Origin of the sequence: Methyloceanibacter sp. (genome assembly GCF_035650995.1) — a bacterium.
Lineage (GTDB): Bacteria > Pseudomonadota > Alphaproteobacteria > Rhizobiales > Methyloligellaceae > Methyloceanibacter.
On sequence record NZ_DASRGO010000152.1, the window covers coordinates 1 to 47,379 of the forward strand.

The 47,379-nt window shown below is 63.9% G+C and carries 43 protein-coding genes; 10 read left to right on the forward strand and 33 right to left on the reverse strand.

What is annotated here, in order from left to right; translation table 11 throughout:
• The 8 genes from VFB18_RS11280 to lexA all read left to right on the forward strand — a co-directional run.
• Positions 1 to 615 (forward strand): anthranilate synthase component I family protein (locus VFB18_RS11280; protein WP_324975060.1); only part of this gene is annotated, 615 nt, incomplete at its 5' end.
• A 19-nt stretch (positions 616 to 634) separates the two neighbouring features.
• Complete coding sequence (locus VFB18_RS11285) at positions 635 to 1,153, forward strand: histidine phosphatase family protein (protein ID WP_324975063.1); 519 nt, start codon at positions 635 to 637, stop codon at positions 1,151 to 1,153.
• Between the two features lie 56 nt (positions 1,154 to 1,209).
• Positions 1,210 to 1,830, forward strand: a complete 621-nt coding sequence (locus VFB18_RS11290; protein WP_324975066.1) for an aminodeoxychorismate/anthranilate synthase component II — start codon at positions 1,210 to 1,212, stop codon at positions 1,828 to 1,830.
• A gap of 79 nt (positions 1,831 to 1,909) precedes the next feature.
• Entirely contained in the window at positions 1,910 to 2,908 is a 999-nt protein-coding gene (trpD, locus tag VFB18_RS11295; protein WP_324975177.1) for an anthranilate phosphoribosyltransferase, read from the forward strand.
• Between the two features lie 3 nt (positions 2,909 to 2,911).
• Positions 2,912 to 3,736 (forward strand): indole-3-glycerol phosphate synthase TrpC, encoded by an 825-nt coding sequence (gene trpC, locus VFB18_RS11300; protein WP_324975069.1) that lies wholly within the window; start codon positions 2,912 to 2,914, stop codon positions 3,734 to 3,736.
• A complete protein-coding gene (moaC, locus tag VFB18_RS11305; protein WP_324975074.1) occupies positions 3,733 to 4,209 on the forward strand; it encodes a cyclic pyranopterin monophosphate synthase MoaC in 477 nt (158 codons plus the stop codon). Before trpC ends, moaC begins: the two co-directional genes overlap by 4 nt.
• Positions 4,209 to 5,414 carry a gephyrin-like molybdotransferase Glp gene (gene glp / locus VFB18_RS11310; protein ID WP_324975077.1) on the forward strand — a complete coding sequence of 402 codons (1,206 nt, stop codon included), beginning with the start codon at positions 4,209 to 4,211 and terminating at the stop codon, positions 5,412 to 5,414. Before moaC ends, glp begins: the two co-directional genes overlap by 1 nt.
• 186 nt (positions 5,415 to 5,600) lie before the next feature.
• The gene (gene lexA, locus VFB18_RS11315; protein ID WP_324975080.1) at positions 5,601 to 6,302 is read left to right on the forward strand and encodes a transcriptional repressor LexA; all 702 of its coding nucleotides are present in this window, start codon (positions 5,601 to 5,603) and stop codon (positions 6,300 to 6,302) included.
• Between the two features lie 83 nt (positions 6,303 to 6,385).
• Here lexA and VFB18_RS11320 read toward each other — a convergent pair whose 3' ends face one another.
• A complete protein-coding gene (locus tag VFB18_RS11320; protein ID WP_324975083.1) occupies positions 6,386 to 8,569 on the reverse strand; it encodes a ComEC/Rec2 family competence protein in 2,184 nt (727 codons plus the stop codon).
• 120 nt (positions 8,570 to 8,689) lie between these two features.
• Between VFB18_RS11320 and gltX the strand changes: the two genes are divergently transcribed.
• Together gltX and gltA are read left to right on the forward strand one after the other, a co-directional pair.
• On the forward strand, positions 8,690 to 10,129 hold the full coding sequence (gltX, locus tag VFB18_RS11325) for a glutamate--tRNA ligase (RefSeq protein ID WP_324975086.1): 1,440 nt from the start codon (positions 8,690 to 8,692) through the stop codon (positions 10,127 to 10,129).
• Between the two features lie 125 nt (positions 10,130 to 10,254).
• Positions 10,255 to 11,574, forward strand: coding sequence for a citrate synthase (gene gltA / locus VFB18_RS11330; RefSeq protein WP_324975089.1), 1,320 nt, complete (start codon positions 10,255 to 10,257; stop codon positions 11,572 to 11,574).
• Here the strand turns inward: gltA and VFB18_RS11335 are convergent.
• The 32 genes from VFB18_RS11335 to nuoF form a co-directional block, all read right to left on the reverse strand.
• Entirely contained in the window at positions 11,571 to 12,488 is a 918-nt protein-coding gene (locus VFB18_RS11335; protein WP_324975092.1) for an LpxI family protein, read from the reverse strand. The two genes, gltA and VFB18_RS11335, sit on opposite strands and share 4 nt — an antisense overlap.
• Positions 12,466 to 13,272 carry an acyl-ACP--UDP-N-acetylglucosamine O-acyltransferase gene (lpxA, locus tag VFB18_RS11340; protein WP_324975095.1) on the reverse strand — a complete coding sequence of 269 codons (807 nt, stop codon included), beginning with the start codon at positions 13,270 to 13,272 and terminating at the stop codon, positions 12,466 to 12,468. Before lpxA ends, VFB18_RS11335 begins: the two co-directional genes overlap by 23 nt.
• Positions 13,269 to 13,748, reverse strand: coding sequence for a 3-hydroxyacyl-ACP dehydratase FabZ (fabZ, locus tag VFB18_RS11345; RefSeq protein ID WP_324975097.1), 480 nt, complete (start codon positions 13,746 to 13,748; stop codon positions 13,269 to 13,271). Before fabZ ends, lpxA begins: the two co-directional genes overlap by 4 nt.
• Positions 13,749 to 13,777: 29 nt before the next feature.
• Positions 13,778 to 14,851, reverse strand: a complete 1,074-nt coding sequence (lpxD, locus tag VFB18_RS11350) for a UDP-3-O-(3-hydroxymyristoyl)glucosamine N-acyltransferase (protein ID WP_324975100.1) — start codon at positions 14,849 to 14,851, stop codon at positions 13,778 to 13,780.
• Between the two features lie 68 nt (positions 14,852 to 14,919).
• Positions 14,920 to 17,289, reverse strand: a complete 2,370-nt coding sequence (gene bamA, locus VFB18_RS11355) for an outer membrane protein assembly factor BamA (protein WP_324975102.1) — start codon at positions 17,287 to 17,289, stop codon at positions 14,920 to 14,922.
• Between the two features lie 156 nt (positions 17,290 to 17,445).
• Positions 17,446 to 18,594 carry an RIP metalloprotease RseP gene (gene rseP / locus VFB18_RS11360; RefSeq protein WP_324975180.1) on the reverse strand — a complete coding sequence of 383 codons (1,149 nt, stop codon included), beginning with the start codon at positions 18,592 to 18,594 and terminating at the stop codon, positions 17,446 to 17,448.
• A gap of 41 nt (positions 18,595 to 18,635) precedes the next feature.
• Positions 18,636 to 19,862 carry a 1-deoxy-D-xylulose-5-phosphate reductoisomerase gene (dxr, locus tag VFB18_RS11365; protein WP_414675685.1) on the reverse strand — a complete coding sequence of 409 codons (1,227 nt, stop codon included), beginning with the start codon at positions 19,860 to 19,862 and terminating at the stop codon, positions 18,636 to 18,638.
• A 9-nt stretch (positions 19,863 to 19,871) separates the two neighbouring features.
• Complete coding sequence (locus tag VFB18_RS11370; RefSeq protein ID WP_324975104.1) at positions 19,872 to 20,663, reverse strand: phosphatidate cytidylyltransferase; 792 nt, start codon at positions 20,661 to 20,663, stop codon at positions 19,872 to 19,874.
• Between the two features lie 65 nt (positions 20,664 to 20,728).
• Complete coding sequence (locus tag VFB18_RS11375) at positions 20,729 to 21,475, reverse strand: isoprenyl transferase (RefSeq protein WP_324975108.1); 747 nt, start codon at positions 21,473 to 21,475, stop codon at positions 20,729 to 20,731.
• A gap of 63 nt (positions 21,476 to 21,538) precedes the next feature.
• The gene (frr, locus tag VFB18_RS11380; RefSeq protein ID WP_324975111.1) at positions 21,539 to 22,096 is read right to left on the reverse strand and encodes a ribosome recycling factor; all 558 of its coding nucleotides are present in this window, start codon (positions 22,094 to 22,096) and stop codon (positions 21,539 to 21,541) included.
• An 87-nt stretch (positions 22,097 to 22,183) separates the two neighbouring features.
• Positions 22,184 to 22,930 (reverse strand): UMP kinase, encoded by a 747-nt coding sequence (gene pyrH / locus VFB18_RS11385; protein WP_324975114.1) that lies wholly within the window; start codon positions 22,928 to 22,930, stop codon positions 22,184 to 22,186.
• A gap of 84 nt (positions 22,931 to 23,014) precedes the next feature.
• Positions 23,015 to 23,911, reverse strand: a complete 897-nt coding sequence (gene tsf / locus VFB18_RS11390) for a translation elongation factor Ts (RefSeq protein WP_324975117.1) — start codon at positions 23,909 to 23,911, stop codon at positions 23,015 to 23,017.
• Positions 23,912 to 23,959: 48 nt separating this feature from the next.
• Complete coding sequence (rpsB, locus tag VFB18_RS11395) at positions 23,960 to 24,865, reverse strand: 30S ribosomal protein S2 (protein WP_324975120.1); 906 nt, start codon at positions 24,863 to 24,865, stop codon at positions 23,960 to 23,962.
• 196 nt (positions 24,866 to 25,061) lie between these two features.
• The gene (dnaE, locus tag VFB18_RS11400; RefSeq protein WP_324975123.1) at positions 25,062 to 28,541 is read right to left on the reverse strand and encodes a DNA polymerase III subunit alpha; all 3,480 of its coding nucleotides are present in this window, start codon (positions 28,539 to 28,541) and stop codon (positions 25,062 to 25,064) included.
• A 201-nt stretch (positions 28,542 to 28,742) separates the two neighbouring features.
• Complete coding sequence (locus VFB18_RS11405; RefSeq protein ID WP_324975125.1) at positions 28,743 to 29,465, reverse strand: ABC transporter ATP-binding protein; 723 nt, start codon at positions 29,463 to 29,465, stop codon at positions 28,743 to 28,745.
• 7 nt (positions 29,466 to 29,472) lie between these two features.
• Positions 29,473 to 30,738 (reverse strand): lipoprotein-releasing ABC transporter permease subunit, encoded by a 1,266-nt coding sequence (locus tag VFB18_RS11410; RefSeq protein WP_324975128.1) that lies wholly within the window; start codon positions 30,736 to 30,738, stop codon positions 29,473 to 29,475.
• Complete coding sequence (proS, locus tag VFB18_RS11415) at positions 30,735 to 32,084, reverse strand: proline--tRNA ligase (RefSeq protein ID WP_324975131.1); 1,350 nt, start codon at positions 32,082 to 32,084, stop codon at positions 30,735 to 30,737. The genes VFB18_RS11410 and proS overlap by 4 nt, the downstream gene beginning before the upstream one ends.
• Positions 32,085 to 32,724: 640 nt before the next feature.
• Positions 32,725 to 33,003 carry a DUF1467 family protein gene (locus VFB18_RS11420; protein ID WP_324975134.1) on the reverse strand — a complete coding sequence of 93 codons (279 nt, stop codon included), beginning with the start codon at positions 33,001 to 33,003 and terminating at the stop codon, positions 32,725 to 32,727.
• Positions 33,004 to 33,006: 3 nt separating this feature from the next.
• Complete coding sequence (mce, locus tag VFB18_RS11425) at positions 33,007 to 33,411, reverse strand: methylmalonyl-CoA epimerase (RefSeq protein ID WP_324975137.1); 405 nt, start codon at positions 33,409 to 33,411, stop codon at positions 33,007 to 33,009.
• Positions 33,412 to 33,539: 128 nt separating this feature from the next.
• On the reverse strand, positions 33,540 to 35,225 hold the full coding sequence (locus VFB18_RS11430; protein WP_324975140.1) for a ribonuclease J: 1,686 nt from the start codon (positions 35,223 to 35,225) through the stop codon (positions 33,540 to 33,542).
• A gap of 17 nt (positions 35,226 to 35,242) precedes the next feature.
• Positions 35,243 to 36,019, reverse strand: a complete 777-nt coding sequence (locus VFB18_RS11435) for a biotin--[acetyl-CoA-carboxylase] ligase (RefSeq protein WP_324975142.1) — start codon at positions 36,017 to 36,019, stop codon at positions 35,243 to 35,245.
• Positions 36,019 to 37,449: an NADH-quinone oxidoreductase subunit NuoN gene (gene nuoN, locus VFB18_RS11440; RefSeq protein ID WP_324975145.1), complete on the reverse strand. Its 1,431-nt coding sequence runs from the start codon at positions 37,447 to 37,449 to the stop codon at positions 36,019 to 36,021. The genes VFB18_RS11435 and nuoN overlap by 1 nt, the downstream gene beginning before the upstream one ends.
• A gap of 13 nt (positions 37,450 to 37,462) precedes the next feature.
• Positions 37,463 to 38,977, reverse strand: a complete 1,515-nt coding sequence (locus tag VFB18_RS11445) for an NADH-quinone oxidoreductase subunit M (RefSeq protein ID WP_324975148.1) — start codon at positions 38,975 to 38,977, stop codon at positions 37,463 to 37,465.
• Complete coding sequence (gene nuoL, locus VFB18_RS11450; protein WP_324975151.1) at positions 38,974 to 40,899, reverse strand: NADH-quinone oxidoreductase subunit L; 1,926 nt, start codon at positions 40,897 to 40,899, stop codon at positions 38,974 to 38,976. Before nuoL ends, VFB18_RS11445 begins: the two co-directional genes overlap by 4 nt.
• Positions 40,900 to 40,909: 10 nt before the next feature.
• Positions 40,910 to 41,218, reverse strand: coding sequence for an NADH-quinone oxidoreductase subunit NuoK (nuoK, locus tag VFB18_RS11455; protein ID WP_324975154.1), 309 nt, complete (start codon positions 41,216 to 41,218; stop codon positions 40,910 to 40,912).
• Positions 41,215 to 41,826 carry an NADH-quinone oxidoreductase subunit J gene (locus VFB18_RS11460; RefSeq protein WP_324975157.1) on the reverse strand — a complete coding sequence of 204 codons (612 nt, stop codon included), beginning with the start codon at positions 41,824 to 41,826 and terminating at the stop codon, positions 41,215 to 41,217. Before VFB18_RS11460 ends, nuoK begins: the two co-directional genes overlap by 4 nt.
• Before the next feature lie 153 nt (positions 41,827 to 41,979).
• Positions 41,980 to 42,486 (reverse strand): NADH-quinone oxidoreductase subunit NuoI, encoded by a 507-nt coding sequence (gene nuoI / locus VFB18_RS11465; RefSeq protein WP_324975160.1) that lies wholly within the window; start codon positions 42,484 to 42,486, stop codon positions 41,980 to 41,982.
• 1 nt (position 42,487) lies between these two features.
• A complete protein-coding gene (gene nuoH, locus VFB18_RS11470; protein ID WP_324975163.1) occupies positions 42,488 to 43,510 on the reverse strand; it encodes an NADH-quinone oxidoreductase subunit NuoH in 1,023 nt (340 codons plus the stop codon).
• Positions 43,503 to 45,617 (reverse strand): NADH-quinone oxidoreductase subunit NuoG, encoded by a 2,115-nt coding sequence (gene nuoG / locus VFB18_RS11475; RefSeq protein WP_324975166.1) that lies wholly within the window; start codon positions 45,615 to 45,617, stop codon positions 43,503 to 43,505. Before nuoG ends, nuoH begins: the two co-directional genes overlap by 8 nt.
• Complete coding sequence (locus VFB18_RS11480; protein WP_324975169.1) at positions 45,610 to 45,942, reverse strand: hypothetical protein; 333 nt, start codon at positions 45,940 to 45,942, stop codon at positions 45,610 to 45,612. The genes nuoG and VFB18_RS11480 overlap by 8 nt, the downstream gene beginning before the upstream one ends.
• Positions 45,924 to 46,079, reverse strand: coding sequence for a hypothetical protein (locus VFB18_RS11485; RefSeq protein ID WP_324975171.1), 156 nt, complete (start codon positions 46,077 to 46,079; stop codon positions 45,924 to 45,926). The genes VFB18_RS11480 and VFB18_RS11485 overlap by 19 nt, the downstream gene beginning before the upstream one ends.
• A gap of 7 nt (positions 46,080 to 46,086) precedes the next feature.
• Positions 46,087 to 47,379 (reverse strand): NADH-quinone oxidoreductase subunit NuoF (gene nuoF, locus VFB18_RS11490; RefSeq protein ID WP_324975174.1); only part of this gene is annotated, 1,293 nt, incomplete at its 5' end.

The following is a 47,379-nucleotide window of genomic DNA, read 5'->3' on the forward strand; positions in this document are numbered from 1 at the left end:
CGGGTGCGCGACGGCAAGGTCACGATCCGGCCCATTGCGGGCACGCGGCCGCGTGGAACGACGCCGGAGGAAGACAAGGCGCTTGCCAAGGAGCTGCTCAACGACACGAAAGAGCGGGCCGAACACCTGATGCTGCTCGACCTCGGCCGCAACGACGTGGGGCGCGTCGCGGAAGTCGGCAGCGTGCGCGTCACCGACTCCTTCTTCCTCGAGTATTACAGCCAAGTCATGCACATCGTGTCGAATGTCGAAGGCAAGCTCGCCGCCGACCACGATGCGGTCGATGCGCTGATGGCCGGATTTCCCGCCGGCACGGTCTCGGGCGCGCCGAAGGTGCGGGCGATGGAGATCATCGACGAGCTCGAAGACGAAGCGCGCGGTATCTACGCGGGCTGCGTCGGCTATTTCTCGGCGGACGGCAACATGGATAGCTGCATCGTGCTCAGGACCTCGGTGGTGAAGGACGGCGTCATGTATGTGCAAGCAGGAGCCGGCGTGGTCGCGGATTCCGTGCCCGAGCGCGAGCAGGCCGAATGCGTAAGCAAGGCGCGCGCCCTGTTCAAGGCGGCAGACGAGGCGGTGCGGTTCGCCTCACGCGCGAAGCGCGGCCAATAATAGGCGGAGGCGAAGAGACATGCTGACGCTCGTTCTTCTTCGCCATGCCAAATCGAGCTGGAACAATCCGACCCTTCCCGATCAGGATCGTCCGCTCGCCACCCGCGGCGCCAACGATGCCCCTCTGATGGGCCGGGCCATGGCCGAGCGCGGCATCGATCCCGACCTTGTGCTCTGCTCGTCGGCGCGGCGCACGCGCGACACGCTCGCGCTCGTGCTGCCAGAGCTCAAGGTCGAGCCCGAGGTGGTCTACAGGGATGAGCTCTACCATCCGAGCCCGATGGAGATGCTCGGACTGTTGCACGAGGTGCCGGCGAGCGCGAGCCGCCTCCTCATGGTCGGCCACAACCCCGAGCTTCAGGCCTTTGCACTTAATCTCGTGGGCTCGGGCCCGAAGCATTACCGGGACAGGATGCGCGAAAAATATCCGACGGCGGGGCTCGCGGTGATCAACTTTCCGAGCGGTAGCTGGAAAGGGGTTGACCTGGGCAGTGGCACCCTCAACCTGTTCCTTTCGCCCAAGGAGCTGCGAAAATAGGCCGTGAGCGCCCGGAAATCTTGACGGCGCTGGCATGCCAAGCGTAACACCGGTCCATGCTCACGCTGATCGACAATTACGACAGCTTCACCTACAACCTCGTCCACTTCCTCGGCGAATTGGGCGCCTCCACGCGCGTTTACCGCAACGATACGGTGACGGTCGACGAGGTGCTGTCCGAGGGACCAGAAGCGATCGTGCTTTCGCCGGGCCCATGCGATCCCGACCGGGCCGGCATCTGCCTCGAGCTCATCTCGCGCGCAGGACCGGTTGTGCCCATTCTAGGGGTCTGCCTCGGCCATCAGGCGATCGGTCAGGCCTATGGCGGCCGCGTGGTGCGCGCCCCGACCCTGATGCACGGCAAGCTGTCAAAGGTGCGGCATACCGGCAAGGGCGTGTTCGCCGGCCTCCCCCAGAACTTCTCGGCCACGCGCTACCATTCGCTCGTGGTCGAGCGCGCAAGCCTCCCAGACGATCTCGAGATCACGGCCGAGACCGCTGACGGGGTCATCATGGGCCTCCAGCACAAGCGCTATCCCGTGCATGGGGTGCAGTTCCATCCCGAGAGTATCGCCTCGGAGCACGGCCACCAGTTGCTGGCCAATTTCCTCGATCTTGCGCGTGTGGAGCGGCGCGCGAGAGGGGCCGGTCAAAGAGAAGCGGTCGGTGCCGTCTAGCGTAAAGACGCCGAGCGTCGAGCGCGCCGGGACCGCTCCGGAAGCGCGCGAAGATCAAAAGGCGCAGCTTGCCGCCGCCATCGGCAAGATCGCCGCAGGCCAGACCCTCACCCAGCTGGAGGCGGCGCAAGCCTTCGACATCATCATCTCCGGCGCGGCAACCGACGCCCAGATCGGCGCCCTGCTGATGGGCATGCGCGTCCGCGGCGAGACGGTGGATGAGATCGCGGGAGCAGCACGCGCCTTGCGGGCGGCGGCCGTGCCGGTGAAGGCGCCGGAAGGAGCGATCGACACCTGCGGAACCGGAGGCGATGCGAAGGGGACGCACAATATCTCCACCTGTGCCGCGTTCGTGGTGGCCGGGGCCGGTGTTCCCGTCGCCAAGCACGGCAACCGGTCGATTTCGTCGCGCTCAGGCTCGGCGGACGTGCTTGCCGCGCTTGGCGTCGAGATCGAATGCTCGCCCGAAACCATCGCCCGTTGCATTGCTCAGTGCGGGCTCGGCTTCATGTTCGCTCCAGCGCATCATCCGGCTATGCGTCATGTTGCCAAGGTGCGCAACGAACTCGGGATCCGCACCATCTTTAATCTGATCGGTCCTCTGACCAACCCCGCAGGGGCTAGGTATCAGTTGGTGGGCGTCTTCGGCGAACAATGGATCGAGCCGATCGCCCGCGTGCTCGGGCTGCTCGGCGTCGAGAGGGCCTGGGTCGTGCACGGGTCGGACGGGCTAGACGAATTGACCACAACCGGCATCAGCCACGTGGCGGTGCTCGATCGCGGCAAGGTGTCGACCTTCAAGATGTCGCCGCGCAATGCGGGTCTGCCCGAGGCGAGGCCGGAAGACCTCGCGGGAGGCGATGCCGTGGAGAATGCCGCCCATATCCGCGCGGTGCTCCAGGGCAATCGCGGGCCGCTCCGCGACATCGTGCTGCTCAACGCCGCGGCGGCGCTTCTCGTCGCCGGCAAGGCGGGTTCGCTCCGCGAGGGGGTCGAGCTTGCCGCCGAATCGATCGACAGCGGCAAAGCCAAGGCTGTTCTCGATGCGCTCGTCGAATTCAGCCATGCTAATGTCTGAGCCATGTCCGAAGTGCTCGACAGGATCCTGAGTTACAAGCGTGAGGAGATCGCCGCCGCGAAGCGCGCGGTGGACATCGGGACGATGGTCGAGCGCGCCAAGGCCGCGCCGCCGGTCCGTCCCTTTGCCCAGGCGCTCAGGTCGCGGATCGCGCTCGGACGCTTCGCGCTCATCGCCGAAATCAAGAAGGCGAGTCCGTCGAAAGGATTGATCCGCGCCGATTTCGATCCGCCGACGCTCGCCCGCGCCTATGAGCAAGGCGGCGCGGCCTGCCTCTCGGTTCTGACCGACACCCCCTCCTTCCAAGGAGCGCCTGAGTTTCTCACCGCCGCGCGCGCGGCGAGCAAGCTTCCCGTGTTGCGCAAAGACTTCATGATCGATCCCTACCAGGTGATCGAGGCCCGCGCGTGGGGCGCGGACTGCATCCTCATCATCATGGCGGCGGTCGACGATCCTACCGCGCGCGAACTTGCGGCCGCGGCTCAGGCGCTCGGCATGGACGTCCTCGCCGAGGTGCATGACGAGGCCGAGCTTGAGCGCGCGCTTGCCCTCGACACGCAGATGATCGGCATCAATAACCGCGATCTCAAGACCTTCGCCACCACGCTTGCCACGACCATGCGGCTTGCGCCGCTGGTGCCGAGCGATCGACTCGTGATCGCCGAAAGCGGCATCTTCACGCACGCCGACCTCGTGCGGCTCGCCGCGGCCGGCGTTCGCGCCTTCCTGGTCGGGGAGAGCTTGATGCGCCAGCACGACGTCGCGGCGGCAGCACGGGCGTTGCTCGGTGAATCGAACGCAGCAACGCGGACCGAGGCAGCCCAATGAAGGCGCGGCTCAGTCATCTCAATGAGAAGGGCGAGGCGCGCATGGTCGATGTCTCGGCCAAAGAGGTGACGAAGCGGACGGCGATCGCCGAGGGCTTCGTCTCCATGGCGCCCGCGACGCTCGATCTCATCCTCGCCGGCAAGGCGGAGAAGGGCGACGTACTCGCGACCGCGCGCATCGCCGGGATCATGGCGGCGAAAAGAACGCATGAATTGATCCCGCTTTGCCACCCCCTGCCGCTCACGCAGGTAGCCATCGAGTTCGAGCCGTCGCGCGATCCGCCTGGCTTGCGCATCGAGGCCACTGCCAAGGTCGATGCCAAGACCGGGATCGAGATGGAGGCGCTCACCGCGGTCGCCGTCGCCTGCCTCACCGTTTACGACATGTGCAAAGCGGTCGACCGGTCGATGTCGTTCTCAGGCATTCGCCTGCTCGAGAAGACCGGCGGCCGCTCGGGCCATTTCAAACGCTGATGGCACTCCTTGCCGTTGAGGAAGCCCTCGCCCGTGTGCTTGACGGGCTTTCGCCGCTCGAGGCCGAGCGGGTGGCGATCGAGAACGCGCATGGGCGCGTGCTCGCCGAAGACCTTGTCGCGCGGCTGACCCAGCCTCCCTTCGATGCTTCCGCCATGGACGGCTACGCTGTCAGGAGCACCGACGTCGCATCGCTCCCGGCGAGGCTTCGGGTGGTTGGTGTCGCCGCGGCCGGAGCGGGTTTCAAGCAGCGGCTCGGTTGGGGTGAGGCCGTGCGCATCTTCACCGGAGCACCGGTGCCCGAAGGGGCCGACACGATTGTCATCCAGGAGAATGCCGAGGAAGCGAACGGTGTGGTGACCATCAAGGAAGCCGCGCCGGAGCGTCACATCCGTCCGCGCGGCCAGGACTTTCGCGAAGGCGAGGCGCTGCTTTTTGCCGGCATGCGGCTTGGGCCGCGCGCGCTGATGCTCGCCGCGGCCATGAACCACGCCGAGCTTCTCGTCAGACGCAAGCCCAAGGTTGCGATCCTTGCCACGGGCGACGAAGTCGCCCCGCCGGGCTTCGAGCTTGGGCCCGATCAGATCGTCTCCTCCGTTCCTTACGGGCTTGCCGCTCTGATCGAGGCGGAGGGCGGCGAGCCGATGCGGCTCGGCATCGCCAAGGACGACGTGGAGAGCCTAGTTACGCTCGCCCGCTCGGGCAAGGCGGCGGATATTCTCGTGACCATCGGCGGGGCCTCGGTCGGCGAACGGGACCTCGTCGCGCGCGCTCTCGCCTCGGAGGGGCTCAAGCTCGAATTCGCCAAGATTGCCATGCGGCCGGGGAAGCCGCTGCTTTACGGCCGGCTCGGAGTTCAGCGGGTGCTCGGTTTCGCCGGGAACCCCGTCTCGGCGCTCGTCTCGGCACACGTCTTTCTGCGCCCGATGCTCCGGCGGCTGCTTGGGCGTGCCGAGAGCAAGCGCCCGCTGCCAGAGGCTTTAGCCGGGATGACGCTCAAGGCCAACGGCGAGCGTCAGCACTATATGAGGGCCATCTCCGAGTGGCGGGAGGACGGGACGCGCATCGTCAGCCCCCTCGCCTCGCAAGATTCCGCCCTCTCGGCCGATCTTGCCCGGGCCGACTGCCTGATCGTGCGCGAGCCTTTGGCTCCGGAACTGCCATGCGGCAACCGCGTGCGCATCATTCCGCTCGATTCCGATTAAGACCCCGGAAACCCGAATCACGCCAGCCAAGCGGATGGAGAAGGGCGCCCGACAGCAGCATATCGGGCATTCCTGCTTGCAGAACACAAACAGAACAGATAAAGTGTTCATGATTTGTACGGCGGCGTCGGCGACCGGCGCGGCCTTCAAGGGGACCAGGTTCAGACCGCTCTAGACGAGGATCAGATGCTCACACCGAAGCAGAAAGAGCTTCTCATGTTCATCCATGAGCGGTTGAAGGAGACGGGCGTTCCTCCCTCCTTCGACGAAATGAAGGAAGCGCTCGACCTCAAGTCGAAATCGGGCATCCACCGGCTCATTACCGCGCTCGAGGAGCGGGGTTTCGTGCGCAGGCTGCCGCACCGCGCCCGCGCCATGGAGATCGTGCGCCTGCCAGAGTCGGTGCCACAGGGCCTTGCCCAGCGCGCCCGCGGCTTTTCGCCTAGCGTCATCGAGGGGAGCCTGGGGCGCGTGCCGCAGGTCGCAGAGGGCGACGTCCCGCCTCAGACCGTCAGCGTGCCGCTCATGGGCCGGATCGCGGCTGGCGTGCCGATCGAGGCGATCCAGAACCGCATGAGCACCATCGAAGTGCCGCCCGAGCTGCTGTCCAAGGGCGAGCATTATGCGCTCGAGGTGAAGGGCGATTCGATGATCGATGCCGGCATCCTCGAGGGCGACACCATCATCGTGAAACGCTGCGACGACGCCAATAACGGCGATATCGTCGTGGCGCTCGTCGACGAGGCGGAAGCGACACTGAAACGCTTGCGCCGGCGCGGCGATTCGATCGCGCTCGAGGCGGCAAATCCCGCTTACGAGACGCGCATCTTCGGGCCGGATCGCGTGCGCGTTCAGGGGCGGCTCGTGGGGCTCATCCGCCGCTACTAGGCCCTCGCCCGCTATTCTTCGGGGGTACCGTCCAGGCGCCTGCCGTGAGCGCCCCCCTCGCTGCTATCCGCATCGGGTGTCGATTATGGCGTGCTGACAACCGCTCGGTCGGGCACCCAGGGCCGGCGTCCACGGGCGCTCGCCACCGACACGGCGCGGATCGAGAGACCTTCAATATAAAGCGCTTGCGCCCCGCCCGCTTTGAGCGCTCGCCGGTCAACGATCACGCGCGCCGCGCGGCATCTTTTACTCACGGTGAAGGGCGCGATGACGATGTCGGCCGTGCGGCAATCTTCCTCGAGAGCGGCCGGGTCGCGGATCAGTGCCACGAGCTTGCCCTTGACCGTTCCGATGCAACCCAAGAGGTCGCATCGAAAGGCGCCTGCCGCGCCGTCGCTCGATGCCGTGCTCGCATCCCGTTCGTCGCCGTCGGCGAGGAGCCAATTGTCGACGCTGTAGCTCGCGGCGGTGGCCGGCGGAATGACGAGATTGCCGCTTTCGGACCTGAGCGCCGCTGTCGCGCCGTCGCGGTCGATAAGCACGTCAGGCCGTGTCGAGGGAGGGGCAAGAGCAAGACCGAAAGCGGCAATGACGAGACCGAGCGCGCGCGTGCCGGTCTGCCAGAGACAGAGCCACAGGAGGCCGAGGACGATCAGCACGAGTGCCGCGCCTGAGATTTGCGGGAGCACGGTGACGGCGCCCGGCCAGCTTGCGACCCACTTGCCGATCCACACCATCGCGGCGATGCCGAGGCCCATGGCCTTCAACGGCCAAGCCTCGATGCCGAACGGCATGGCGACCAGCGCGAGCAGTGCCATGGGCATGATCAGGAAGCTCACGATGGGCGCGGCCAGCAGATTGGCGATCAGCCCATACTCGGTCATGCGATGGAAGTGATAGACGGCGAAGGGCGCAATGGCAGCGCTCGCCACGAGCGTGGTGAGGGCGGCGCCTCCGACCAAGGCCCCTCCCCTGTGCAGCGCTCGCCAGAGTGGGCTCACGTCGCCGAGGCGCTCGCGTCTTCGCGCGGCGAGCCATTCGTAGAGCGCGACAAGCGCTACCACGGCGGCGAACGACATCTCGAAGCTCGGGTCGAACAGCGATTCCGGCGAGACGACAAGGATTAGCAGTGCGGCTAGCGCGACATTGCGCATGGTCAGTGCCGGCCGGTCGAGCATCACAGCCACGAGCATGATGCTCATCATGATCCAGGAGCGTACGGTAGGCACGGAGGCACCGGAGAGTGCGAGGTAGAACGTGGCCGCGGCAAGCGCGGCGGCAGCCGCCCATTTCTTGATGGGATAGTTGAGCGCAAGGTGCGGCCAGAGTGCGAGCAGCGCACGCACGAGCCAGAACACGGTGCCAGCCATGATCGCCATGTGCAGGCCGGAGATCGAGAGGATGTGCGCGAGACCTGAGTCGCGCATCGTCTGCTTCGTCTCCTCCGAGATGCCTCCCTGCTCGCCGGTCACGAGCGCGACCGCGATCTCTCCCGCCTCGCCGGGGATCGCGGCACGAATGCGCGTGTTGATAGCGACGCGCAAGCGATCGACGGCGCTCCAGGCGGCGATATCCCAAGGTGGCCGAGGCGCATCCGCGACCCGCTCGACCTTGCTCGTGGCGTAGCCCGTGCCGCCGAGGCGGGCGAACCAGGCTTGGCGCGCGAAATCGAAGCCCCCGGGCTCGACCGGCTCGGGTGGCGGCTGGAGCGTTGCCTGAAGCGTGACGAGCAAGCCCGTCTTGTCGATGACATCCCCCTTGGCGGGGAGGGTCACGCGCACGCGGTAGGGGCGCTCGGAAGGTTGCAGGTCAGCGAGGCTCACGACCCGCAAGGTGACTCGGGCCCTCCCCTTGTCGCGAAGCTCATGCTGTTCGATGAAACCCCTCACCGGCACATAGCGAAGCTCATGCGAGAGCACCGGCGCACGCACCATCTCGGTGCGAAGCTTGGCGTCGGCAAAGCCGAGCGCGAAAGCAAGCCCAGCTCCGCCGATGGCAAGTCCGAGCGGCGCCGAACGAAGCGCGAGACAAAGCCCGAGCGCACCCAGGACGAGTGCAGCGGCAACACGTAAGCCCGGCTCGTCGTCGAGCGCGAAATACGTGACGATGCCGCCCGCGAACAGGACCGGGATCCAGACGAACCAGCGGTCGGCTTCGCGTTCGAGCGCGCGCCCTGCAGCAGAGAGGATAACGAGGATCAGGCCGTCCCGGCCTTTGCGGGGCCGGTAACCCTCCACATCGAGGTCGTCGTTTCCCGGACCGCCCATGGCCGAGCCCGCAAGCCGGCAGTCGCGCTCCTCCCGCGCTCGCCCTTACCCCGCACCCGGCCCCATGTTACATGACGCCCGCATCAACCCCTAGCCCCAGAGGAAGTCTCGCCGCGGCCTATGAGCGACAACAAAGTCATCACGCGTTTTGCCCCCTCGCCAACCGGCTACCTGCATATCGGCGGCGCGCGCACGGCGCTGTTCAATTGGCTGTATGCCAAGCACACCGGCGGCAAGATGCTGCTGCGCATCGAGGATACCGACCAGGCGCGTTCGACCGAAGGGGCGATTCTTGCCATTCTCGACGGCTTGCGTTGGCTCGAGCTCAATTGGGACGGCGAGCCGGTCTACCAGCTTGCCCGCGCCGAGCGGCACCGCGAGATCGCCCAGAAATTGCTCGCCGAGGGCAAAGCCTATCGCTGCTACGCCAGCGCCGAGGAGTTGCAGGCGATGCGCGAGAAGGCCCGCGCCGAAGGCCGTCCAGTCGGCTATGACGGCACCTGGCGCCATCGCGATCCATCCGAGGCGCCGCCCGGCGTCGAGCCCGCCATCCGTTTCAAGGCGCCCCGCGAGGGCGACACCGTGATCGAGGATCGCGTGCAGGGGCGCGTGGTGTTCAACAACAAGGAGCTCGACGACCTGGTCATCCTGAGGAGCGACGGCTCGCCTACCTACAATCTTTCGGTGGTGGTCGACGACCACGACATGGGCATCACGCACGTGATACGCGGCGACGACCATCTCACCAACGCGGCGCGTCAGACTCAGATTTACAAGGCTCTCGGCTGGGACACTCCGGTCTTTGCCCACGTTCCGCTAATCCACGGCCCTGACGGCGCCAAGCTCTCCAAGCGCCACGGCGCGCTCGGCGTCGAGGCGTACCGCGCCATGGGCTACCTGCCGGCGGCGCTACGCAATTACCTCGTCAGGCTCGGCTGGAGCCACGGCGATGACGAGATCATGTCCACCGAGCAGATGATCGAATGGTTCGATCTCGATGCGATCGGCCGATCGGCGGCGCGGTTCGATTTCGTCAAGCTCGAGAATTTGAACGGGCATTATCTCCGCGAGACGCCGGACGCCGAGATCGTGCGCCGGCTCAAGGCGCTTGTTCCCGAGCTTCCCGATGGCGCCGCTGTCGATGCGCGCATCGGCTCTGCGGGTTGGGAGAAGATCGAGCGCGCGATGCCAGGACTGAAAGAGCGCGCCAAGACTCTCGTTGAGCTTCTCGACAGCGCGAGCTTCCTATTCGTCAAACGCCCGCTCACGCTCGATCAGTCGGCGGAGAAGCTTCTCGACCCGCAAGGGCGCGACACGATCGCGCAACTCCTTCCGCGGCTTGAGGCGGTCGAGCCCTGGACGGCGGATGTGCTGGAGACCGCCGTTCGGAGCTTTGCCGATGCGACCGGACGCAAGCTCGGCAAGGTTGCCCAGCCGCTGCGCGCCGCATTGACAGGGCGATCCACATCCCCAGGAATTTTCGACGTCCTCGACGTTCTCGGGAGGGAGGAGTCGCTTGCCCGCTTGCGCGACCAGACGACTGCAATCGAATCTGCTTAACATTTGAGCATGAAGCGTTGTTGCACTGCGGAAGCATTGGCGCGAAAATGCGGCAGTGCAAAAAAACACGGTCGCTTGGCGTTTAGGGCCGGTGTACCCAACAGGATGGTCATAGGAGCCTTTAGATGAGCGTCGCAGAAAACCTCCCGACGTCGGGCGCCGGCGAGGCATCCGTCATAATCGATGGGGCGAGATACGATCTGCCGGTCAAGAAGGGCACGCTCGGACCCGACGTCATCGACATCAACAGTTTCTACCAGGAGACGGGGCACTTCACCTACGACCCTGGCTTCACCTCGACGGCAAGCTGCGAGTCGAAGATCACCTTCATCGACGGCGACAAAGGCGTGCTGCTCTATCGCGGCTACCCAATCGATCAGCTCGCCGAGCACGGTACGTTCCTCGAGACGGCCTACCTTTTGCTCTACGGCGAGCTGCCGACCCGGGCGCAGTACGAGGACTTCAAGACCCGCATCACCAAGCACACCATGGTGCACGAGCAGATGACGCGGTTCTACACCGGGTTCCGGCGCGACGCGCACCCCATGGCGGTCATGGTCGGCGTGGTCGGCGCGCTGTCGGCCTTCTATCACGACTCGATCGACATAAAGGACCCGGCGCAGCGCGAGATGGCCTCGATCCGCATGATCGCCAAGATGCCGACCATCGCGGCGATGGCCTACAAATATTCGATCGGCCAGCCGTTTATCTATCCGCGCAACGAGCTCGATTACTCGGCGAACTTTCTCCATATGTGCTTCGCGGTGCCGTGCGAGGAGTACAAAGTCGATCCCATCCTTTCGCGTGCGATGCGACGCATTTTCATTCTGCATGCCGACCACGAGCAGAACGCCTCGACATCGACGGTCAGGCTGGCCGGTTCCTCGGGCGCCAATCCATTCGCTTGCATCTCTGCGGGCATCGCCTGTCTCTGGGGCCCGGCCCATGGCGGTGCCAACGAGGCGGCGTTGCAGATGTTGCAGGAAATCGGCACGGTGGATCGCATCCCGGAGTACATCAAGCGCGCCAAGGACAAGAACGACTCGTTCCGCCTCATGGGGTTTGGCCATCGCGTCTATAAGAACTACGACCCGCGGGCGAAGATCATGCAGAAGACCTGTCACGAGGTGCTCGAGGCGGTCGGCCACGGTGACGATCCGATCCTGAAAGTCGCGCTCGAACTCGAGCGCATCGCGCTTTCGGACGACTACTTCATCCAGAAGAAGCTCTATCCGAATATCGACTTCTACTCGGGCATCACGCTGAAGGCGCTCGGCTTCCCGACCGACATGTTCACCGTGCTGTTCGCCATCGCGCGGACGGTCGGTTGGATCGCCCAGTGGAAGGAGATGATCGAGGATCCGTCGCAGCGCATCGGACGGCCGCGTCAGCTCTATACCGGCGCGACGGAGCGCACTTACGTGCCGATGGAGGCAAGGTCCTAGGGCGCCGAGCTCTTTGTTTCCTGAGGTACGGGCTCGCCGACGAGGAAAAGGCCCTGGCGGTTGGCAGCGTCGATGGTGCGCGCGAGTTCCGCCACGAGAACCTGCCCCGCCGCGACGGCGATGCCGGCAAGCCCTGCAGCAGCGGCGCGTCTCACGGTTTCGGACCCGATCGTCGGCAGGTCGATGCGCTGTTCCTGACCTGGCTTGGGCGCCTTGACCAGAACGCCCGCCCGGCCCGGCAGGCTCACCCGGCCCGATTGGCGAAGCTCTACGATGCGCGCCAGCATGGCATCGGTGCCCTCCGCCGCTTCAACGGCCAGGACGTGGCCTTTGGCGATTACGGCTGCCTGCCCGATGTCGAGATGTCCGAGCGAGGCGACGACGCGGAAACCGAGTTCGATATCGGCGCGATCCTCCCCGGAAGGAGCTTTGTCGCCCAAGATGCCCACGCCGACGAGAAGATCGGGCAGCACTTCCTCGGGGCCGTGCACCCGGTACCCTTTCTGTTCGAAGAAATCGACGATGCGCGAGAGGATGTTGTCGTCGCCGCCTTTGCCAAGGCTTAAGAGGAAGGGCAGGTGTTTGACTGCGGTAAAATCGAACTTGACGTTTGCGAGGTCAGGCCGGTTAACGCCGCCGACGATGACGAGATCGCGGCAACCGTGGTCATCGAGCGCACCGAACAGCTTGCCTAGTTCGCCCCACTTCATCCAGGTATGGGAAAAGCGCTCGATTTCGTCGCTCGCCTCGCCGCGGATGCCGACGATATGAACCGGGAGCCCGCGCGCGGTCGCCGCCTCCGCCAGCAGGCAAGGAAGCGGCCCCCTTCCCGCTACAATTCCAAGCGGTCCGTCGATGTGCCGCTTCGAGCGATCTCCCCGCTCCGGGACATCATCTGTTCGGTGTCGCGACATTGATGGGCACGCAGAACGAGCGCTCCGAGTCGGTCTTCATGAAGTCGATGACCTGTCGTACGAGGGCGTTGGACCCGAACATGCTTTCAACGTCTTCAAGCCGCTCTTTCAAGGTCCCGTCGTTCGAGAACAGCATGCGATAGGCCTGCCGCAACTCGTGGATCTGCTCGCGCGGAAAGCCGCGGCGCTTCAGCCCGATAATGTTGAGACCGCACAAATTGGCGCGGTTGCCGATCGCCATGCCGAAGGGGATCAGGTCTGCGCCGATACCTGACATGCCGCCGACGAAGGCGTAAGCGCCGATGCGTACGTGCTGATGCACGGCGGAGAGACCGCCGAGGATAGCGCCGTCGCCGACCGAAACATGTCCGGCGAGCGTGGCATTATTGACCAGCGTGACGTTGTCGCCGACCTCGCAGTCGTGAGCGATATGCGAGCCGATCATCAAGAAGCAACCGGACCCGACCTTGGTGGTCATGTGGCCGCTCGCGGTGCCCGGATGGATGGTCACGTGCTCGCGAATGATGGTCTTGGTGCCGACGACGATGGTGCTCGGCTCGTCGCGGAATTTCACGTCCTGCGGCGCCTTGCCGAGACAGACGAAAGGATAAACCTGACACTCGGGGCCGAGCGTAACGCGCCCGGCGATCACGACATGAGAATGGATAACCGTGCCCGCGCCGAGCTCCACGTCCGGTCCGATCACGCAAAACGGACCGATCTCGACGTTCGGCCCAAGTTTCGCTCTTGGGTCGACCAGGGCGGTCGCATGGATGTTGGTCATGCTTGCTCGGGGGTGTCCACGATCACGGCGCTGACCTCGGCTTCGGCCACAAGTTGGCCCTCGACATGCGCCTGGGCGCGAAAGCGCCAAACGCGACCGCGGTTGCGCATCTTCTGGACGTGGTAGTGCAGGGTGTCGCCCGGCACCACCGGCCTACGGAACCTCGCTTTGTCGATGGCCATGAAATAGACGAGCGGAGGTTCCTCGAACTTCTCGAGGTGGCGCATGCAGAGCGCGCCGGCAGTCTGCGCCATGCCTTCGATCAAAAGCACGCCGGGCATCACGGGATTGCCGGGAAAATGACCCTGGAAGAACGGCTCGTTGGCGGTGACGTTCTTGATGCCGATGGCCGAACGGTCGCCATCCATTTCGATGATCCGGTCGACGAGAAGGAACGGATAGCGATGCGGCAGAAGCTTGAGGATATCGACGGCCTCCGCCCTCCCCAGACTCGCCTTTGTTCCGCTCTCGTTCATTCGTTCAGGCTCCCGTGGCGAGGTCCGGCCTACTCGCCGGGTATGTCTTCGCCCTGATCAAGCTTCAAGTCCTTACGTTCGGCGAGCTTGCGCAACAGCGTAAGCTCGCGAAACCACAATCGAACCGGTTTGGCGGGCGTCCCTCCCCAACGCGAGCCGGGGGGTACGTCGCCGCGCACATTACTGCTCGCAGCTATCTGTGCGCCAGTCCCGATCTTGACGTGCCCGACCACCCCTACTTGGCCCCCGAGGGCTACGAAATCGCCAAGCTCGGCGCTTCCTGAAATACCGGTCTGGGCCACGATGACGCAATGCCTACCAACGACCACGTTGTGCCCGATCTGCACGAGATTATCAATTTTTGTACCCTCGCCGATTACGGTATCGCGCAAGGCTCCGCGGTCGATGGTGGTGTTAGAGCCGATTTCCACGTGGTCCTGGATAATCACGCGGCCGATTTGCGGCAGTTTCAGGTGCCCGCGCGGGCCCATAGCGAAGCCAAATCCGTCCTGACCGATGGCGGCGCCGGCGTGGATGATGACATGGTTGCCCACCAGCGCATGCGTCACGGAGGCGTTGGGGCCGACGAAGCAGTCGCGCCCGATATACACGCGGTAGCCGACGACGGCGCCAGCGGCGATCTTTGTGCCGCTGCCAATTCGGGCTTCCCGACCGATGATGGCGCCAGGCTCGATGGTCGCGCCAGATTCGATGACGGCGCTCGGATGGATGAGACCGGCCGATCTGACCGATGCGTCTTCGATCGCAACCTTGGGTCTTAAGGCCTGAGGATAAAACAGGGTCAGCGCCTTGGCAAAAGCCCGGTAAGGCTCAGGCGTGATCAGGCGGGCAACCCCGACTGGCGCCTGAGAGGCAAATTTCGGGGAGACGAAGCAGGCGCTCGCCCCTGTCTTGGCGAAGACCGGCAGATATTTGCGGTTGTCGAGAAAGGAAAGGTCGCCCTGTCCAGCGCTGTCGAGCGGTTTCACGTCCTTGATGAGCAAGTCGGAGTCGACGCCGTCTGCCAACCTCGCCTCGCCCGCCGCGGCAATGGCACTCAAGGAAAACGGGCCGGCGCGCTCGTAGAAACCCGGATGTTCCATCAAAATCCCAGCGGGCAAGCCCCGCGTCCTAAACCGTGACGCGAAGCCATAAACGGAATCCGCTTGTTTTAGAAGTTCGTTGAGGCACCGAAACGGAAAATCTCGGTTCGGTCGAAATCGGCCTTAAGCAGGGCCTGGGCGATATCGGCGCGAAGCGGGCCGAGCGGCGATTGCCATATGAGGCTGAAGCCGGTGGACAGGCGAACCTGAGAGCTGTCGAAGATGAAGCTGCCTTCCTGGTTGACGGCATTGATCGCGAGCTGGCTCGGGTCCCAGAGCGAGCCCGCGTCGACGAACACCGCACCCTGCATGCCAAGGTTGTCAGGGATGAACGGGAACGGGAAACGCACCTCGGCGGTCGTCGCCCAGAACATCTGGCCGCCGAGAGAGTCGCGCCGGCAATTCTTTATCCTCTGGCCGTCGATTGGGTCTTCGCAGGCGTCACGAGGACCGAAGCCTGCGCGTTCGAAGCCGCGCACCGTCTCTCCGCCCTTGAAGAACAAGTCGGTCAGGCGGACATCCTGACCTCCCCACCCGAAAATATCACCGCCCTGCACCCGACCAACCAGCGTGACCTTATTGGTAATGGGATAGTAGGCGCGCGCGTCGGCCACGGAACGTACATAGTTCACATCGCCGCCAAGGCCGGCGAGATCCTGCGAAAAGGACGCGAAAACGCCGGTTGTTGGCGCTTGCGGAAGATTGCGCGTGTCGTAAGCGACCGTGTAGCCGACGCTCGAGACATTGACCGTGCCGGCGGCCTGCTTGACGGCGAGCGAGGCGTTGTCGCTCACGTCGAAAATGTCCTCATTCTCGAACTTGTAGCGCAAGCCGAGCTGCGTATTGTCGGCGATGGGGAAACCGATACGGACGTCGCCGCCCGCGTCTCGCTCCTGGAAAGAGGCGACATTGGTCAGGTCAACCGTCTTGTAAAAGGCGTCGAAACCCGCCGCCATGTTGCGATCGAGGAACTGCGGTTCCGTGAAGCTGAAATCGACCTGGGCTCGCTCAAGACTGCCGGAGAAGCCAAGCCTGACATACTGGCCTTTGCCCATCAAGTTGCGCTCGGTGATGCTGACGTCGCCGATCACGCCTTCGCTGGTAGAGTAGCCGGCGCCGAAGGAGAGCTCCCCAGTCGGCTGTTCTTGAACCTTCACGGTGAGGATCACCCGGTCTGGCGCGCTGCCAGGATCGGTGTCGATATCCACCGTTTTGAAGAAACCGAGCGCCCGAAGCCGTTTCCGCGCCGCCTCGACCAGGAGGCGGTTATAAGCGTCGCCTTCGGCCAACCGGAACTGGCGCCGGATCACCTTGTCCTCGGTGCGGAAATTGCCGACGATATTAATGCGCTCGATGTAGATGCGTGGACCTTCCTCGATGACGTAGACGATGCCCATGGTATGGGTGGCCTCGTCGCGTTCGAAGCGGGGCCGAACCTGTCCGAATGCATAACCCTGTTGCGAGACGGCGATGGTCAAGGCCTCGACGGTCTTCTCCACTTTCTCGGCGTTATAGACCCGCCCGGTTCGAGTGAGGATTGATCCGCGCAAGGCGTCGATGTTGAGCGAGGGGAGTGCGCTCTCGATGTCGATGGCGCCGAAGCGGTAGCGCTCGCCTTCGCTGATGGTGAAGGTGATATAGAAGCCTCGTCCGTCGCGATCGAGATCCGCCGTCGCCGAGACGATGCGCGCGTCGGCATAACCGTTCTTAAGGTAGAACTGCCGGAGCAGCTCGCGGTCGAGGCTCAACCGGTCGGGGTCGTAGATATTGGTGTTCTTGAGGAAGCTCAAGAGATTCGTCTGCGTGGTCGAGATCACGAACCTGAGCTGCGAATCGCTGAACGCTTCATTGCCGATGAAATTGATGGCCCTGATCTTGGTGGTCGGCCCCTCGTTGATCTCGAACACGACATCGATGCGATTGTTGTCGAGGTTGATGATCTTGGGATTGACCGCGGCCGCGTAATAACCCTGCCGCCGATAGACGTCGAGGATGCGCTGAACGTCGGCCTGGACGCGGGCGCGCGTGTAGACCGCGCGCGGCTTGAGTTGAACCTCCGCGGCGAGTGCGTCGTCCTCGACCTCCCGGTTTCCTTCGAAGGCGACGCGGGCAACGATCGGATTTTCCTGGACGACCACGACCACGGTCGAGCCTTCGCGCCTGATGCGCACGTCCTGGAACAGACCGGTGGCAAAAAGAGCTTTTAGCGATTCGTCGATCTGGGCGGGGTCATAAACATCGCCGGCGGTGAAGGTGAGATAGGAGCGCACCGTCTCGGGCTCCACGCGCTTGTTGCCTTCGACCCGGATGCTTTGGATTACCTCTTGCGCGTGTGCGGATAGATCGCCGAACCCTGCGCTGAGACCCAGCGAGAGCGGGACGCTACTCAACACTAGGAGGGTCGCGAGCAACCCTCTGGCAAACGTCCACCGCACCATTGCTGGTGTCTTTCCCCTCGAAGCCGATCCCCGCCGCCGCGCTGGCTTTGAGACCGAAACTGGCCACTGTTTTGTGGCCGATTTTTGATTCAAACCCCGTCAACAGAGCGGGGGCTCACCAGCCCCCGTTCCGAGTCTCGTTATTGCACGCCATACTCATAAAAATTTCAAGTGAATCAAGTCATTCCAGGTTGCAAAAATCATCAGCATGAGGACAAAGGCGAGCCCGATCCTGAAGCCCATCTCCTGAGTTCCTTCGCTGAGTGGGCGACCCCTGAGCGCCTCGATCCCGTAGAACAGAAGGTGTCCGCCATCCAGCATCGGGATGGGGAACAGGTTGATCAACCCAATGCTCACCGAAATGATCGCACAGAGGTTGAGGAGCGCGAGGAAACCAGCGGTCGCCACCTGTCCCGACACTTGAGCAATTCTGATGGGCCCGCCAAGTTGATCGGCTGATTCTCTTCCGGTCACCACATCGTAGAGATAGCCGAGCGATCGGGCGATGACGAAGTACGTCTCCTTGATCGCCATCACAAAGGCCGTGGCCGGATCGTGACGCTTTAGTGTCCATTCCTCGGGTGCAGCCTGCCGCTGAATACCAAGGAGCCCGATCCGCATCTCGTTACCGAAGCGGTCGGTGATCGTCTTGAGCTCCGGGGTCACCGTGATGTCGATGGTCTTGCCGCCGCGGTCGACGACGAAATGGAGCGCCTGGCCCGGACTCATGGCGACGATACGCTGCATCTCGCCGAAGGTCTCGATCTTGGCGCCGTCGATGCTGATGACACGGTCACCCGGCAGGAATCCGGCCTTTTCCGCTGCGCTACCCGGATTCACAATGTCCACTTTGGGTGCGGTGATGCGCTCGCCGAAAATGCCGAAGATGGCCGTAAAAATGACGATGGCGAGCAGGAAATTTGCGATCGGGCCGGCAGCAACGACGGCAGCACGCTGACCGAGCGACTTGCCCTGAAAACTCCGCGCGCGCTCCTCCGGTGTGAGCTGCTCAAGCGTTCGGCGCCCGCCGCCGGCGCTCGCTGCGTTCTCGTCGTCGATGAACTTCACGTAGCCGCCGAGCGGGATCCACGAGATCTTCCAGCGCGTGCCGTGCCGGTCGGTGAAACCAACAATCTCAGGTCCGAAGCCGATGGAGAACGCTTTGATGCCGACGCCGCAGCGACGCGCGACAAGAAAGTGGCCAAGCTCGTGGACAAACACAACGACAGTCAGGACGAAGATGAAGGGAACGAGATAGCCGAGCGCGGTATCACCGAAGCCCGCAAGCTTAAGAATTGTGTCCATACGGCAAACTACCTTCGAATTTGGGCCCTTCTTAGCCCGCCTTAGCCCGCCAACGCAAACCGGCTCAACAGCGCGGAGGCGCGATTGCGCGCCGCGGAATCGACGGCGAGCACGGCTTCGACGGTGGTAGGCGCTGAGGCGACGAGATCGGGGCATGCCGCGAGCGTCGCCTCGACGAGGGAGGCAATCGAGAGGAAGCCGATCCGCCGTCTGAGGAACGCTTCAACGGCGACTTCATTGGCCGCATTGAGCACGGTCGGAGCGCCGCCACCCGCTTCGAGCACTTGCCGCGCCAAGCGGAGGGCGGGGAAGCGCGCCACGTCCGGCGCCTCAAAGGTCAAAGCACCGAGCTTCGCGAGATCGACGCGGCCGTTCGGCACGTGCATGCGTTCGGGCCAGGCGAGGCTATAGGCGATCGGCGTGCGCATGTCGGGGCAGCTCATGTGCGCGATCACGGAGCCGTCGGCAAGATAGACGAGACAGTGCACGATCGACTGCGGGTGGACCAGAACGTCGAGCTTGTCGGGCGGGAGGGCGAAAAGATGATGCGCCTCGATGAGTTCCAGGCCCTTGTTCATCAAGGTCGCCGAATCGATGGTAACTTTGGGCCCCATCGACCAGTTGGGGTGGTTCAGCGCCTGCTCAGGACGGGCGTCGGCCATCTGGGCGAGGGTCCAGGCGCGGAACGGGCCGCCGGACGCGGTGATGCATATCCTCTCGATCCGCTCGGGCTTGGCGCCGACCATGGCTTGTGTCGCCGCCGAATGTTCCGAGTCGACGGGAAGCAGCGTCGTGCCGGAGCGGGCGACCTCGGCCATGAAGATCGCCCCGGCGGTAACGAGGCATTCCTTATTGGCGATGGCGGTCGCAGTTCCTTGCCGGACCGCCTCGAGCGTCGGCCTGAGCCCGGCCGCGCCGACAATCGCCGCCATAACCCAATCGGCCGGACGGCGAGCCGCCTCGAGCAGAGCTTCCTCGCCCGCCGCCGCCTCAATGCCGGTGCCGGCGAGAGCCGCCTTCAGCGATGCATAACCGCTCGGATCGGCGACCACGGCGAGTTCGGCCCGATGCAGGATGGCAAGCTCGGCAAGCCGGGCGACGTTCCGTCCGCCGGTCAGCGCCACGACCTGATAGGCCGAGGCGTTCCGCCCGATCAGGTCGAGCGTGTTTTCGCCGATCGAGCCGGTTGCGCCGAGCACCGTGATCCGCCGCGGAGCCGATGCGTGCCGCTCCAGTTCTCTGGTGAAAGATGATGGGGACTGAAGCACGGTTCTCCTTCACCACATGAGTAGTCCGCGGGCCGGGCTGGCCGGGTCGCGGAGCGCGATCAAGCCAGCCAGGATCGCGGCAATGAGAAGACCATCAATACGGTCCAAAAGTCCACCGTGACCTGGGATGAGCTGGCTCATGTCCTTGGCCCCAAAATGGCGCTTTACCGCGCTTTCGAGCAGATCTCCGAGCTGGCAGGCGAGGGCGAGAGCGACGCTTGCGAGCGCAAGCCGCCAAGCCGAGCTGTCCTTAAGGGTGAGCGCGAATAAGTAGCCGACAAGGGCCGGGGTCAGCGCGCCGACGATGAAGCCGCTCCACGTCTTGCGGGGCGAAATGCGCGGCGCGAGCTTTGGGCCCCCGATCAGCCGCCCCGCCGCGTAGGACGCGGTGTCGGTGGCCCAGGCGACGGCAAATAGATAGAGAACGGCCACCGCGCCGAGTGAAACGTCGCTGCGGAGGAAGGCGAGTGCGGCAGCCGGTAGTACCGCATATAGGAGCCCACCAAACGACCAGGCGAGATGGCCCGAGGACGAGCTCGACAGCACGACTGCTCCGGCGCCCACAAGAAATGCAAGCGCGCCAAGACCGGGGCGCCCGAGCGTGAGCAGAAGCGCAACGGCTGCAACCGTGGCCGCCTCGATGATGGCAACGCGGTCGAGCCCCTCGCCCCTTACGAGCCGCCCCCATTCCCAGGCGACGATCACGCCCGCAACGATGATAAGCACGAGAAAGGACCAGGGGCTTGCAATTGCCGCTCCGAGTGCGAGCGCAGCGAGCACCAGCGCAGACGCGAGCCGCAAGAGGACTTCCGATTTCGGTCTTTCTGCTCCGCCGCGATCATTCTCGGGGAGCGTCCGGCTCCCTGTCACGCGGTCGATCTCGCCGAGGTCCCGCCGAAGCGCCGGTTGCGCCGCTGATACTCGGCGAGGGCGGCCTCGAGCTGCTCGCGGGAGAAGTCGGGCCAGTAGCAATCGACGAACACGAACTCGCTGTATGCGACCTGCCACAAGAGGAAGTTGGACAGCCTGAGCTCGCCGCTCGTGCGGATGAGAAGATCAGGATCGGGCAAGCCGGCGGTGTCGAGATAGGCGGCGAAGCGCTCCTGGGTGATGTCGGCAGGATCGAGCACGCCCTTGGCCACGTCCTCGGCAAGGCGGGCGGCGGCGCGGGCGATCTCGTCGCGTGCGCCGTAATTGAAAGCGATGGTCAGGTTGAGCGCGGTGTTGTCCTTGGTCAGCTCGATCGCGTCGTCGATCATTCTGAGGAGGTCAGGCGCGAGCCCGGCGCGGGTGCCGATCACCCGGATCTTTACGCCGTTCTTGTGCAAGTCGGCGAGGTCGCGGCGTACGAAGCGGCGCAGCAAACCGAACAGGTCGTTGATCTCTTGCCGCGGACGCGACCAGTTCTCAGAGGAGAAGCTGAACAGAGTGAGATGGGTAATGCCGAGCTCTTGGGCGGCGCTGACGGTGCGCCTCACCGCCTCGACGCCTTTGCGGTGACCTTCGGCGCGCGGCAGCCCGCGCTCGGCGGCCCAGCGACCGTTGCCATCCATGATGATGGCGATATGACGGGCAACAGGCCGATCGGTCGCCTTGAAGGCAAGCTTATCCATCGCCAACGTCACGGTGGGCTGCTCCGGTTTGGGGTAGGACGGCGTGCATGTCCCCCTACCCGATTAGACCTGCATGATCTCGGCTTCCTTGCTCGCAAGGGCCTCGTCGATTTCCTTGATAATCTTGTCGGTCAAGTCCTGCACCTTGGTCGAAAGCGCGTGGTGCTCGTCCTTGCCAATCTCGTGCTCCTTCTCGGCCCGCTTCAAGTGCTCCATGCCGTCGCGGCGGACATTGCGGACGGCAACTCGCGCGGTTTCTGCATATTTGTGCGCGACCTTGACCAGCTCCTGGCGTCGCTCCTGATTGAGCTCGGGGATCGGGAGGCGCAAGAGCTGGCCCTCGACGACCGGGTTCAGTCCGAGATCGCTCTCTCTGATCGCGCGGTCGACGGCGCCGACCTGGCTCCGGTCCCAGACTTGGACCGTGATCATTCGCGGCTCGGGCACGTTAATGGTCGCGAGCTGATTGAGCGGCATAGGGTTGCCGTAGGCCATGACCGTGATCGGGTCGAGCAGGCTCGCATTGGCGCGTCCAGTGCGCAAGCCGCCGAATTCCTGCTTGAGCACGGTCAGAGCGCCGCGCATCCGCCGTTCGATCTCTTTAAGGTCGAAGCCAGACATCTCGCCTTCCCTGCGGGCCCGCCCCGGCCGAAATAAGCTCGAGGTCAGGGATGAATTCGTTCGCTCGCGCGATCGTTAAGCGCTTCCTCAAGCTCCTCGTCCGCCGTCGATTGTGGTCGAGGAACCCTTCCCTTGCAGCACGCGAGCCAAGCTGCCTTGGCTCTTGATGGAAAACACAATTATCGGAATTCGATTGTCTCGGGCAAGGGCGATTGCGGCGCCGTCCATGATGCGCAAATCCTGCTTAAGAACGTCGTCGTAACTCAGCCGGTCATAGCGTTTGGCGGTCGGTGTCGTCTTCGGGTCGGCGCTATAGACGCCGTCGACCTGGGTGGCCTTGAGTAGGGCATCGCAGCCCAGTTCCGCCGCCCTGAGCGCCGCCGCCGTGTCGGTGGTGAAAAAGGGATTGCTGGTGCCGCCGGCGCAAATTACCACCCTGCCCTTGTCGAGATGATCGAGCGCCTTGTCGCGGATATAGGCCTCGCAGACCGTGGGCATAGGAATGGCCGAGAGCACGCGCGCAGGCCGGCCCTCGCGCTCGATCGCCGCCTGGAGGGCGAGCGCATTCATGACGGTCGCGAGCATGCCGACATAATCGGCGCGGGCGCGATCCATGCCGACTTCGGACGCCATCAGACCGCGGAAGATATTCCCGCCGCCGATCACGAGGCACATTTCGGCGCCTGCCTGAGCCGCCGCCGCGACGTCGCGGGCAATGGGCGCGATAACGTCGAGATCGATGCCGTAGCCCTTATGGCCAGCCAGCGCCTCGCCCGATAACTTGAGCAGAATGCGCTGGAAGCGGAGGCCCTTGGCCGGTGCCGTCTCTGCCATCAGCCTCACCTCCCCGCTTGGCCGCAGGCTTCGCGGGACATTATAGCCCGAGATCGCCCGAGGGGCCCTCCGCAAACGCGATCCCTAGGCCGCCTCCTCGCTCGAGCGGTCGATACCCTCGCCCAGCGCGAAACGATGGAAGCCGGTGATCTTGATCGGCGCGCCGGCCCCTTTTTCCGCGGCCGCGACGGCCTTCGCCACGGTCGTGTCAGGGTCGTGCACGAAGGACTGCGCGAGAAGCACGACTTCCTCGTAGAACTTACGCAGACGTCCCTCGACCATCTTCTCGATGACGTTCGCCGGTTTGCCGGACTCCTTCGCCTGCTCGATCAACACCGCGCGCTCGCGGTCGACGAGCGTCTTGTCTAGGCTTTCGACGTCGATGGCTTGCGGATTGGCGGCGGCGATGTGCATCGCAACCTGACGCCCGAAGCTCTTGAGCGTCTCAGCATCGCCAGTCGACTCGAGCGCGACGATGACGCCGATCTTGCCGAGTCCCGGAGCCATCTGGTTGTGGATGTAGCTCGCCACCGCGCCGTTCTTCACCGCCAGGTAGGCCGTGCGGCGCAGAGTCATGTTCTCGCCGATCGTGCCGATCGCCTCCTTGATAGTGTCGGCGACGCTCTGCTTGCCACCAGGGAATTTCGCCGCGGCGAGTTTGTCGAGGTCGCCCTTGGCGCCGAGCGCCGCCTCGGCGATGCCCTTGGCCATTTTCTGAAACGCCTCGTTGCGCGCGACAAAGTCGGTCTCGGAATTGACCTCGACGAGGGCCGCTTGCTTCGCGTCGGCCGCAAGCCCGATCAGGCCTTCGGCGGCGACGCGGCCAGCCTTCTTGGCCGCCTTGGCGAGGCCCTTGGCCCTCAGCCAATCAACGGCCGCTTCCATGTCGCCGCTCGTCTCCGCGAGCGCCGCCTTGCAGTCCATCATGCCCGCGCCGGTCTTCTCGCGCAGGTCTTTGACCATGGTTGCGGTAATGGTCATGCCGTTCCTCTATCAAGAGCCGCTTCGCCGGTTGCGACGCGGGTGATTCTAGCTCTCGGCCTCTTCGCCGGTGCTCTCGGCCCTGCCCTTGCGCGGACCGCGGCGATCAGGACGACCTTTGCCGTTGGCCGGGCCTCTCGCCTCGCTGCGCTGGGGCTTCTTGCGGCGGTCGGACTTGGCCGGTTGCTCCGAAGCCTCATCGCCCTCAAGCCCGGGCTCGCCGACCGGTTCCTCGGCCGCACCGACGTCGATGCCAATGGCCCCTTGGGCGCGTTCAATGCCGTCGAGGGCCGCACGCGAGATCAGGTCGCAATAAAGCGTGATGGCGCGGCCCGCGTCGTCGTTGCCGGGGATCGGATGGCTGATCCCGTCCGGATCGCAGTTCGAATCGACGACTGCGACGACAGGCATATGAAGCTTGCGCGCTTCGGCGATCGCGATCGCTTCCTTGTTGGTGTCGATCACGAACAGGAGGTCAGGCAGAGCGCCCATGTCTTTGATGCCGCCGAGCGACCGCTCGAGCTTCTCCTTCTCGCGGGTTAGCTGAAGGAGTTCCTTCTTGGTCAGGCCGTGGGTTTCGCCCGCGAGCATTTCCTCGAGCGACTTCAGGCGCTTGATCGAATTCGAGATGGTTCGCCAATTGGTCAGCGTGCCGCCCAGCCAGCGGTGATTGACGTAGTACTGGGCGCATGACTTGGCGGCATCGGCGACGGCCTCGGACGCCTGGCGCTTAGTGCCGACGAAGAGGACGCGGCCGCCCTTCGCGACCACGTCCGAGACGGCGAGCAACGCCTGATGCAGGAGCGGCACGGTCTGAGTGAGGTCGATGATGTGGATGTTGTTGCGAGAGCCGTAGATGAACGGCTCCATCTTCGGGTTCCAGCGGTGGGTCTGATGACCAAAATGCACGCCAGCCTCCAAGAGCTGGCGCATAGAAACATTAGGCAGTGCCATGGGCCTGCTAACTCCTTTTTCCGGTTCTGCCGCCGCGGGGTGAGAGACCGGCCCTGAGACCGGTCACCGGAGCGAGCGCAACGGCTGGGAAGCCGAAGAGACGCTAGGCCCCGCGTGTGAGATTGGCGGTTTATAGGGGGCACAACCCCACTTTGCAAGGGCTCATGCGGGCAAAAAGCCGAGGAATCCGGCGCTTTTACAGCGCGCTGATCGAGGACACCCCCTCGACCAGCTTGAGCGCGCTGCGCTGCTTCGGCGTCGCGTCGATCCCTTGCGGCAGGACGAACTCGACCTCGCGCGAGAGGTCGTCGAGCCTGAGCACGAGACGGAACTGGCCCTGGCCCCCTTTCGTGCCAACCTGTGCGACGAGCGGACCAAGGGCGCGCGTGTCGTCGAGATAGATCTTCATGCCGGAGTGGCGCCCCTCCGCCGCCTTCTCGAGCGAGACGAGGCGCTGCACCCTGACTTTGATCGCCTCGCCGTCGGCCTCGGCCTCGACATCGAGCAAGACCGCGGTTCCGGGTTCCAGGAGCGCACGCGAGGCGGCCAGCAATTCCGAGAAGATGACCGCCTCGAACTGACCGGTCGGATCGGAGAAGGCGGCGAACGCGTAAGCATTGCCGGTCTTGCCCTTGCGCTCGCGCGCGTGAAGCACGGTCCCGGCAAGGGTCCCGACCACGCGCCGCGTTCGGGCCTTGGCCGCGAACTCGGCCCAGGTTTCGGCTCCGAGCGATTCCAGCACCTCCTTGTAATCGTCGAGGGGATGCCCGGTGAGGAAAAAGCCGATCGCCTCGAACTCGCGCGAGAGCTTGTCGGTCGGAACGAAGGGCTTCGCCGGGCGAAGCTCGATCGGGGGCGGCACATGCATCGCGCCAGAGAAGAGGTCCTCCTGGCCCTCCGATGCCGTTTCAAGCGAGCGGTTGCCGGCAGCGATCAGCCGATCGACATTGGCAAGGGCCGTTGCCCGATCGATGCCGAGCTCGTCCAGCGCGCCGGCTGCCGCCATGGTCTCGACCGCGCGCTTGTTGAGGAGACGCGGGTTGATGCGGCGGGCGAAATCCGAAACGTCGCGGAAGGGTCCCCGCGCCGCGCGCTCTTCGCAGAGATGCTCGACGGCGTGCCGCCCGACATTCTTGACTGCGGCAAGCGAGTAGCGAATGGCGCCCTCTCCCGGCACGAAACCGACCTCGGAATGATTGACCGACGGCGGTTCGATGCGAATGCCGAGCCGGCGCGCCTCCTGGGCGAAGCCATTCAACTTGTCGGCGTTGCCCATGTCGAGCGTCATCGATGCGGCGATAAACTCGGTGGGATAGTTCGCCTTGAGATAGGCGGTCTGATAGGCGATCAGGGCATAGGCGGCGGCATGCGATTTGTTGAAGCCGTAGCCCGCAAACTTCGCCACCAGCTCGAAGATATATTCGGCGCGCGCGCGATCGACGCCGTTCTTGACGGCGCCCTCGACGAAACGCGTCTTCTGCGCGTCCATCTCCTTCTTGATCTTCTTGCCCATAGCGCGGCGAAGCAGATCGGCCTCGCCAAGCGAGAAGCCGGAGAGGACCTGGGCGATCTGCATCACCTGCTCCTGATAGATGATGACGCCATAGGTCTCCTTCAGGATCGGCTCGATCATCGGATGCAGGGTTTCGATTCCCTCGCGGCCGTGCTTCCGGTTGACATAGGAGTCGATGTTGTCCATCGGGCCGGGGCGATAGAGCGCGACGATCGCGATGATGTCCTCGAAGCGGTCTGGCTTCAGCTTGCGCAGCGCGTCCCGCATGCCCTGACCTTCGAGTTGGAACACTCCGACCGTATCGCCCTTTTGCAGCAACGTGTAAGTCGATGTGTCATCGAGGGGAATTTTCGCGGGGTCGATCTCGGCTCCGCGCCGCGCGATCAGTCTCCGCGCTGTCTCGATGACCGTCAGCGTCTTCAGGCCCAGAAAATCGAACTTCACGAGGCCCGCGGCCTCAGCCCATTTCATGCTGAACTGCGTCGCGGGGAGCTGAGCGCGCGGATCGCGATAGAGCGGCACGAGCTCGATCAGCGGGCGGTCGGCGATGACGACGCCGGCGGCATGGGTCGAGGCATGGCGGTAGAGGCCTTCGAGACGCTGGCCAATGTCGAGCAGCTTGGCCACGATTGGCTCGGCGTCGCGGGCTTCCTGGAGCCTCGGCTCCGCGGCTATCGCCTGCGGCAGGGTGATCGGGTTGGCCGGGTTCATCGGCACAAGCTTGCATAGCCGATCGACCTGTCCATAGGGCATCCCGAGCACACGGCCGACGTCGCGCAGCACCGCGCGGGCCTGCAGCTTGCCGAAGGTGATGATGTGCGCCACGCGATGCGCGCCGTAACGCTCGCGCACATAGGCGATCACCTCATCGCGCCGGTCCTGGCAGAAATCGATGTCGAAGTCGGGCATCGATACGCGCTCGGGATTGAGGAAGCGCTCGAACAGCAGCCCGAAGCGGATGGGGTCGAGGTCGGTGATGGTGAGCGCATAGGCGACAAGGGAGCCCGCGCCCGAGCCTCGGCCCGGGCCCACGGGGATGCCTTGCGCCTTGGCCCATTTGATGAAGTCCGCGACGATCAGGAAGTAGCCCTGGTAGTTCATGCGGGTGATGACATCGAGCTCGAAGGCTAGACGCGTCTCGTACGCCTCGACGCTCTCTCCCGGCGCGACTCCGTGCTGGGCGATGCGCTCCTTCAACCCCGCCTCCGATTGACGCCTCAGCTCCGCCGCTTCAGTCGCAGCGCGCTCTACCGCCGAGTCGCCGTCGGAGAGGAAAGGCGGCAGGATCGGCTCGCGCTCCTTGGGCCGATAGGCGCAGCGGCGGGCAATCTCAATCGTGTTGTCAAGCGCCTCGGGAAGATCGGCGAACAATTCCCGCATCTTGGCGCCGGACTTGAAATAGTGCTCGGGGCTCAAGCGGCGCCGGTCGTCGACCGCGACATAGCTTCCTTCCGCAATGCAGATCAGGGCATCATGCGCCTCGAAGTCGTCGGCACTCGCGAAGTAGGACTCGTTGGTGGCCACGAGGGGAAGGTCGAGATCATAAGCGAGACCAATAAGTGCGGGCTCGACGCTTCGCTCCTGCGGCAGTCCATGCCGCTGGATCTCGACGTAGAGTCTGTCGCCGAATAGGGCCTTGAGGCTCTCGACCCGATGGCGGGCGAGCTCCGGACTGCCCTCGGCAAGGGCACGATCGACGATGCCCTCGGGACCCCCCGTCAGGGCGATGAGGCCTTCCGCATGGGCGGCGAGTGCGGAGAAATGCGTAACGATTTCACCCGTCTCGGCAGCCGCGAAATAGGCGTTGGTCGATAGCTGCATGAGATTGGCGTAGCCGCCGGCATCCTTGGCGAGCAGCGCAATGCGCCCATCGCTGCGCGGTCCCCTGATTTCGCCCCCTAGCGGGCCAGCGTCTTTCTCGGTCGAGAACGTCAGCGAGAGCGTTAGCCCGATGATGGGTTGAATGCCTTGCTCGGCGAGCGCCTTGGAGAATTCCAGCGCGCCGAAGAGGTTGTTCGAGTCGGTCAGGGCAAGCGCGGGCGCCCCGTCCTCGCGTGCGAGCGCGGCGAGCTTCGGGATGGTGAGCGCGCCCTCGAGCAGCGAATAGGCCGAGTGAGCGCGCAGATGCACGAAGGGTTCAGGTTTTGCGGTCGCTTGCGTCATCAGCTAAGAGCCGCCGGATTCGTCCCGGCGTACAAGGAGGCACGCTCGGGCACCTTGAACATATCCACGGTTTCCACGATCATGTTCTTGTTTCGTTCATAACTCAAGCGTGTCGGCTTATCTGCGCCGTCCAGGCTCTAACAGACTGATTTTATGTCGAAATATTGATGTCGGCCGTGTGATGCGGCAGGGGTGGAAGACTTAGTCGGTCGCGACTTCCGCCACGACGACCTCCTCCTCGATCAGGACGCCATCGGCGAGGCGAAGCGTGCGGTCCATGCGGGCGGCGAGGTCGAGATTATGCGTGGCGACGACCGCTGCCACGCCAGATGTTTTGATGAGCTTCAAGAGCTGCTCGAACACCCGTTCGGCGGTCGGCGGATCGAGGTTTCCGGTCGGCTCGTCCGCCAGAAGCACTTTCGGTTCGTTGGCGACGGCGCGGGCGATGGCCACGCGCTGCTGCTCGCCGCCCGACAGCTGCGCCGGCCGGTGGTCCCAGCGCTGGTCTAGGCCGAGCGATCTCAGGAGCTCGCGCGCCCTCTCCTCGGCCTTATCGCGCGTGAGCCCCAGAATGAGCTGCGGCAGCACAACATTCTCGAGCGCCGAGAATTCGGGGAGCAGGTGATGGAACTGATAGACGAAGCCGACTTCCATGCGCCGCATGCGTGTTTGTTCACTGTCGGTGAGCTTGCCGCAGTCTACGCCATTGATGACAACGGCCCCCTTGTCAGGACGCTCGAGCAACCCTGCGATATGCAGAAGGGTGGATTTGCCGGCGCCTGACGGGCCAAGCAGGGCGACTGTCTCGCCGGGAAAGAACGAGGCGGACGCCCCTCTCAACACCTCGATGCGACGATTGCCTTGCGTATAGCCGCGCTCGATGCGCTCGAGGCGGAGTTGCGGTTGGGCTCTCGGGCTATCCACGTTCGGCCTACTCGTAGCGCAGGGCTTCGACCGGGTCGAGCCGCGATGCCCGCCACGAGGGGTAGAGCGTGGCGAGGATCGACAGCGCCAGCGCCATGATCACCACCGACGCCGTCTCGCCCGAGTCCATCTCGGCCGGCAATTGCGAGAGATAATAGAGTTCGGGCGCGAAAAGATCGGTGTCGGTCAACCAACCGATCAGCTCGCGTAGCCGTTCGATGTTGAGACAGACGACCACACCGAGCAGGAAGCCCGCGACCGTGCCGACGATGCCGATCGAGGCGCCGGTGATAAAGAAGATGCGCATGATCGCTGCGCGCGTCGCTCCCATGGTGCGCAGAATGGCGATGTCGTGACCCTTGTCCTTCACCAGCATGATGAGGCCCGAGATGATGTTCAGCGCCGCCACCAGGACGATAAGTGCGAGGATGAGGAACATCACGTTGCGTTCGACCTGAAGCGCGGTGAAGAAAGTCGCGTTCCGCTGACGCCAGTCGCTGACATAGATGCTCGGGCCTCCGGCGCTGATGATCTTCGGCGAAACCGCGCCCACCTCGTCGGGTGAATCGAGCACGACTTCGAGCACGGTGACGCTGTCCGGCTGATTGAAATAGAGCTGCGCCTCGTGCAGCGGCATGAACAAAATGCTTGCGTCATATTCCGACATGCCGATCTCGAAGATTGCGACGACGGGATAGCGTTTCACGCGCGGCGCGGTGCCGAGGGCGGTGGCAGCGCCCCGCGGGGTGATCAGCGAGACCTGATCGCCGACCCTCACGTTGAGCTCGTTGGCAAGGCGGCTGCCGAGCGCCACGCCCGGCTGCGTGTCGAAATTGTCGAGCGTGCCGAAACGAATATTGGTCGAGACCGCTTTGAGCTCCTTCAAGTCGTGCTCGCGCAAGCCCCGCACGAGCGCGCCGCTCGAGGTGTTGGGAGTGGTGATCAACACCTGCCCTTCGACGAGCGGCAGAGCATATTTGACGCCGGGAACGTTGCGGATGCGGTTCGCCACGTCGTCAAAGTCATTGAAGTTGGAAAGGCTGTGCACCACGACGTGGCCATTCAGCCCGAGCATCTTGTCGAACAGCTCCTGGCGGAAGCCGTTCATCACGGCCATGACGATGATCAGAGTCGCCACGCCGAGCGTGATGCCGATGAAGGAGAAGCCGGCGATGACCGAGATGAAGCCCTCCTTGCGCCGGGCCCGCAGATAGCGAAGGGCCACCATCCATTCGAACGGAGCAAACGCCCGCGTGCCGTGCTGTGCGCTCATGAAGCTTGCCTCTTCGTCTCGGCCTGTGATGCGAGAAGCCGATTGAAGGCGGAATCGAAGGTAAGACTATGGCGGGCGCCGGTCGCCCGCTCCTTGAGCTCGACCTCGCCGGAAGCAAGCCCCTTGGGGCCGACGACGAGCTGAAAAGGTAGCCCAATCAAGTCCATAGCGGCGAATTTGGCCCCCGCCCGCTCATCCCGGTCGTCGAAGAGGACGCTTAAGCCCGCGGCCTCGAGTCTCGCATAGAGGTCCTCGCAAGCCTTGTCCGTCGCCGGATCGCCGACCTTCACGTTGATAAGTCCGAGATCGAAAGGGGCGACCGATTTCGGCCAGATGATCCCCGCCTCGTCGTGAGAGGCCTCGATGATAGCGCCGACCAGGCGCGAGACGCCGATCCCGTAGGAGCCCATCTGCACCGTAATGAGTTCGCCGTCGGGACCCTGCACGCGGGCTCCCATCGATTCCGAGTATTTCGTGCCGAAGAAGAAGATGTGGCCGACCTCGATGCCGCGCGCCGTGACGCGGTCCTCTTCTCGGACCTCTTTGAGGAAGCGCTCGGCTTCGTGCTTCTCTTCGGTCGCGGCATATTTCGACGTAAAGGCCTCGACGATCGGTGAGAGGTCGCCGTCGTAGTCGATATCGGCGCCTGGCGGCTCGAGCGCAATGAGGTCCCGGTGGCAGTGGACCTCGCTCTCGCCGGTGTCGGCGAGGATGATGAACTCGTGGCTGAGATTGCCGCCGATCGGACCGGTCTCGGCGACCATGGGAATCGATTTCAGCCCCATGCGTGCGAAGGTGCGCAAATAGGAGACGAACATCTTGTTGTAGGATTTGCGCGCGTCGTCGACGGTCAGGTCGAAGGAATAAGAGTCCTTCATGAGAAACTCGCGCCCGCGCATCACGCCGAAGCGCGGCCTGATCTCGTCGCGGAACTTCCATTGGATGTGGTAGAGAATGCGCGGCAAGTCCTTGTAGGACTTCACCGCGTCGCGGAAGATCGCGGTGATCAGCTCCTCATTGGTGGGGCCGTATAGCATCTCCCGCTCGTGCCGGTCGGAGATGCGGAGCATCTCCTTGCCGTAGGCCTCGTAGCGGCCGCTCTCCTTCCATAGCTCAGCCGACTGAATGGTCGGCATCAGGAGCTCGAGGGCGCCGGCGCGGTCCTGCTCCTCGCGCACGATCTGCTCGATCTTGTGTAGGACCTTGAAGCCGAGAGGCAGCCAGGAATAAATGCCGGCGCTCGCTTGGCGGATGAGGCCCGCGCGAAGCATCAGCCTATGCGAGGTGATCTCCGCTTCCTTGGGGTCGTCGCGGAGCAGCGGCAGGAAATAGCGGCTGAAGCGCATCGGGGCTTTCGGGTGTTGCGGCGGTTCTCCGCCCGTTCGGATTGTCCGATGAATGGGAAGGCCTTTTCTCCCTCGCCCACCCTCTTGAGGCGGCTAATAACCCGGTTTGACGAGGCGAGGCAATCCTCGCCACCTGGCCTGCATAGGCTTTTCACGGCTGGCTCAGTCTCCCTTGTCCCCCCAGACCTTCCATGGCCCGAAAAGATTTTGCCTATTTCGCAGGCAAAACCCGCCGCAATTCGCCGCAGCAAGAACGCTTGGTTTCGAACCGGTTCCGGGCAATGCGATTTTGTCAAGGGGGAAGACGCGCATAAATCAGCGGCGGCGAGCTACAATGATGGTGACAATTTGGCACGGCTCGGCTAGGGTTCGCGCTACAACGTCTTAAGAGTTCGGGACCGGTGACGATCTCGGGTTCGAGCGTTGAGATTGGACCAGGTCCAAGTCTTGGGAGGAAGTAACTCCAGGCGCGCTGAACATGTAGGAGCATGGGCGCAGCCGCTTTTCTGCCTGCATCCTCGATCTTTCATATCAACGGACGAGCCTCGCTAGGCAGCGGAGATAAGGAGTCGCGTTACTGAAGCAAGGTCGATTCGGCCTTGCTTTTTTTTGTCCGGCGCCCGGACCCGGCCGTTGCGCCTTACTGAACGTGCTCGTAGCGCGGGAAGAACGGGATATCATCGATCGTGATCACGCGCTCGGCGATGATCAGGTAGAGCACCGCGAATACGATGCTCGAGACGATGGTGGTTGCGACCATCTTCGGCAAGAGGTGTGGCGTGTGCGGCGCGCTCTCGGGCGTGCCTGGGACCGTGCTCTCTCCCTCTTCCTCCGGCGTGCGCACGCCGATCGGCAGCATGGCGAACAGCACGATCCACCAGATCACAAGGTACATGGAGACGGCGAAGGCGAAGGTCACGGCCTATGCCTCCTCGAGCTCGACGAGCGTGCCGCAGAAATCCTTGGGGTGAAGGAACAGGACCGGCTTCCCGTGGGCGCCGATCTTGGGGTCGCCCTGGCCAAGAACGCGCGCGCCTTGCGCCACGAGCCGGTCGCGCGCGGCCTTGATATCGGGGACTTCGTAGCAGAGATGATGGATGCCGCCATTCGGGTTCCGCTCGAGGAAGCCGGCGATAGGAGACTTGTCACCAAGCACGCCGAGCAGCTCGATCTTGGTGTTGGGCAGCTCGATGAACACGGTGGTCACGCCATGCTCGGGCTGATCAACCTCCTCGGAGACCTTTGCGCCGAGCGTGTTGCGGTAGACGTCCGTCGCGGCCTTCAAGTCGGGCACGGCGATGGCGACGTGGTTCAAGCGGCCGATCATCAAACAAACTCCTACGGTACTTCCGCCAGAGCGGGGTCCTGGTAATCACGCTCTCCCCTCTATTCAGAACTGAATTGCCCGGACTGGCCAGGCAGTGACAAGAGAAAAAGCGCAAATGCTCGGCCCGCTTAGATCACGGTCAGAAGAACCGAACACATCGGCTTCTTGCCCCAGGCCTGGTTGACGGCCGCACGTACCGAACGGCGCACCGCTTCGCTGACGAGAGCCGGATCCTTCCGTCGCGGCTTGGGGATGCTTTCGATGGTGCCGATGGCAGCCTCCCGGGCGATGGTCGCGAACGGCGTCCCTTGCGTGTCGGTCACGGGCAAGCCGGTCACCGCAACCTCCGGCTCGGCGAGCAGCGCTCCCTTGTCCGACATCACGAGCGACACGGCGACCGAGCCGGCGAAACTCAGCTTGCGCCGCTCGCGCACCTGGCCGTCGCCCTCGCGGGTCAGGATCATGCCGTCGCGATAAAGCCGCCCGACCGGAACCTCGTCGATGATCGCGGCAGGTCCCGGGAGGAGCCTCACCATGGCGCCGTTACGCGCTCGAACGACCTCCGTCACGCCAAGCCGCTCGGCGAGCTTGGCATGGGCTTCGAGATGCCTGCCCTCGCCGTGCATGGGAATAGCGATCTTCGGCTTGACCCAACTATAGAGTTGCTCGAGCTCGCCGCGGCGGGGATGACCTGAGACGTGAACCGGCGCCTCCTGGTCGGTAATGACTTCCACGGCAAGATCGGCAAGTCCGTTCAGGACGCGCGAGACGGCCCGTTCGTTACCGGGGATGGTCCGCGATGAGAAGATCACGCGATCACCCGGATCGAGCTCGACGTTGGGATGCTCGCCTTGGGCGATGCGGGCCATGGCAGCGCGGGGCTCGCCCTGGCTCCCGGTGCAGAGCGCCACGACCTTGTGCGGCGGCAGCTTGGCGAAAACTGTCTCGTCGTGGAAGGAGAGATCCTTGTCGAGATAGCCGGTCGCCTGCGCCGCCTCGATGACGCGGTACATGGCGCGGCCAACGACCACGAGCTCGCGGCCGGCGGCGCGGGTGGCGTTCACGACCGAACGCAAGCGGGCGACATTCGAGGCAAAGGTAGTGACCGCGACGCGCCCGCGCGCCTCGCCGATGAGGCGGTTGAGTGCCACAGCGACATCCGCCTCGGACGGAGACACGCCGTCACGCACCGCGTTGGTCGAGTCGCAGATGAGCGCGGCAAGCCCGTCCTCGCCGAGCGCCCTGAGCCGGGCCTCGTCGGTCGGCGCGGAGGTCAAAGGATTCTCGTCGAGCTTCCAGTCGCCGGTGTGCAGCGCGGCGCCGAGCGGCGTCCGGATCACGACCGCCGACGGCTCGGGGATCGAATGCGACATGCTGACGAGCTCGACATCGAACGGGCCGATTGAGCGGCGGTCGCCGAGCGGCATGAGGTTGAGCGGGAAGCTGTCGGCAATTCCCATCTCGGAGAGTTTGGACTTCAGCATTTCGGCGGTGAAGGGCGTGGCGTAGACCGGCACCCCCCCGAGCTGCGGCCAGAGGTCGACCACGGCGCCGAAATGATCCTCATGCGCATGGGTCAGGAGGAGGCCCGCGATATTGCGCTTCTCCTCGGCAAGGAAGCTGATGTCGGGAAGGATAACGTCGACGCCTGGCTCGGACTCGCTGCCGAAGGTCACGCCCATGTCGACGACGAGCCATTCGCGGTCGTCCTCGGGGCCGTAACCGTAGAGATAGAGATTCATGCCGATCTCGCCCACGCCGCCGAGTGGGACGAAGACGAATTCGGCCCCCTTTCCGTTCGATTTCCGTGACATGTCGCGGGTTCTGGCTCTCACCGCCTGAAGAAGACATCGCCCGCAGTGACGCGGTATTCGCCGCCGTCGGGCATGAAAAGCCTGAGCGCTCCCTCGGAATCGAGCCCGCCATAGGCACCCTCGACCTCCTGGCTGCCCACGCGCACCGTCAAGGGACGACCCACGGGACCGGCTCGATCAAGCCAGGCGCGGCGGATGGTGGGGAAGCAAGACCCCTCACCCCAGCGCGAAAGCCACTCATGCGTGGTTGCGGCGAGCGTCTCAAGGGCATCGGCTGGCGTCACGGTCATGCCGTAGGTAGCGAGGCTCACGGCCGGTTGGGGAAGGTTCTCAGGGTGGCTCGCGAGATTGATGCCGGTGCCGATCACCACGACCGAGCGGCTGTCGTTGGGCGCTCCGACATTCTCCAGGAGCATGCCGGCAACTTTCTCGTTGGCGAGCAGAATGTCGTTGGGCCATTTCAGGAGGATTTCCGAGCGGCCCTCATAGGCGATCAGCTTGGCGATGGTGTCGAAAGTGATGATCCCGGCAAGGAGCGCAAGCTGGCCGGCCACCCTGAGCGGACAGTTAAATCCGATCAGAAGGCTCGCGAAGAGATTGCCGTGCTTGGATACCCACTCGCGCCCGCCACGGCCGCGGCCCTGAGACTGACGCGCCGACCAGATCCACAAGGGCCCGGGCTCGCCCGCAAGGGCGCGACGCCTAGCCTCGGCGTTTGTGGAGTCGACCGTCTCCATCCGGAGCAGCCGGTAGCCGCTCGGCAATTTCGGCGATGGCGAAGAAATAAAGCTCATTAGAACAGAGACTTAGCGGCCTCTCCTGCAAGCGCAACCAAGGGCGCCGGATAGAGGAAAAAGAGCAAAACGACCACGCCGCTCACGCCCAGCACGGCCGCCAAAGAAGCGTCCATGGGCTCGAAACGTTCGGCAGGGGCGTCGAAATACATGATCTTGACGATGCGAAGATAATAATACGCACCCACGACACTTAACAGGACTCCGATGACGGCGAGCGCATAGAGCCCGGCGTGGATAGCGGCGAGGAACACGTAGAACTTGGCGAAGAAGCCCGCAAGGGGCGGAATGCCGGCGAGCGAAAAGAGTAGCATTGCCAAGAGGAAGGCCATGCCCGGGCTGGTGCGCGAGAGGCCTGAGAGCTGGTCGATGTCCTCGACCATTTTCCCGTCGCGGCGCATGGCGAGGATGCAGGCGAAGGTGCCGAGCGTCATGGCGAGGTAAATGGCGAGATAAATGATCACGCCCTGGACGCCTTCGGCGTTTCCGGCTGCGAGTCCAACCAGCGCGTAGCCCATATGACCGATCGAGCTGTAGGCCATCAGCCGCTTGATGTTGGTTTGGCCGATGGCGGCAAACGAGCCGAGCGCCATAGAGGCGATGGCGAGGAAGGTAACGATCTGTTGCCACTGGACGGTCACCGCGGGGAAAGCCGAGATCAGAACGCGCACGGTGAGGGCCATGGCGGCTAGCTTCGGGGCTGCGGCGAAGAAGGCCGTCACCGGCGTCGGCGCCCCCTCGTAGACGTCGGGGGTCCACATGTGGAAGGGCACGGCAGAGATCTTGAAGGCGAAGCCCGCCATCAGGAAGACTAGGCCGAAGATAAGCCCGATATTCTCGCCGGACGGCTGCACCGCGGCGGCGATGGCGGCGAAGTCGGTGGTGCCGGTAAAGCCGTAGACGAGTGACGCGCCGTAGAGAAGCATTCCGGAGGAGAGCGCGCCGAGCACGAAATATTTGAGGCCAGCCTCGGCGGAGCGTGCGGAGTCGCGGTTGAAGGCGGCAACCACATACAGCGCGAGGCTTTGCAGCTCGAGGCCGACATAGAGCGAGATGAGATCGTTGGCCGAGATCATCATCATCATGCCGGTCGTGGCGAGCAGGACGAGGATGGGGAACTCGAACTTCAGGCCTCCGGCGCCACGCCAATAGTCGATCGACATGAGAAGCGTCGCGGCGGCGCCGATGAGCGTCAGAAGCTTCATTATCCGGGCAAACGGATCGACGATGAAGCTCCCGTGGAACAGGGTCGCGGACCCCTCGCCGCCCGCGACGAACCCGCCGGCGACGACGAGGAGCAGGATCGTAAGCCACAATATCAGTTCGCCTCGCTCGCGTTTGGTTGCGACGCCTAGCATAAGCAGGGCCAACGCACCGCAGCTGAGGATCAGCTCGGGGAGCGCGACTTGGAGGTTGAGCGCTTCGGGCACGGGTCCTTGCTCCTCAAGGCACCAGAGCGAGCCGCGCTTGCTCGGCGGCGGCGAGGCTCGCGTGATAGCTCTTGATCAATTGATCGACCGACACGGCCGAGGCATCGAGGATCGGTGCCGGATAGACGCCGAACAAGATGGTGAGCGCGATGAGTGGCGTCATGATTGCCACCTCGCGCAAGCTGAGATCGGCGATGAATTTGAGGCTCGCCTTCTCGAGTTTGCCGAAAATGACGCGGCGGTAGAGGTAAAGCGCGTAGGCCGCCGACAGGATCACACCGGTCGTAGCCAAGAACGCAACCCAGGTGTTGATGCGGAACGCTCCGGTCAGGCTCAAGAACTCGCCGATGAAGCCGCTCGTGCCGGGGAGGCCGACATTGGCGAGGGTAAACACCATGAAGCAGAAGGCGTAGATCGGCATGCGGTCGGCGAGCCCGCCGAAGGCCGCGATCTCGCGCGTGTGCATGCGGTCGTAGATCACGCCGACGCACAGGAAGAGCGCGGCCGAGACGATGCCGTGCGACAGCATCTGGAAGATGCCGCCTTGCAAGCCCTGCATGGTGAGGGTGAACACGCCGATGGTGACGAAGCCCATATGCGCGACCGATGAATAGGCGATCAGCTTCTTCATGTCTTCCTGGGCCAGCGCGACGAGCGAGGTGTAGATGATGGCGACGATCGAAAGCGCGAAAATGAGAGGCGCATAATCGGCCGAAGCGAGCGGGAACATCGGGATTGAGAAACGCAAGAAGCCGTAGCCGCCCATCTTCAGGAGAATGCCGGCAAGGATGACCGAGCCCGCTGTCGGCGCCTCAACATGGGCGTCCGGCAGCCAGGTATGGACCGGCCACATCGGCAGCTTCACCGCGAAGGAGGCGAGGAAGGCGAACCAGAGCCAGGTCTGCATTTCGGGCGGGAAGCCGTGGGTAAGCAGCACCGGAATGTCGGTCGTGCGCGCCTCCCAGTATATCGCCATGATGGCGAGCAGCATCAGCAGGGAGCCGGCCAGCGTGTAGAGGAAGAACTTGAAGCTCGCATAGACGCGGCGCTGTCCGCCCCAGATGCCGATGATGAGGAACATCGGGATCAGGCCGCCCTCGAAGAAGAGATAGAACAGAACGAGGTCAAGCGAGGTGAACACGCCGAGCATCAGCGTCTCGAGCACGAGGAAGGCGATCATGTACTCCTTCACCCGTGCGCTGATGGCCACCCAGCTCGCGAGAATGCAAAGCGGCATCAGGAAGGTGGTGAGCAGCACGAACGGCATGGAGATGCCGTCGATGCCCATGTGATAGCTGATCGGACCGAGCCAGGGCCGGAGCTCGACGAACTGGAACTGGGCCGTGGTCTGATCGAAATCGCGCCACAGGATGAGCGAGAGGCCAAAGGTAATCAGCGTCGTCCACAGCGCGATGAAGCGTGCGTTGCGGAAGGTGCTCTCATCGCCACCGCGCAGGAGTCCGATCAGGAATGCGCCGAGCAGCGGCAGGAAGGTGACGGTCGAGAGGATCGGCCAGGAATAGCTCACGGCTTTAAGCCTCCGCCCGCGAACAGGAAATAGGTGATGATCGCCGCCACGCCGATCAGCATGGCGAAGGCGTAGTGGTAGATGTAGCCGGACTGAAGCTTGATGGCGCGGTTGGCGATGTCGATGACCCGCGCCGAGATGCCGTCGGGCCCGATACCGTCGATAATGGCGCCGTCGCCCGTCTTCCACAGGAAGCGGCCGAGCCGCTTCGCCGGGCGCACGAACAGAAAATCGTAGAGCGCGTCGAAATACCAGGCGTTGAGCAGGAAGAGGTAGGCACCGCGGAAGCGCTTGGCGAGGCCGAAGGGCACGAGCGGGTTGGTGATATAGAAGTACCAGGCGACGGCGAAGCCCGCGGCCATGGCGAGCGTCGGTGCGAAGATCACCCAGTCGGGGACCACGTGGTGCGCCTCCTCATGGATGACAAGCGATCCGCGCCAGAACTCGGCTTGGCCTGTTCCGATGAAGAAATGGGAGAACAGCACGCCGCTGAGGAGCGCGCCGCCCGCCAGCAGCACGAGGGGCAGGCCCATGGTCCAGGGCGGCTCGTGCGCATGCGCGAGCACGTCCTTCGGCTCGCGCGGCTTGCCCTCGAAGACAAGGAACATCAGCCGCCAGGAGTAGAACGAGGTGAGCGCGGCGGCGGTCAGCGTCAGCACGAAGGCATAATTGCCAACCGGCGTGTGCGCGGCATAGGTCGCCTCGATGATGGCGTCCTTGGAGACGAAGCCTGCGGTGAACGGGAAGCCGGTCAGCGACAGCGTTCCAATCAGCATCACAACGAAAGTAAAGGGCAGAACCTTGCGCAGGCCGCCCATGCGGCGCATGTCCTGCTCGTGATGGAGCGCGTGGATCACGGCACCAGCGCCCAAGAACAGAAGCGCCTTGAACGAGGCGTGGGTGAAGAGGTGGAAGATGCCGGCGCCGTAATTGCCGACGCCTTCGGCCGCGAACATGTAGCCGAGTTGCGAGCAGGTCGAATAGGCGACCACGCGCTTGATGTCGGTCTGCACCAGGCCGACGGTCGCGGCGAAGAAGGCGGTGGTGGCGCCGATGATGGTGACGAAGGCGAGCGCGATAGGCGCAAGCTCGAATAGCGGCGATAGTCGCGCCACCATGAACACGCCAGCCGTCACCATGGTCGCGGCATGGATCAGCGCCGAGACCGGGGTCGGGCCTTCCATCGCATCCGGCAGCCACGTGTGCAGCAGGAATTGCGCCGACTTGCCCATCGCGCCCATGAACAGGAGGAGGCAAATGAGCGTGAGCGCATCGACCTGGTAGCCCAAGAATTCCATCGTCTTGCCGACCGCCGCCGGCGCCGAGGCGAACACCGTGTCGTACTCGATCGAGTTGAACAAGGTGAAGGCGGCGAAGATGCCGAGCGCGAAGCCGAAATCGCCGACGCGGTTGACGATGAAGGCTTTGATGGCGGCATTGCAGGCCGAGGGCTTGTGGTACCAGAAGCCGATCAGGAGATAGGAGGCGAGCCCCACGCCCTCCCAGCCGAAGAACAGCTGGAGGAAGTCGTTGGCCGTGACCAGCGCCAGCATGGCGAAGGTAAACAGAGAGAGATAGGCGAAGAAGCGCGGCCGCCCGGGGTCCTCCTCCATGTAGCCGATGGAGTAGAGATGCACGAGGCCTGAGACGGTGGTCACCACGACCAGCATGACCGCGGTCAGCGTGTCGATCCTGAGCGACCAGGCGGATTTGAGCGCGCCCGAGTCGACCCAGCGCAGGAGCTCGATGCGCTCCTCCTGACCCTGGAACGCCACTTGGTAGAAGGCGAGATAGGAGAGGAGCGCCGTGACCAGAACGAGCGTGGTCGTGACGACCTCAGAGGCACGCGCGCCGACGAGCCGGCCGAAGAATCCGGCGAAGATCGCGCCGAGCAGAGGAAGGAAAAGGATGGCCTGATACATGCGCTCTTGCTCAGCCCTTGAGAAGATCGATTTCCGCCACGTCGATGGTACGGCGGTTGCGGAAATAGACGACGACGATGGCGAGTCCGATGGCGGCCTCTGCCGCCGCGACGGTCAGCACGATCAGCGCGAAGACCTGGCCAACGAGATCGGCGTGGAACGAGGAGAAGGCAACGAGATTGAGGTTCACCGCGAGCAGCATCAGCTCGATGCTCATCAGGATGACGATCACGTTCTTGCGGTTCAGGAAGATGCCGAAGATGCCGAGCGTGAACAGAATTGCCGCCACTGTGAGGTAATGCGTGAGGCCGATGGTCATCTGAGGCCCCTCCCCGATTCGACATGGACCAATTCGACGCCCTCCTCGCGCGTGCGGCCGACCTGTGCCGCCACGGACTGACGCTTGACGTCGCGTCGATGCTGAAGCGTGAGCACGATGGCGCCGACCATGGCCACGAGCAGGATCAAGCCCGCCGCCTCGAACAGATAGACGTAGCGCGTATAGAGGATCGCGCCGAGCGCCGCAGTATTGCTCACCTGCGCGAGCGGCGGCGTCGGTGATTGGGCCGCAATTTCTGGCGCCGTGACCCACGCGCCGACGATGAGAACGAGCTCGACCAAAAGCAGGAGGCCGATGGTCGCGCCGATCGGCAGATATTTGAGGAAGCCCGCGCGGAGCTCGGCGAAGTCGACGTCGAGCATCATCACCACGAAGAGGAAGAGAACGAGCACGGCGCCGACATAGACCACGACGAGGATCATAGCCAGGAACTCGGCCCCGAGCAGGACGAATAGGCCCGCCGCGTTGAAGAAGGCGAAGATCAGGAACAGCACGGCGTGAACGGGGTTCTTGACGGCCATGACCATGAAGGCCGCGCCCACGCACAGGATCGCGAAGAGATAGAAGAACAGCGCCTGCAGGATCATGCGAAATTCGTCGCCCAGACTATGTTGTTGGTCATGGCCGGGCTTAACCCGGCCACCCACGATTTACGTTGCAGGAGAGCCAGCAAAACGTGGATGCCCGGCACAAGGCCGGGCATGACAGCGGATGGGTTGGACAATACCGCAACTGACCCCTCACCGGTAAGGCGCATCGAGCGCGAGGTTCTTGGCGATCTCGCGCTCCCAGCGGTCGCCGTTCGCCAGCAGGCGCTCTTTGTCGTAATAGAGCTCCTCGCGCGTCTCGGTCGCGAACTCGAAATTCGGTCCCTCGACAATGGCGTCGACCGGGCAGGCCTCCTGGCAGAAGCCGCAATAGATGCACTTCACCATGTCGATGTCATAACGCGTGGCCCGCCGGGTGCCATCGTTCCGGCGTGGACCCGCCTCGATGGTGATGGCTTGCGCCGGACAGATCGCTTCGCAGAGTTTGCAGGCGATGCAGCGCTCCTCCCCGTTCGGATAGCGCCTGAGCGCATGCTCGCCGCGGAACCTCGGCGACAGGGCGCCCTTCTCGAAGGGATAGTTGATGGTGGGCTTCGGCGCCACGAAGTACTTCATGGCGAGCCAAAAGGCCGACAGAAACTCCGTCAGCAGCATCGACTTGGCCGCCGTCGCGAGGCGCTTGAAAGTTAAGCTCTCCACCTCAGGCTCCATGCTGCCAGAGCTGCAACATCGCCGCTACGATGACCACCATGGCGAGCGAGAGCGGCAGGAATACCTTCCAACCGAGTCGCATCAGCTGGTCGTAGCGATAGCGCGGCACCATGGCCTTGACCATGGCGAACAGGAAGAACAGGAAGCAGGCCTTCAAGGTGAACCATATCACGCCCGGTATCCAGGTGAAGGGCGGCACCGGGAAGGGCGGCAGCCAACCGCCCAGGAAGAGGACGGTGCCGAGCCCGCACATCAGAACCACGGCGACGTATTCGCCGAGCATGAAAAGCATATAGGGGGTCGACGAATATTCGACCATGAAGCCTGCGACGAGCTCGGATTCGGCTTCGAGCAGGTCGAAAGGCGGGCGGTTGGTTTCGGCGAGAGCAGACACCAGAAACACAACGAACATCGGCAAAAGCGGCAGCCAATACCAGTTGAATAGGCCGAAGCGACCGTTCTGCGCCTCGACGATGTCGCCGAGATTGAGCGAGCCAGCGCACAGCAGGACGGTGATGATGACGAAGCCGATCGACACCTCGTAGGAGACCATTTGCGCCGCCGACCTTAGCGCGGCGAGGAAGGCGTATTTGGAGTTCGACGCCCAGCCCGCCATGATCACGCCGTAGACCTGCAGGCTCGAGATTGCGAAGATGTAGAGGATGCCGACATTGAGGTTGGCGACCTCCCAATCCTTCGCGACGGGGATGACCGCCCAGGCCGAGAGCGCGAGGCCTGCGGTAACCAGCGGCGCCATGAGGAAGATGCCCTTGTTGGCGCCCGCCGGAATGATCGGCTCCTTGAAGACGAATTTGAGGAGATCGGCGAAGGACTGCCACAGCCCCCAAGGCCCGACGACGTTCGGCCCGCGCCTGAGCTGCACCGCGGCCCAGACCTTGCGGTCGGCATAGAGCAGGAAGGCGACGATGATGAGCAGCGTGACCAGGATGGCGAGCGACTGCGCCACGATCAGAGCAAAGGGCAGGCCATAGCTCGTCCAGAATTCAGCCATGGGTGCCGGTAGCCCTGAGGTTCGCACGCGCATGAAGCGCGCTTAAATTGGCCATGATGGCGGAAGCGCGCGCGATCGGGTTGGTCAGGTAGAAATCCTCGATGGCGCGGCCGAAGCGGTCCTTGTCCACCTTGCCAGGCGTCTTGGCGAGCCGCTCGATTGCGGACGCATCCGCCTGCTCGACGAGATCGATCAGGGCGAGATGCGGGCAAGCCTCATACATTTTTGCGCGAAGCTGCTGCACGGTGTCGAACGGCAGCGGCCGCCCAAGGGCGCCGGAGAGCGCGCGGATGATCTTCCAGTCCTCGCGCGCTTGTCCCGGGGGAAATACGGCGCGCGCCGTCATCTGCGGGCGCCCTTCGGTGTTGACGTAGGTGCCCTCCTTCTCGGTGTAGGCCGCGCCGGGGAGGATCACGTCGGCGCGATGGGCGCCTTTATCGCCGTGGCTTCCCTGATAGATGACAAACGCCTCGCCCAGCCGCTCCATGTCGAACTCGTCGGCGCCGAGAAGATAGACTGCGTCGATCTTGCCTCTCGCAGCCGCGGCCAGCACCCCCTCGACATCGAGGCCGCCCCTTCCCGGCACGAAGCCGAGGTCGAGGCCTCCCACGCGCCCGGCGGCGCTGTGCAAGACGTTGAAACCGTTCCAGGCGATTCCCGGCTTGATCGCGCCCATCGCTTCGGCGGCCTTGGCGGCAAGCGCGAGCACGGCCGCGCCGTCGGGCCGGGCAAGAGCCCCCTGCCCGAGGATCAGCATGGGCCGCTCGGCGCTCTCGACTTTCTTCAGGAACGCGTGGCTTCCGTCGGCGATCATGGCCAGGGTCTCGGGACCCGCGCCGAGATGGGCATAGGCGTAGGTCAGATCGACGGCCTCACCGATCAGCCCAATCGGGATGCACCCCTGGCTCTGGTGCGATCGCTTGAGGATGCGCGCATTCAATACGGGAGCTTCGTTGCGCGGGTCGGTTCCGACCAAGAGGAAGGCGTCGGCCTTGTCGATGCCGGCGATGGTCGAATTGAACAGATAGGTGGCGCGGCCGAGAGCGGGATCGAGCGCCGCCCCGTCCTGGCGGCAATCGATATTCGGCGAGCCGAGTTCGCCCGCGAAGAGCTTGAGCGCAAACATCTCCTCGCAAGCCGCGAGATCTCCGGCGATTGCCGCAAAGCGCGCGCCGTCGAGGCTTTTGAGCTTGGCCGCTATGACCTTGAAGGCCTCATCCCAGCTCGTCGGCTCGAGCCTGCCATCCCGCCTCACATAGGGCCGGTCGAGGCGTTGCGCGCGAAGGCCGTCCCACACATGGCGGGTCTTGTCGGAAATCCACTCTTCGTTGATGGCCTCATTGACGCGAGGCAGGATGCGCAACACCTCGCGCCCGCGGGCATCGACGCGGATCGCGGAGCCCAAAGCATCCATGGTGTCGATCGAGGGAGTCTTGGTGAGCTCCCAGGGCCGCGCCATGAAGGCGTAGGGCTTCGAGGTGAGCGCGCCCACGGGGCAGAGATCGACCACGTTGCCGGACAGGTTCGACAGGAACCCACGCTCGAGATAGGTCGTGATCTCCATGTCTTCCCCGCGGCCGATGGCGCCGAGTTCCTCGACGCCCGCGACCTCGGTCATGAAGCGCACGCAGCGCGTGCAATGGATGCAGCGCGTCATGAAGGTGCCGATCAGGGGCCCGAGATATTTGTCCTCGACCGCGCGCTTGTTGTCCTGGAAGCGGCCGGCGTCGAAGCCATAGGCCATGGCCTGATCCTGCAGGTCGCATTCTCCGCCCTGGTCGCAGATCGGGCAATCGAGCGGGTGATTGATGAGCAGGAATTCGAGCACGCCTTCGCGCGCTTTCTTGACCGTCGGAGAGTTGGTGATGACGGTGGGAGGCGTGCCGTCACGGCTCGGCCTGAGGTCGCTGACGCTCATGGCGCAGGATGCCACCGGCTTCGGCATGCCGGCCACCTCGACCAGGCACATGCGGCAATTGCCGGCAATCGACAGCCGTTCGTGATAGCAGAAGCGCGGGATCTCCACCCCGGCCAGATCGCACGCCTGAATCAAGGTGATCCCGGCAGGCACCTCGATCTCACGATTGTCGATGATGAGCTTAGGCATGAGTGTTCAAAGCCTCATCGACGAAGCCGCGGAACTTCGCGGTGTATTGATCGAGATAGCCCGAATTCACGAAGTGCGCCGACTTGAGATAAGCCCGATGGGGAAGAAGCTGGACGCGAACCGACGCCTTCCATTCCTTGGTCGGCGAGACCTCCAGGATTTCCTCGCTGGCATTCAACATCGTGTCAACGAACATCTCGTATTTCTGGAACAACTCGGGGCTGCCGTCGATGGTCTTGGCCTCGTAATCGAATTTGGCGAGGCCGAGCGTCGGGTCTGACAGCTTCGGGTTATCGAAGGCGAGCCTCAGGATCTCTCTCTCCACAATTCATTGGCGTTGGCGCGGCGTTCGGCTGCGCGGTTCTCGGTGATCGAAAGATGGGCATAGACGAGCGCCGCAACCGCCGCGGCGGCCATCACGATGGTCGCGAGCGTTACGGCATTGTCCCACAGCCAGCCCATGCATGCCCTACTCCGCTGCAACCGGAACCGAGGGGCCGATGGGACGTGCAGCGCCGGCGTTGATCCGTTCCTCGATGACGTGGCGGAAATGGCGGATCAGTCCCTGCACCGGCCAAGCGGCGGCATCGCCGAGCGCGCAGATGGTGTGGCCTTCGACCTGGTAGCTGACATTGAGCAGCATGTCGATCTCGGCGAGCTCGGCCTCTCCGCGTGCCATGCGCTCGAGCACGCGCCACATCCACCCCGTTCCCTCGCGGCAGGGCGTGCACTGGCCGCAGGATTCATGCTTGTAGAAATAGGACAGGCGGGAAATGGCGCGGATAATGTCGGTCGATTTGTCCATGACAATCACCCCGGCGGTGCCGAGGCCGGTCTTGAGCGCCTTCAGGCTGTCGAAATCCATGGGCAGATCGTTGCACTGGCTCGCCGGGATACATGGAACCGAGGAGCCGCCGGGAATCACGGCGAGCAGATTGTCCCAGCCGCCCCGCACGCCACCGGCATAATGATCGATCAATTCGCGCAGCTCGATACCCATCTCCTCCTCGACGTTGCACGGCTTGTTCACGTGGCCGGAGAGGCAGAAGAGCTTGGTGCCAGTGTTGTTGGGGCGGCCGAGCGAGGCAAACCAGGCCGCGCCGCGCCGCAGGATGTCGGGGACGACGGCGATGGTCTCGACATTGTTGACGGTGGAGGGCGCGCCATAGAGGCCGACATTGGCCGGGAATGGCGGCTTCAGCCGCGGCTGGCCTTTCTTGCCTTCGAGGCTCTCTAGGAGCGCAGTTTCTTCGCCGCAGATATAGGCCCCCGCCCCGTGGCTGAGATAGAGATCGAAATCCCAGCCGTTCGCGTTGTTCATGCCGATCAGCTTTGCGTCGTAGGCCTCGTCGATCGCGGTCTGGAGGATCTCGCGTTCGGCGATGAACTCGCCGCGGATGTAGATATAGGCCGTATGCGCCCGCATGGCGAAGGCGGCCAAGAACGCGCCCTCGATCAGCAGTTGCGGATCGTGACGCATGATGTCGCGATCCTTGCATGTGCCGGGCTCGGACTCGTCGGCGTTGACGACGAGATAGTTCGGACGCCCGTCTGACTTGGTCGGCATGAACGACCATTTCAGTCCGGTCGGAAAGCCGGCGCCGCCGCGGCCGCGCAAGCCGGAGGCCTTCACCTCCTCGATGATCTTCTCGTGCCCGCGCGCGATGATCTCCTTGGTGCCGTCCCAGGCGCCCCGCGCACGCGCGGCCTTGAGGTGCCAGCTGTGCAGGCCGTAGAGATTCTTGAAGATGCGGTCCTTGTC

Excerpts from the sequence above, each read along its gene's own strand:
- lexA (WP_324975080.1), top strand. The coding sequence starts at position 5,601 with ATGCTCACACCGAAGCAGAAAGAGCTTCTCATGTTCATCCATGAGCGG.
- moaC (WP_324975074.1), top strand. The coding sequence starts at position 3,733 with ATGAAGGCGCGGCTCAGTCATCTCAATGAGAAGGGCGAGGCGCGCATG.
- fabZ (WP_324975097.1), bottom strand. The coding sequence starts at position 13,748 with ATGAACGAGAGCGGAACAAAGGCGAGTCTGGGGAGGGCGGAGGCCGTC.
- glp (WP_324975077.1), top strand. The coding sequence starts at position 4,209 with ATGGCACTCCTTGCCGTTGAGGAAGCCCTCGCCCGTGTGCTTGACGGG.
- trpC (WP_324975069.1), top strand. The coding sequence starts at position 2,912 with ATGTCCGAAGTGCTCGACAGGATCCTGAGTTACAAGCGTGAGGAGATC.
- nuoH (WP_324975163.1), bottom strand. The coding sequence starts at position 43,510 with ATGGCTGAATTCTGGACGAGCTATGGCCTGCCCTTTGCTCTGATCGTG.
- lpxA (WP_324975095.1), bottom strand. The coding sequence starts at position 13,272 with ATGACCAACATCCATGCGACCGCCCTGGTCGACCCAAGAGCGAAACTT.
- nuoL (WP_324975151.1), bottom strand. The coding sequence starts at position 40,899 with ATGTATCAGGCCATCCTTTTCCTTCCTCTGCTCGGCGCGATCTTCGCC.
- VFB18_RS11460 (WP_324975157.1), bottom strand. The coding sequence starts at position 41,826 with ATGATCCTGCAGGCGCTGTTCTTCTATCTCTTCGCGATCCTGTGCGTG.
- VFB18_RS11410 (WP_324975128.1), bottom strand. The coding sequence starts at position 30,738 with ATGAGCGCACAGCACGGCACGCGGGCGTTTGCTCCGTTCGAATGGATG.
- rpsB (WP_324975120.1), bottom strand. The coding sequence starts at position 24,865 with ATGGCACTGCCTAATGTTTCTATGCGCCAGCTCTTGGAGGCTGGCGTG.
- VFB18_RS11290 (WP_324975066.1), top strand. The coding sequence starts at position 1,210 with ATGCTCACGCTGATCGACAATTACGACAGCTTCACCTACAACCTCGTC.
- VFB18_RS11430 (WP_324975140.1), bottom strand. The coding sequence starts at position 35,225 with ATGTCACGGAAATCGAACGGAAAGGGGGCCGAATTCGTCTTCGTCCCA.
- VFB18_RS11320 (WP_324975083.1), bottom strand. The coding sequence starts at position 8,569 with ATGGGCGGTCCGGGAAACGACGACCTCGATGTGGAGGGTTACCGGCCC.
- gltX (WP_324975086.1), top strand. The coding sequence starts at position 8,690 with ATGAGCGACAACAAAGTCATCACGCGTTTTGCCCCCTCGCCAACCGGC.
- proS (WP_324975131.1), bottom strand. The coding sequence starts at position 32,084 with ATGCGCTTCAGCCGCTATTTCCTGCCGCTGCTCCGCGACGACCCCAAG.
- rseP (WP_324975180.1), bottom strand. The coding sequence starts at position 18,594 with ATGGACACAATTCTTAAGCTTGCGGGCTTCGGTGATACCGCGCTCGGC.
- lpxD (WP_324975100.1), bottom strand. The coding sequence starts at position 14,851 with ATGGAACATCCGGGTTTCTACGAGCGCGCCGGCCCGTTTTCCTTGAGT.
- VFB18_RS11375 (WP_324975108.1), bottom strand. The coding sequence starts at position 21,475 with ATGGATAAGCTTGCCTTCAAGGCGACCGATCGGCCTGTTGCCCGTCAT.
- dnaE (WP_324975123.1), bottom strand. The coding sequence starts at position 28,541 with ATGACGCAAGCGACCGCAAAACCTGAACCCTTCGTGCATCTGCGCGCT.
- VFB18_RS11285 (WP_324975063.1), top strand. The coding sequence starts at position 635 with ATGCTGACGCTCGTTCTTCTTCGCCATGCCAAATCGAGCTGGAACAAT.
- nuoK (WP_324975154.1), bottom strand. The coding sequence starts at position 41,218 with ATGACCATCGGCCTCACGCATTACCTCACAGTGGCGGCAATTCTGTTC.
- bamA (WP_324975102.1), bottom strand. The coding sequence starts at position 17,289 with ATGGTGCGGTGGACGTTTGCCAGAGGGTTGCTCGCGACCCTCCTAGTG.
- tsf (WP_324975117.1), bottom strand. The coding sequence starts at position 23,911 with ATGACCATTACCGCAACCATGGTCAAAGACCTGCGCGAGAAGACCGGC.
- mce (WP_324975137.1), bottom strand. The coding sequence starts at position 33,411 with ATGATCGGCCGCTTGAACCACGTCGCCATCGCCGTGCCCGACTTGAAG.
- frr (WP_324975111.1), bottom strand. The coding sequence starts at position 22,096 with ATGTCTGGCTTCGACCTTAAAGAGATCGAACGGCGGATGCGCGGCGCT.
- pyrH (WP_324975114.1), bottom strand. The coding sequence starts at position 22,930 with ATGGCAGAGACGGCACCGGCCAAGGGCCTCCGCTTCCAGCGCATTCTG.
- gltA (WP_324975089.1), top strand. The coding sequence starts at position 10,255 with ATGAGCGTCGCAGAAAACCTCCCGACGTCGGGCGCCGGCGAGGCATCC.
- VFB18_RS11485 (WP_324975171.1), bottom strand. The coding sequence starts at position 46,079 with ATGGGCTGGCTGTGGGACAATGCCGTAACGCTCGCGACCATCGTGATG.
- VFB18_RS11335 (WP_324975092.1), bottom strand. The coding sequence starts at position 12,488 with ATGTCGCGACACCGAACAGATGATGTCCCGGAGCGGGGAGATCGCTCG.
- nuoG (WP_324975166.1), bottom strand. The coding sequence starts at position 45,617 with ATGCCTAAGCTCATCATCGACAATCGTGAGATCGAGGTGCCTGCCGGG.
- VFB18_RS11435 (WP_324975142.1), bottom strand. The coding sequence starts at position 36,019 with ATGAGCTTTATTTCTTCGCCATCGCCGAAATTGCCGAGCGGCTACCGG.